This is a genomic window from Neolewinella persica DSM 23188 (assembly GCF_000373105.1).
Classification (GTDB): Bacteria; Bacteroidota; Bacteroidia; order Chitinophagales; family Saprospiraceae; genus Neolewinella; species Neolewinella persica.
Map to the genome: position 1 here is coordinate 115343 of NZ_KB890436.1, position 57671 is coordinate 173013.

44 protein-coding genes (2 of these 44 running past the window's edge) are annotated in these 57671 nt (G+C 52.8%); 19 read left to right on the forward strand and 25 right to left on the reverse strand.

Going from position 1 to position 57671, the window contains the following annotated elements; genetic code table 11:
- Positions 1-42, reverse strand: the start of a protein-coding gene (locus B036_RS0115135; RefSeq protein ID WP_020569577.1) for a LytR/AlgR family response regulator transcription factor. 687 nt of this gene lie to the left of the window's left edge; the window shows 42 of its 729 coding nt (coding positions 1-42); it begins with the start codon at positions 40-42; its stop codon lies beyond the left edge, outside the window.
- Positions 39-1097 carry a sensor histidine kinase gene (locus tag B036_RS0115140; protein WP_020569578.1) on the reverse strand — a complete coding sequence of 353 codons (1059 nt, stop codon included), beginning with the start codon at positions 1095-1097 and terminating at the stop codon, positions 39-41. The genes B036_RS0115135 and B036_RS0115140 overlap by 4 nt, the downstream gene beginning before the upstream one ends.
- Before the next feature lie 248 nt (positions 1098-1345).
- Here B036_RS0115140 and B036_RS0115150 point away from each other — a divergent pair, with 248 nt between their 5' ends.
- The 6 genes from B036_RS0115150 (at position 1346) to B036_RS0115175 (ending at position 9712) form a co-directional block, all read left to right on the forward strand.
- Positions 1346-3745: a TonB-dependent receptor domain-containing protein gene (locus tag B036_RS0115150; protein WP_044102878.1), complete on the forward strand. Its 2400-nt coding sequence runs from the start codon at positions 1346-1348 to the stop codon at positions 3743-3745.
- 224 nt (positions 3746-3969) lie between these two features.
- Positions 3970-4668, forward strand: a complete 699-nt coding sequence (locus B036_RS0115155) for a M15 family metallopeptidase (protein WP_157472172.1) — start codon at positions 3970-3972, stop codon at positions 4666-4668.
- A gap of 282 nt (positions 4669-4950) precedes the next feature.
- The gene (locus B036_RS0115160; protein ID WP_020569582.1) at positions 4951-5922 is read left to right on the forward strand and encodes an AAA family ATPase; all 972 of its coding nucleotides are present in this window, start codon (positions 4951-4953) and stop codon (positions 5920-5922) included.
- Between the two features lie 200 nt (positions 5923-6122).
- Positions 6123-7202: a DUF4837 family protein gene (locus B036_RS0115165; RefSeq protein WP_020569583.1), complete on the forward strand. Its 1080-nt coding sequence runs from the start codon at positions 6123-6125 to the stop codon at positions 7200-7202.
- Positions 7203-7611: 409 nt separating this feature from the next.
- Positions 7612-8664 carry an outer membrane beta-barrel protein gene (locus B036_RS0115170; protein WP_020569584.1) on the forward strand — a complete coding sequence of 351 codons (1053 nt, stop codon included), beginning with the start codon at positions 7612-7614 and terminating at the stop codon, positions 8662-8664.
- A 25-nt stretch (positions 8665-8689) separates the two neighbouring features.
- Entirely contained in the window at positions 8690-9712 is a 1023-nt protein-coding gene (locus tag B036_RS0115175; protein ID WP_020569585.1) for an outer membrane beta-barrel protein, read from the forward strand.
- Positions 9713-10110: 398 nt separating this feature from the next.
- Here the strand turns inward: B036_RS0115175 and B036_RS0115180 are convergent, their stop codons facing one another.
- Together B036_RS0115180 and B036_RS0115185 are read right to left on the reverse strand one after the other, a co-directional pair.
- Positions 10111-10539, reverse strand: coding sequence for an FKBP-type peptidyl-prolyl cis-trans isomerase (locus B036_RS0115180; RefSeq protein WP_245557476.1), 429 nt, complete (start codon positions 10537-10539; stop codon positions 10111-10113).
- A gap of 184 nt (positions 10540-10723) precedes the next feature.
- Complete coding sequence (locus tag B036_RS0115185) at positions 10724-11263, reverse strand: DUF3575 domain-containing protein (protein WP_020569587.1); 540 nt, start codon at positions 11261-11263, stop codon at positions 10724-10726.
- 345 nt (positions 11264-11608) lie between these two features.
- Between B036_RS0115185 and B036_RS0115190 the strand changes: the two genes are divergently transcribed.
- The 4 genes from B036_RS0115190 to B036_RS29545 all read left to right on the forward strand — a co-directional run bounded on the left by B036_RS0115190 (position 11609) and on the right by B036_RS29545 (position 19369).
- Positions 11609-12904, forward strand: a complete 1296-nt coding sequence (locus B036_RS0115190) for an ATP-dependent DNA helicase (protein ID WP_020569588.1) — start codon at positions 11609-11611, stop codon at positions 12902-12904.
- Between the two features lie 127 nt (positions 12905-13031).
- Positions 13032-16127 carry a VIT and vWA domain-containing protein gene (locus B036_RS32190; protein ID WP_020569589.1) on the forward strand — a complete coding sequence of 1032 codons (3096 nt, stop codon included), beginning with the start codon at positions 13032-13034 and terminating at the stop codon, positions 16125-16127.
- A gap of 312 nt (positions 16128-16439) precedes the next feature.
- Positions 16440-17975, forward strand: a complete 1536-nt coding sequence (locus B036_RS0115200; RefSeq protein WP_020569590.1) for an OmpA family protein — start codon at positions 16440-16442, stop codon at positions 17973-17975.
- A gap of 107 nt (positions 17976-18082) precedes the next feature.
- Positions 18083-19369, forward strand: coding sequence for an OmpA family protein (locus B036_RS29545; protein WP_052333965.1), 1287 nt, complete (start codon positions 18083-18085; stop codon positions 19367-19369).
- A 2-nt stretch (positions 19370-19371) separates the two neighbouring features.
- On the opposite strand, the gene purE is transcribed toward B036_RS29545, so the two are convergent.
- From purE to B036_RS0115235, 6 genes are all read right to left on the reverse strand, one after another.
- Positions 19372-19863, reverse strand: a complete 492-nt coding sequence (gene purE, locus B036_RS0115210; protein ID WP_020569592.1) for a 5-(carboxyamino)imidazole ribonucleotide mutase — start codon at positions 19861-19863, stop codon at positions 19372-19374.
- A 160-nt stretch (positions 19864-20023) separates the two neighbouring features.
- Positions 20024-20737, reverse strand: a complete 714-nt coding sequence (locus B036_RS34520) for an NUDIX hydrolase (protein WP_020569593.1) — start codon at positions 20735-20737, stop codon at positions 20024-20026.
- A 65-nt stretch (positions 20738-20802) separates the two neighbouring features.
- Positions 20803-22263: a nicotinate phosphoribosyltransferase gene (locus B036_RS0115220; RefSeq protein ID WP_044102831.1), complete on the reverse strand. Its 1461-nt coding sequence runs from the start codon at positions 22261-22263 to the stop codon at positions 20803-20805.
- 263 nt (positions 22264-22526) lie between these two features.
- Entirely contained in the window at positions 22527-23021 is a 495-nt protein-coding gene (locus tag B036_RS0115225) for a dihydrofolate reductase (RefSeq protein WP_020569595.1), read from the reverse strand.
- Positions 23022-23183: 162 nt separating this feature from the next.
- On the reverse strand, positions 23184-24638 hold the full coding sequence (locus tag B036_RS29550) for a M14 family zinc carboxypeptidase (protein WP_020569596.1): 1455 nt from the start codon (positions 24636-24638) through the stop codon (positions 23184-23186).
- Between the two features lie 270 nt (positions 24639-24908).
- Positions 24909-26006 carry a DUF4291 domain-containing protein gene (locus tag B036_RS0115235; RefSeq protein ID WP_245557477.1) on the reverse strand — a complete coding sequence of 366 codons (1098 nt, stop codon included), beginning with the start codon at positions 26004-26006 and terminating at the stop codon, positions 24909-24911.
- A 208-nt stretch (positions 26007-26214) separates the two neighbouring features.
- On the opposite strand from B036_RS0115235, the gene priA reads away from it, so the two are divergent.
- Positions 26215-28692, forward strand: coding sequence for a replication restart helicase PriA (priA, locus tag B036_RS0115240; RefSeq protein ID WP_020569598.1), 2478 nt, complete (start codon positions 26215-26217; stop codon positions 28690-28692).
- Positions 28693-28840: 148 nt separating this feature from the next.
- Here the strand turns inward: priA and B036_RS0115245 are convergent, their stop codons facing one another.
- Complete coding sequence (locus B036_RS0115245) at positions 28841-29293, reverse strand: transposase (RefSeq protein WP_020569599.1); 453 nt, start codon at positions 29291-29293, stop codon at positions 28841-28843.
- A 460-nt stretch (positions 29294-29753) separates the two neighbouring features.
- Here B036_RS0115245 and B036_RS0115250 point away from each other — a divergent pair, with 460 nt between their 5' ends.
- Complete coding sequence (locus tag B036_RS0115250) at positions 29754-31862, forward strand: T9SS type A sorting domain-containing protein (protein WP_020569600.1); 2109 nt, start codon at positions 29754-29756, stop codon at positions 31860-31862.
- Positions 31863-32035: 173 nt separating this feature from the next.
- Here B036_RS0115250 and B036_RS0115255 read toward each other — a convergent pair whose 3' ends face one another.
- The 4 genes from B036_RS0115255 to B036_RS0115270 form a co-directional block, all read right to left on the reverse strand.
- Positions 32036-32761 (reverse strand): head GIN domain-containing protein, encoded by a 726-nt coding sequence (locus B036_RS0115255; RefSeq protein WP_020569601.1) that lies wholly within the window; start codon positions 32759-32761, stop codon positions 32036-32038.
- Positions 32762-32819: 58 nt separating this feature from the next.
- Complete coding sequence (locus B036_RS0115260; RefSeq protein WP_026232022.1) at positions 32820-33734, reverse strand: transporter; 915 nt, start codon at positions 33732-33734, stop codon at positions 32820-32822.
- A gap of 130 nt (positions 33735-33864) precedes the next feature.
- Complete coding sequence (locus B036_RS0115265) at positions 33865-36651, reverse strand: 2-oxoglutarate dehydrogenase E1 component (RefSeq protein WP_020569603.1); 2787 nt, start codon at positions 36649-36651, stop codon at positions 33865-33867.
- A gap of 241 nt (positions 36652-36892) precedes the next feature.
- Positions 36893-38521, reverse strand: coding sequence for a GH3 family domain-containing protein (locus B036_RS0115270; RefSeq protein ID WP_245557478.1), 1629 nt, complete (start codon positions 38519-38521; stop codon positions 36893-36895).
- 151 nt (positions 38522-38672) lie between these two features.
- Between B036_RS0115270 and B036_RS0115280 the strand changes: the two genes are divergently transcribed.
- Entirely contained in the window at positions 38673-39773 is a 1101-nt protein-coding gene (locus B036_RS0115280) for an alkene reductase (RefSeq protein WP_020569606.1), read from the forward strand.
- Positions 39774-39906: 133 nt separating this feature from the next.
- On the opposite strand, the gene B036_RS32195 is transcribed toward B036_RS0115280, so the two are convergent.
- From B036_RS32195 to tsaD, 8 genes are all read right to left on the reverse strand, one after another.
- Positions 39907-40653: a BPSS1780 family membrane protein gene (locus B036_RS32195; protein ID WP_020569607.1), complete on the reverse strand. Its 747-nt coding sequence runs from the start codon at positions 40651-40653 to the stop codon at positions 39907-39909.
- A 123-nt stretch (positions 40654-40776) separates the two neighbouring features.
- A complete protein-coding gene (locus B036_RS0115290; protein WP_020569608.1) occupies positions 40777-41163 on the reverse strand; it encodes a DUF805 domain-containing protein in 387 nt (128 codons plus the stop codon).
- Between the two features lie 85 nt (positions 41164-41248).
- The gene (locus tag B036_RS0115295) at positions 41249-43864 is read right to left on the reverse strand and encodes a DUF1573 domain-containing protein (RefSeq protein WP_020569609.1); all 2616 of its coding nucleotides are present in this window, start codon (positions 43862-43864) and stop codon (positions 41249-41251) included.
- A 139-nt stretch (positions 43865-44003) separates the two neighbouring features.
- Complete coding sequence (locus B036_RS0115300; protein ID WP_020569610.1) at positions 44004-45116, reverse strand: type IX secretion system membrane protein PorP/SprF; 1113 nt, start codon at positions 45114-45116, stop codon at positions 44004-44006.
- A 72-nt stretch (positions 45117-45188) separates the two neighbouring features.
- Positions 45189-45707 (reverse strand): DUF2480 family protein, encoded by a 519-nt coding sequence (locus tag B036_RS0115305; RefSeq protein WP_020569611.1) that lies wholly within the window; start codon positions 45705-45707, stop codon positions 45189-45191.
- A 489-nt stretch (positions 45708-46196) separates the two neighbouring features.
- Positions 46197-46775 (reverse strand): SMC-Scp complex subunit ScpB, encoded by a 579-nt coding sequence (gene scpB, locus B036_RS0115310; protein ID WP_020569612.1) that lies wholly within the window; start codon positions 46773-46775, stop codon positions 46197-46199.
- A 143-nt stretch (positions 46776-46918) separates the two neighbouring features.
- Positions 46919-47683 carry a DUF697 domain-containing protein gene (locus tag B036_RS0115315; protein ID WP_020569613.1) on the reverse strand — a complete coding sequence of 255 codons (765 nt, stop codon included), beginning with the start codon at positions 47681-47683 and terminating at the stop codon, positions 46919-46921.
- Between the two features lie 135 nt (positions 47684-47818).
- Complete coding sequence (gene tsaD / locus B036_RS0115320) at positions 47819-48811, reverse strand: tRNA (adenosine(37)-N6)-threonylcarbamoyltransferase complex transferase subunit TsaD (RefSeq protein WP_026232023.1); 993 nt, start codon at positions 48809-48811, stop codon at positions 47819-47821.
- Between the two features lie 557 nt (positions 48812-49368).
- Between tsaD and B036_RS32200 the strand changes: the two genes are divergently transcribed.
- The 3 genes from B036_RS32200 (at position 49369) to B036_RS0115335 (ending at position 51646) form a co-directional block, all read left to right on the forward strand.
- Entirely contained in the window at positions 49369-49950 is a 582-nt protein-coding gene (locus B036_RS32200) for a hypothetical protein (RefSeq protein WP_020569615.1), read from the forward strand.
- Complete coding sequence (locus tag B036_RS0115330) at positions 49941-50789, forward strand: DUF3822 family protein (protein ID WP_020569616.1); 849 nt, start codon at positions 49941-49943, stop codon at positions 50787-50789. The genes B036_RS32200 and B036_RS0115330 overlap by 10 nt, the downstream gene beginning before the upstream one ends.
- Positions 50790-51079: 290 nt before the next feature.
- A complete protein-coding gene (locus tag B036_RS0115335) occupies positions 51080-51646 on the forward strand; it encodes an RsmD family RNA methyltransferase (protein WP_020569617.1) in 567 nt (188 codons plus the stop codon).
- Positions 51647-51963: 317 nt separating this feature from the next.
- On the opposite strand, the gene B036_RS0115340 is transcribed toward B036_RS0115335, so the two are convergent.
- On the reverse strand, positions 51964-53940 hold the full coding sequence (locus tag B036_RS0115340) for a Na+/H+ antiporter NhaC family protein (protein WP_020569618.1): 1977 nt from the start codon (positions 53938-53940) through the stop codon (positions 51964-51966).
- A gap of 248 nt (positions 53941-54188) precedes the next feature.
- On the opposite strand from B036_RS0115340, the gene B036_RS0115345 reads away from it, so the two are divergent.
- Positions 54189-56441, forward strand: coding sequence for a T9SS type A sorting domain-containing protein (locus tag B036_RS0115345; protein ID WP_020569619.1), 2253 nt, complete (start codon positions 54189-54191; stop codon positions 56439-56441).
- A gap of 6 nt (positions 56442-56447) precedes the next feature.
- On the opposite strand, the gene B036_RS0115350 is transcribed toward B036_RS0115345, so the two are convergent.
- Positions 56448-56636: a hypothetical protein gene (locus B036_RS0115350; protein ID WP_020569620.1), complete on the reverse strand. Its 189-nt coding sequence runs from the start codon at positions 56634-56636 to the stop codon at positions 56448-56450.
- A 145-nt stretch (positions 56637-56781) separates the two neighbouring features.
- On the opposite strand from B036_RS0115350, the gene murQ reads away from it, so the two are divergent.
- A complete protein-coding gene (gene murQ, locus B036_RS0115355) occupies positions 56782-57579 on the forward strand; it encodes an N-acetylmuramic acid 6-phosphate etherase (RefSeq protein WP_020569621.1) in 798 nt (265 codons plus the stop codon).
- A 35-nt stretch (positions 57580-57614) separates the two neighbouring features.
- Positions 57615-57671 carry the 5' portion of a class D beta-lactamase gene (gene blaOXA / locus B036_RS0115360; protein WP_026232024.1) on the forward strand. The gene runs 798 nt beyond the window's last position, so 57 of the gene's 855 nt are visible here — the first part of the coding sequence; the start codon lies at positions 57615-57617; its stop codon lies off the right edge, out of view.

Here is a 57671-nt window from a genome sequence, read left to right on the forward strand (position 1 = left end):
TCGGCCCGCGGCCTCGTCGTCGATGATGATCACTTTTTTCATAAAGCAAAGGAAACTATCAGCCCGCGGGGGTGATTGTCGGCTACCTGGAGCACGGCGCCGTACATTTTTTCTAAACGCATCCGGGTGTTGGTCAGGCCGACGCCCTTGTGGAACAGCCGCTTTTTATCGGTGACTCCAACTCCGGTGTCGGCAATGCGAAAGTGCAGTTTTTCTTCCCGCTGGAAGATGTCAACCGTAATGATGCCGCCTTCCACCAGCGATGCCAGACCGTGTTTAATACTGTTTTCGACCAGAGGTTGGAGCAGCATCGGAGGAACTTTTCGGGACAATAATGCTGGCTCTACGTTGATGTCTACCTGGAGACGGTCTCCGAAGCGGGCGTGTTCCAGATCCAGGTAATTAGTAACGAATGCTAACTCGTCTGCGAGGGGGACGAGGTCTTCCTGGGTAGCGCGAAGCTGGTATCTGAACAGGTCGGAAAGCCGCGATACCAGGTTTCGGGCGTCCTCGCTACCGGGAGGAAGCGCGGCGTTGATGGTATTAAAAACATTGTAGAGGAAATGGGGGTTAAGCTGCGCCTTGATCGCAGCGAGTTCACTTTTTAGTGCTGCCTGGCGGAGCTCTCCTTCGACCTTCAGTTTGCGTTGGTTTTCCCGAAAGTTGGCATAGGCAAAATAGCACCCGAACTGAAACAACATGAACAGTGCGGGGATGTATAAGTCCCAGACGCCATTGGTTCCTTCAAGGTGCCAGCGGCCGACACTTTCCAGCCAGCGGTAACGTAGTTCCCGCATCAGGTAAATGGCTGGAAAGACGGCAACCATGACGGCCAGAAACTGCTGCCACTGTGGCCGCCTGGCAAGTGGGCGGATGATCGTCAACCAGATAAAAACGGAGATGATGAAGTACTGCAGGTACTGAATGCCGGCGTTCTCCCAGAACCCTCTTGGCGAGAAGAAGTCCAGCCACGAAGCGTCGGTGTATGGACTCGTCAGGTATTCTAATACCCCGTGGTATAGCAGGGCGAAGGCGAAGTAAAAGCAGGCCAGTCCAAGTATCTCCTTGCGGGTGGGGGTAAATATGGTGGTTTTCATGGGCGCGGCCGCTGGTGCGGGGATAAGGGATGAAGGAGCAGGGTTGGGAAGCACCAAAAATATCTATTCTTTGATCGCCCGGCAAGCTCTTTCCGACGAACCGCCCTATTAGTGGCCGAATGGCCATTGGGCCATTCACCGACCCACCGGCCTGCCCGTCCGGAACTGCTTTTGGCTACCGCAACCACCCGATACTTTTGGTGCATCAAGCATTCAATCCGGTTCGGAAACCACAAAATAAGTACCCAGTGAAGACATTACTCCTTTCTCTACTTGCCATTTTTACCTTTCAGTTGTCTGCGCAGGAAGCCAGTGTTCATGGGATGGTGTCGGAAGAATCCGGCACCCCGCTGCCCTACGTCAACGTTCTCCTGTGGGCGCTGCCGGATTCCACTTTCGCCAAGGCTGCCGTCACGGAAAGCGATGGGCGTTTCTTGCTCAACGGTCTGCCCGGCGGAGCGTACTACCTCGAGGTTTCGGGCCTTGGATACACGACGTACCGACAGGACCTTGATCTTACTACTGAACCATTGCACCTGCGCCCCGTCGCCCTGAAAACAAACGCCCTGGCCCTGGAAGGAGTAGAAGTGGTAGCCGAAAGGCGCCTGGTGGAAGTACTGCCCGACAAAACTGTATTCAACGTCGACAAGGTCATCGCGGCTACCGGAACCTCGGCCTGGGAACTGCTGCGCAAGGCCCCCGGGGTAATTATCGACAACGCCGGAGGCATCATCCTGGAGGGGAAGGGGGGCGTCCAGATCCTCATCAACGGTAAGGATTCCCCCTTGCGCGGCGAAGACCTGCGGGCTTACCTGGAGACCCTCCAGGCCAGCGATATCGACAACATCGAACTCATTGCACAGCCATCTTCCCGTTATGACGCGGCGGGCAGCGGTGGGATTATTAACCTGGTGCTGAAAAAAGACAAGCGTTTGGGAACCAACGGGTCGGTAAGTGCCAGCGCCACCTCCGGCGATTACGTACGGGGTAACTCATCCGTCAACCTCAACCACCGGGGTAAAAAGGACAATCTTTACGGGAGTTATTCAAATCGCTTCGGCCAGGGGACCGGTTTTCTCTACCTCTTTCGCCGCCAGAACAATACCGAATTCGACGCCAGGACGAATACCGTTTACGGCTACGAAGGCCACAATGCCCGTGTGGGCTACGACCTGATCGCAACGCCCCGCAGTACCTTCGGCGTGGTCGCCAGTGCCAATATTTACGATGGTAATAACCTCAGTTATTCGCGGACGCCAATCCGACCCTTCGGAGCAACAACCAACGACCGCGTCCTCATCGCGGATAACCGTAGCGACAATGAATCCCGTAATTACACCCTCAACCTCAACTACGTCTATGCCGATACCAGCGACCATCGGCTGAATGTTGACGCCGACTACAACCGCTATCAGTCCGACGGCTACGCCTTTCAGCCGAACTTCTATTACAACGGCGACGAAACCGTCATCCTGAGCCAAAACATCACCGCACAACAAACCCCCGTGAACATTGATGCGGCCTCCCTGAAAGTTGATTACGATACACCATTTTTGAAAGGGAAACTAGGGGTAGGGGCAAAGGTCTCCAGTGTGATAACGGATAATAATTTCGGCTTCCTCACGGAGGTGGGCGGTGATCTTCGCCGGGACGTTGAACGCAGTAACCGTTTTGAATATAACGAACGCATTACTGCGGGCTACCTGAACTACCAAAGCAGCGTTGGGCAATTAGGCTACCAGATTGGTCTGCGCGTGGAGCACACTTTTTCCGACGGCGCGTTAACCGCTGGCCGGCCGACCGAAAACGACCGGGTGCAACGTAACTATACCGACTTTTTCCCCAGCGGTGGGCTCACCTATACCGTCAACCGGAAAAACCAACTGGCCCTGAATTATGGGCGCCGGGTGACCAGGCCAAACTACTCCTCCCTCAATCCTTTTGAATCCAAGATCGACGAGTTGTCTTTCCGCCGTGGTAACCCGTTCCTGCAGCCGCAGTACGCCAATAACCTGAAGCTGACCCATACTTATAATTACCGCCTGAACACCTCTCTCAGCTTCACGCGGGTAACGGATTTTTTCGCCCAGATTACCCAGGCGGAAGGGGAGGACCGGAACTTCATCAACATGCGGAACATCGCGAACCAGAGCGTGATCAACCTTGGGGTTTCCTATCCGTTCAGCCTGACGAAGTGGGCGAGCAGCTACGTGAGCGTAAACGCTTTTCAGAGCAGTTACGATTCGACCAACCCCGAGTTCGTTGCCGTGACTCAACAGACCCTGAGCTTGTATGCGCAGACTACTTTTAAACTCCCCGGTGCTTTCTCCTTTGAAGTCAGCGGATGGTACAGTTCTCCTTCGGTTTGGGGTGGTACCTACGAGACCAAAAGTATGGGGTCGCTAAACCTCGCGGCTCAGCGCAAATTCCTTAAAGACCAACTGACCATCAGGATTGCTGCTAACGACGTTCTGTTCACCAGCCCCTGGGAAGGGACCACTCGTTTTGGTGCGCTTTTCATCGACGGAAGCGGTGGTGGAGATTCACGCAACGTAACCCTGAGCGCCAGCTATAATTTTGGCGGAAAGGAGGTTAAGGGCGCGCGGAAGCGGGACAGTGGATTAGAGGAAGAGGCGGGACGAATGTAGGCGAGAAGTCCACACACCTAAAAGTCATTTTCCTGAAGCCCGGGCAGGAAGGAATCCTCTTACTTCTCCAGGACGTTACATCCATTGCCTTCCAATTTGTCTGTATCCAGCGAGCAGGATCGGAACGGTCAAATTTCCTGCTTGTCCTGCCGGTTTAATTCGTGTTGGATTGCTAATCCATATAAAAATCTCCAGATCTTGTAGTGGGCCCCTACCTTTATCCCATGTCCCGTTACCTACCTCTGCTCCTAACTCTCCTTCTTTGCACCTGCGACCCCGCCCCGAATAGTCAAATAGTTGAACCGGAACTGGGGGCTGCTTTTCCTATAGCCATTCCCCCACCTCCACCTCCCCCGGCACCGGTCTTCGATTACGATACTACCCAATGGACTGAAATGACCCGCCTGGATTCCACCATCCGCCTTGATCTCCGGTACGCCACGGCCAACAACTTTATGGAGCAGGTCATCTACGACTGCGGCCGCTGTTTCTATCGCCCGCAGGTGGCACGCGCCCTGCTGAAAGTGCACCAGGACCTTAAGCCGCAAAACCTGGGCCTCAAAATGTACGATTGCTACCGCCCCGGCCCCTACCAGCAGCGCCTGTGGGACGTCTTGCCCGATCCCCGCTACGTTGCCAATCCCAAACGAGGGAGCCTCCATAGCCGCGGCGCCGCCGCAGACCTCACCATCGTTCATCTCGACTCCGGCGAGGAACTCGACATGGGTACCCCCTATGACTTCTTCGGCGAAGAAGCCTACACCACTACCACCAACTTACCGACCGATGTGCTGGCCAACCGCGCCCTGTTCCAGCAAGCCATGCGCAAACGGGGCTTCCTCACCATACGCACAGAATGGTGGCACTTTAACTTCGGCGGGCCCCGGCTGGAATTGAGCGATTGGGTGTGGGCGTGTGATTGATCCAGTTGTCGCATCGGGGTGTCAGGTTGTCAAGTTTTCAGGCTTTTGGTTGTCTTGTAGCACTTTGTACGGCGAGCGCTTGCACGTAGCCAGGAATACACGAATGAAATGAGCACTTCCTTGCGGCAGTGAAAACCCGACAACCTGACACCCCGACAACTAGAAGCAAGCCCCTTACTTCAATTATTCCGCCCATTAACGACTAAAACCTGATCCCTGGAGCAACAATTAGTCTATGTCCGGCATTTTAACGACTTTTGGAGCCTTATTTAGAATAACCCCATGTCAGTACCAAACTTTAAATCAGATGTCGAGGCCGTTGATGCCCTGGCCAAAGCTTACCAGGATCTTCGCGCCGAAATCGGCAAAGTAATCGTAGGCCAGGAAGACGTTGTCAAAAACGTCCTCATCTCTCTTTTTGCCAACGGCCACTCTCTCCTTGTAGGGGTGCCCGGACTGGCCAAAACCCTGCTGGTTTCGACCATCTCCGAAGTGCTTGACCTGGACTTCAAGCGCATCCAGTTTACGCCTGACCTGATGCCGACGGACATTACCGGTTCCGAAATCCTTAACGATCAAAAGCGTTTTGATTTCGCCAAGGGGCCGATCTTCGCCAATATTGTCCTGGCGGATGAGATCAACCGTACGCCACCTAAGACGCAGGCGGCTCTTTTGGAGGCTATGCAGGAACGGTCAGTTACCGTTAACGGTGTACGCCACCTTTTACCCGCTCCGTTTTTCGTATTGGCCACTCAGAACCCGATCGAGCAGGAAGGGACTTACCCTTTACCCGAAGCCCAGTTGGACCGTTTTATGTTCAACATACCGCTGGATTACCCTACTTATGAACAGGAGCTTGCCGTGGTGAAAAGCACGACAGGTACGGGTAAGGCTAATCTTAGTACGATCCTCACCGGAGAGCAAATTCTTTACTTCCAGCAGTTGGTCCGTAAAATCCCGGTCAGCGACAATGTGGTAGAATATGCCGTTAGCCTGGTGTCAAAAACCCGGCCGAATACCGAGCGGGCTACGGCCAACGTCAACGAATACATCAGTTGGGGAGCTGGCCCGCGGGCCAGTCAGTACCTGGTGCTGGGTGCTAAGTGTCATGCCGCTATTACTGGCAAATACAGTCCTGACATCGAGGATGTGCAGGCGATCGCTAAGTATGTCCTCCGCCACCGGATTGTCCGCAACTACAAAGCAGAAGCTGAGGGCATTACGGAAGAGCACATCATCGAAGCACTGTTTTAGACGCTGCGCTTTTACTTTAAATGATTATCAGCGGCGAAGACCTTTACTGACGCGAAGTAAGTGTACCTGTGCAGTAGTAGGGCCTGAAACCACAAGTGTGTCTAATAAAGCCGCAGGCCACCCGCCACAACTCCCTGTAGTATCATCTGTTCTATATTAGAGATCCATATAAGCGTCTCTTAGAATAGAATAACCAACGTATGACCAACCGATTCCTCAATTTCGTGTTTGCCTGTGCCCTGGGGCTGAGCTTTGCTTCCTGCAGTAGTGACATGACCAGCAACCTGAACCCGACACCGGCAGCTTTCGGTAAGATCAACAGTTTGTACGTCATTGCCGACAGTACGCTTTGGTTAACCGGCGCACGTGATTCGGTGGCTTATTTCTTCGAGTCGCCCTACATCATTTTGCCGCAGCCGGAACCCATTTTCGATGTGCGCCACCTGGAGCCCCGCAAACTGGCGGAGGAGCCTTCTTTTCAGCAATTACGTAATTACATCGTTTTGGCCGACCTGAGTGACCTCAACAGCCCGACGACTAAGATGGTCCTTGAAGATTTAAGTGATGCTAAGATCCAACAGGTCAAAGAAGAAGGGTTCGGTTCTGCCGTAGCGCGTAATAAATGGGCCACGGGTCAGCAGCTTATTTACCTGATGGGTAAAAATGAACCTGAGTTACTTGCTGGCATGAGTACGGCCTATCCCGCCGTTGTCAAAAGAGTGGCGGAACGGGAAAACGAGCGCGTTAAGGTGACCACCTATTTCCAGGGAATCAACCGAAGCCTGGGAGATACCGTGCGCATGCTCAGCGGTGCTACTCTTGATATTCCCGGGGGGTATTCCCGTGTACCGGTTAACTCAGACAACTTCGCCTGGCTCCGCAAACAGACCAGGGGAGGTAGCCTCAACATCATGGCTACCCGTATTCCCTATGAGAACCAGGAGCAACTGAGTAAGGCGGGGCTGAAGGAAATCCGGGATATGGTCGGCAAAGAATACTTTGGTTCTACCCTGGATAATACGTTCATGAAAATAAATGACGAGGACTTACCGCTTTTCGTGGAACAGATGGAGCTGAATGGCACTTACGCCCTTGAAGGTCGGGGGATATGGGAAATGGAGAATGACTTCCTGGCAGGACCCTTCGTCTCTTATCTGATTAACGATGAAAAAGGCAAGCAGTTGGTGTTGGTCGATGGCTTCGTCTTAGCTCCTGGCCGTAAAAAGCGGGAACTGATGGAAGAGCTCGTGCAAGTGCTGCAGACTGCTGTGGTGCAGTAGCGTACCGTAGCCAAAGAATCCCAATTTGTTCGAGAACAGATGATCTCGCGATGCCAACGGCGTCGCGAGATTTTTTTTAGATGAGACCAACCTCGCATCTGACGTTGGAGCTCTATATTGTAGTCTTCAACATTAGTGGTCATGAATCAAAATTTGGCCTGGCTTACACTTGACCATCGCGGCGCTGTACTTCCCAACTGAAAACCTCAGGTAGCTATGGCTATCCTCCGTTTCCAGCGGGTCGTCGAGCACCACGCTGACCGCGTCTAAGCTAAGTCCAACTTCAATTCATGACCACTAGTTATCTGGGGCTTGATTGATCATTGTGACCGGTTAAGTGAATTAATAAGTTGTTACTGGTCTTTTGATCTCCTGCCCAAAACCTTTCTATTAACACTAAAACTAAATCATGCGTCTTACACTACTCTCTTTGCTGCTTATTGCGGCGATTAATCTAACGGGGCAATCAGAAAATCAGGGTAAATTTTATCTTTCTGGAAATACCTCTTTCAACTACGCCAATAATTTTCAGGGTACCTACGAACAGGCCAGTTTCGAATCCACCTACTTAGGTTTTTTCCTGACCAACAAACTTCTGGTTGGTGCGGAAGTTATTGCAGGTACAGACGAAGACCTGTACGATGACAGTCCGTTTGTCATTAGCCCTTTCGTACGCTATTACTTACCCATTAACCGGGTAAAGAATACGCAATTTTTCGCTGAAGTTGGCTTCGGTACCTTCGGTAATTTTGGCTTTGGATCGAGCTTTGAAACGGATTTTCATTTTGGGGTCGGTGCTGAACGAAACTTTGGCGACGGGGTGGTAGGTACCGCCCGCCTGCGGTACAAGGCCAATTCTTCAGGGCTGAACTATACGGAGCTGGACCTTGGCCTGAATTTTATGCTGGGAGGTAAACAAGCGTGGGATGGCGCTGCGTTTCGGAAGCAGGGTGCATTCCTTGTTGATCCTACTATAGGAAGTATTGGTTTTGGCCACCGTAGCCGTGGCAACCTTCGGGATTTACGCCTAAATCTGAACATAGGACTAGGGTATTTCATGACAAAGAATTTGTTGGTGGAGGCAGGATATAACGTCGAGACAATTGATGTCGATAGAGACGGGGTAGGTTTCCAGGAATTTAATTCCAGGGATTGGCAAGCATATCTGGGCCTACGGTACTTCCTCCCAACTGCAACCCGCAGATGGCAACCCTTTGTCCTGGCACGTGCCGGTTGGGCGGGTGCTTCCTCAGGGTTTGATGATCCAACTTTCGGCCCACAGTCCAATAGCGAGAATAGCGGCTTTTCGGAATTAGGCGCAGGAACGCTCTATATGCTGACGAAGAAAGCGGCCCTCGACGTTAGTCTGCGCTATCAGTCCGAAGGACTGGATGCGCCAGCAGGCAGCCCCAATGCTATGGTGGGTTCCGTCGGGCTAAAGGTTTTCCTGGGAGGCAAATAAATTTTCACCTAAAACACCACATCCTATGCAACGTATTACAATCCTGTTTTTCGTATTGTTTTCCTGTACCCTCCACGCACAGTATGAGCAGGGTAACTGGTACCTGAGTGGCAACTCTGTTCTTGACGCTGGCAACCAGACTACGGTAGCAGGCAGCAGTTTCCTGCCAGAGTCCGCCAGTCGTTCGGGTTACTTTCTGTTCGACCGTTTACTCGTAGGGGGAAACGTATTGAATCCCGCTGCTTTTGTTCGTTACTACCAACCCTTAAAGTCGCAGGGTAAATTATCCGCTTTTGCGGAGTTGAATGTAGCCGCAGTTTTAGGCCGAAGAGGGACCACTACTTTCCAACCAGCCATTGGGCTGGAGTACCAGCTGGCGCCAGAAGTTCTGCTCTCTGCTACACTACAGTATTCCGTTGAAGTGGACCCTGCTAACAGTCTCTCCCTGCAATTTGGGGTCAACACATTTATTGGCCGTGGTGGTTTGGCTCCCGGCCAAAATCTGCTCCGCAAGGGCGCATTGTTCATCGATCCCAACATCGGGAGCATCACCTTTGGTAACAGGAGTTTTGGGAATGGTAACATCAACTGGTTGGGTGTAGACTTACACTTCGGTGGCGGGCTGATGTTGACGGACCGGATTAGCCTGGATGGTAGTATCTCTGCCAGCAACTATAATTCGGAGTCCGATTTTTCTAATTCGGCGACACTGTTCACTGCGACCGAGGTAGCTGCCGATATCGGCTTACGCTATTTCGTTACCGGAAAGGGTAAATTTCGCCCCTATATCAGTGGTGGTCTTAGCAGCCGTTACTTTTTCCGCGTTGCCAAATATGAAACGCCGGGACGGCCTGACGATACATCAAACGATTTCGATTTTAATCCCTACCTCAAACTTGGCACCCTGTTTTTCCTAAGCGACAAAGTAGCTCTGGACGCTGGTGTGGAGTACAACTTCCGGGATAATAACAATGACGGAGCATTTAACTCCAAAATGGGTTTAGGCGTGGGCCTGAAAATTTTTCTGGGAGGAGGGAAGAAGCCTTGATGGGAAAAACCAGCCATTTGAACCCAAACACAAGATTATTGATCTAAACCTATAATTTCAATGAAATACTTGTCCACACTTCTGCTATTCATTCTTTCCTTTGGTCCCTGTCCGCAGCCCTTAAATCAGGCTTTATATACAATTTCAACGAACGCGTGGCATTGGACTTTCACCTAGGATACAATCCGTACCTCAGTGGAAGTGTGAACCAGCCAGTGTTTTCCGGGGGAATAGGCCTGAAGGTGTTTTTGGGGAAAAATTAATTTTTGGCGCGGTCGCAGGTGCAAGGTGAGGTTAGGGGGCAGTATTTAGCGGTCAGGTTTCAGAATTCAGCCATTCTATAAGTGTACTGAATCCTGAGACCTGATCCCTGAAGGCTAAATCCTGATCCCTGATTACTACCCAACCCCTACCACCTCCACATAAAACATCAGCTCACTGTTGCCGGGGATGTTACCCTTTTTTGCGTTCCCGTAGCCCAGTTTTGGCGGGATGAACAGGGTAGCTTCGTCCCCTACCCGGAGTAGATCGATGCCTTCGTCCCATCCGGCAATGACCTCCCCGATACCGAGGCGAAAGCGAAAGGACCGGCCTTTAGTGAGGGAGTCATCAAAGAGAGTCCCGTCACTGACCAACAAGCCGAGATAGTTGACCTTTACCGCCTGGCCAGGCTTCGGGCGCGGCCCGTCGCCCTGCTCATGAACGATGTAACCCAGGCCGGAGGCCGTCCGCTTAGGGTCAATTTCGAAATCTAGGTATTGCTGTAGGGTTTCCTTAGCAAAGGCCAGGCGGTCAGCAGCGTAAGCCTTTTGTTTAGCCTTAGACATTTTTTTCATCGGTAATAACATTGTTTTATCCCTTGCTCTTATACCGTCATCTGCACCTGCGGCCGCGGCTGATAAGAGAGGTGGGAATGCCGCAAGATAATCTTCCTTTCAAACAAGCTCCAAAACGACACCGGCCCCCAGCATGACTGCTGGAGGCCGGCGCCGAAAATTCTTAAGCAGTTGATTAGCCGCCGAAACGCCAGCCGGCAATGATGCCAAGTCGGAAATCCAGACCAGAAACGGCCTCGAAGATGGCTTCAAACTCTTCGTCATCGTCGCTGCCGCCAAATACGGTGCCACGGCCGAGACCCATGTTGAGTTCGAACATAAAACCGCTGTCGGTCACCCATTTGTTGCCGAAAAGAATGCCCAGGGCACCGCGCGTAGCATCGGTTTCAGTATCGTCACCTTTGTCGTTTGCCGTTACGAAAGTTAACTTACCGTAGCCGCCAACAAAAAATTTATCCGCACCACGATTGGGGTTCAGGTAGTAGCGGAATTCAGGAATGAGGCGAAGGTTGGTATACTTAAAGTTATCACTGCCAAAGTCGTTGGCTGCATAGCCGATCCCGCCGGAAAGGGAAGTGTTTTCACTAAGCGAAAAATCTGCAGCAACGCCGATGCCTCCGAAAATTAGGGATCCGACGTTAAGCTTAGCATCCACCTGAGCGGAAAGGGAAAGGGAGAATACCGCCAGGAGGCAGGTAAGGAAAAGGGTACGCATAGTACGGTGGTTTAGGTTAAGAGGTAATATGGGTTGTTAGAAATTGACAGCGATCTAAGAAGTGATTGATGTCTTTAGGTGCAAGATACGCCATACAATTGATTCAGTGTAACTTTAATGGAAATATAAAACTTGTTTTTAATCTAAAAAGTTACACATGTGTTAAGGCGCTATTCCCCTTTCTATTATTAGAAATGGCTGATTTGTTGTTGTTTATCAAACGGTTTCTTATTTGCAAATGCCTGTTCTAATTAAGACTTCCACGGCAACTTTAATTTGGTCTTAACTTAACCATTCTTGCTTCATTTGTGCCGGAACAATGGATGCATTGCTACCTTCGCCTATATGGCGCTCGAACCCCTGCAACTTTCCGACGATTTCAATTACGCCCTCGAGCGGATGGAATCCGGTGATCACCTGTTCATTACCGGCAGGGCAGGGACGGGAAAATCTACCCTGCTACAGATCTTCCGTCGCAGCACTACCAGAAATGTAGTGGTACTCGCGCCAACGGGCGTTGCCGCGTTGAACGTCCATGGCCAGACCATCCACAGTCTTTTCGGGTTTCCTCCCAGGCTGATCCTTCCGGAAAATGTACGCCCCAATCGCCGTTATAAACGGCTGTTTGAAAACCTGGAGGTACTCATCATCGATGAAATAAGTATGGTGCGGGCGGATGTGATGGAGGCCATCGACCTCGCCCTGAAAATGAACCGGAACAGCCAGCGTCCCTTTGGTGGTGTGCAGATTATCCTGTTTGGCGATTTATACCAGTTACCTCCCATCGTCAGCAGCCAGGAGGAAAAGATGTACTTCAGCCAGCGGTACGCCAGTGCTTACTTTTTTAGTGCTGACTGCCTGGATTTGATTGACCTGGAAATGATCGAATTACGCCAGGTCTACCGGCAAGACAGTCGGCACTTTCTGCGCTTACTGGACGCCATCCGGAACGCAACGGTCGATTACGATGAGCTGGAGTCGCTCAACGAACGGCATGTCCCCGACTTTGTCCCGGAAGAAGGAGAGAACTACCTGACCCTTGCGGCACGTAACGCCACCGTTAATGGCATCAACGCAAAGAAACTGACGGAGAACACGAACCCGGAAATCCTCTACCTGGCACAAGTGAAGGGGGCGTTCCATGAAAACCTTTTTCCAGTGCCGGCGGCACTGAAGTTGAAGGTTGGCGCTCAGGTGATGACGGTGCGTAATGATAATGATAAGAAGTACGTGAACGGTACCATTGGTACCGTGGTGGAATGCAAGACGGAGTCGGTGATCATCCTGGTGTCTGAAGACGGCAAGCCCCGAACGATAGAAGTTGGCTACGAGGAATGGGATGTAATCCGCTACACTGCTACCGGGACGTTGGAGGACACGAAGATCGGCACCGAGACCCTGGGGACTTACAAGCAGCTGCCCGTTCGTTTGGCCTGGGCCGTTACCATTCATAAGTCTCAGGGGAAAACCTTTGATAAAATTATTGTTGACCTCGGTCGCGGTGCCTTTGAGCACGGACAAACCTACGTGGCGCTGTCGCGCTGCACCACCTTGCAGGGCATCGTACTGCGCAACCCACTTACCCCGCGCGACGTGATGGTGGATCCGGCAGTGGTGGAGTTTTATGAGGGGATGCGGTAGGGAAATACGAATACCCTTAGTTCCCCCACGCTTACTAGCCCAACCCCCACACCCCCTAATTCAACAAAAAACAGGCCATCTCATCCCCGTGCTTTGTGGTATCACAAAACCATAAAACACCCTTCCGATGAAATACCTGCTCTGCATTTTCCTTATCTACTGCTGCTGCGTAATCAACGCCCAATCAACAACCGGTAGTCCCTACTTTGAATTAAGTGGTAAGGCCGACTTCCCGTTGGAAAACACCACCGCTGATGTCAATATCGCCGGCGTAATTGCCGACGTAACCGTGTCCCAGACGTATGTCAATAATGGAACAGAGCGACTCGAAGCGACCTACGTCTTTCCAGGTTCTACCAATGCGGCGGTTTATGGCATGACGATGATCGTCGGGAGCCGCCGGATTGCCGGCATTATCCAGCGCAAAGCCGAAGCACGGGAGACTTATGAAGCGGCCAAAGCGGAGGGTAAACGTGCCTCCCTGCTGGAGCAGCACCGGCCCAACGTTTTTCAGATGAACGTTGCAAATATCCTCCCGGGCGACACGGTAAAGGTGGAATTGAAATACACCGAACTGTTGGTGCCCGAAAGTGGTACCTATCGCTTCGTTTACCCAACGGTAGTTGGGCCAAGGTTTACCGGAGAGAGCGAACCAGGAACTACGGCTTATGCCGCTCAGCCCTACGTGAACGGTCCGCCAACTTATGCTTTTGATATCGACATCAACCTGAACGCCGGTATGAGTGTAAGCAATATTGGCAGCCCAAGCCACCGCCTGGCGATTACCCCCAGCGGAACGTCTTCGGCGATTACCACAGACGGCTCGGAAACCTACGGTGGTAACCGCGACTTCGTCCTCGAATACCAACTCCAGGGCAAGCAAATCCAAACGGGTATGCTGCTGTTTGAGGGAGAAAAGGAAAATTACTTTCTTTATATGGCCCAGCCGCCACAGGCGCCTACTGACCAGGACTACCCGCCCCGGGAGTTCGTCTTTGTCGTCGACGTTTCCGGGTCGATGAACGGCTTCCCGCTGCAAGTTTCCAAAAAACTGCTGCGTAAACTTATTGGTCAGCTGCGGCCAACCGACCAGTTCAACGTGGTGCTCTTCGCCGGAGCGAGCCAAACCTGGCAAGCCTCTTCACTAGCTGCAACAGAAGACAACCTGTCTTCCGCGCTGACCTTCCTTGATCAGGCACGGGGTGGGGGAGGAACTCAATTACTGCGTGCTTTGCAAACCGCCTACGCTTTGCCACGCGTAGCAGAAGGATTAAGCCGGAATTTCGTAGTCGTTACCGACGGTTACATCTCCGTTGAACCGGAGGTTTTTGACCTCGTTCGTAAAAACCTGAACCAGGCAAATGTGTACTCCTTTGGCATCGGTAGTGGCGTTAACCGCCACCTGATCGAAGGCATGGCGCGCATCGGTAAAGGCCGCCCGGCCTTCGTGCTTAATCCGAGCCAGGCGGATACGGTGGCCGATAAATTTCGTCGCTACATCAGTGAGCCGGTGCTCACGGAAATGGAACTCGACTTTGGAGATAAGTTCGAGGCGTACGACATTGAGCCGACCAGCCTGCCGGACGTAAGCCGGGAACGCCCGCTGGTGGTCTTCGGAAAATACCGGGGTAAGGCCAAAGGCCAGCTGAAGCTGACCGGTTATGGTGGCTACGCGGGCCTGGAAAATCAAAACGGTATACCTGCCGATCAGATTAAGAGCGAAGCAGATACCCGTAAGCGCCAGTATACCTTTAAATTGAAAGGCGCCATAGCGGACGCTCGTAATGCCGCACTGGCCCAGCTTTGGGCCCGGGAGCGTATCCGTCGCCTTGACGATTACAACAACCTCCGCCACAACGATGCCCGGGTGGAAGAAGTGACGCAGCTTGGCTTGGACTATAACTTATTGACCCAGTACACCAGCTTCGTTGCCGTAGAAGAAACACCGGTCGCAGACGTAAACGATCCCCTGAAAACCGTTAAGCAGCCCCTGCCGCTGCCGGAGAATGTGTCTGCAACAGCAGTAGGTTTTACCCTCGGCTTCGCCGGCGTGGCTGGTCTGCCGGTTACCGGCGGTACCCCCTGGTACGCTTTTGCCATCATCGGCCTGTTGGCTGGTGCGTTGTGCTACCTTTTATACACTGTATTTGGTCGTCGCCTGTTTTTTGTTCTTATACCTTTTGCCTTGTTCTCCTTGTTAATCAGCTGTGATGCCAGCCGGAAGCAGGCGCTGGCCCGGGAAACTACACCTGAAATCCTCGAAGACCCGTTAGCCTTTGATGACCGGGCGGCGACCATCACTTTTATCCTCGGCGAAGACGAGGGCACTAATGCTTACTATACCCGTGCCACGGAGTACTTTCGTTACCATCCTCAGGAGGCTGGAGAGTACTTGGTGACTGAGCTGCGGAGCATCAGTGAGGTGCACGATTATCTGCAAAGGAACCAATCACCGGCCGGTTTCTGGCGAAAGGTTAATCTCGTGGCTCACGGTAACCAGTGGACTGGCCTGGCAACGCCGTTGCACCCCGGACAGGCTACCCGTACTTCTACGGAAGTACTTTCGGCGTGGGAGCCAGCGCGCGAGCTACCTGAGACCAGCGTGAATGAACAAACAGAAATCATCGTTCATGGCTGCAGCGTCGGAAGGGATTCTGCACTGCTGCTGCAACTCAGTCGGGTATTTGCCGCGCGCGGACATCAGTTTCCTGCGGTGGCTGCGTCGGAGAATTTCACCTTATTTCGGGAAGGGGAATACGGTATGGAGCGCCACTACGCCGAGTATTATTTTCGGGCCACTCCGCTTGGGAAATATCCGCAAAAGGAAGTGATGGCTAATCGTTTTGCCCGCCAGCACCCCGATAAGCCAATTGACTGGGATGAGGCGCTTAGTAACTCCCGCTTTACCGAAGAGCTTCAGCCACACCTTTATCAGTTCAATGTTCCGGTTTCCTGGACAAGGGTGTACCCACAAAATCTTAAAACGACGGTGCCAACCAACGAAGCCGCCTGGCTGGCTGGCGAACCAGACCTGATGGCCCGACTGGAACGCATGGGCTTGTCCCCACGCCAGTTTCTCTGGGATTTCTCCGCTGAGGATTATCAACTCGCTGACGGCGGAACGATACCGGCAGTTACGGCAAAGGGCGTTGCCCGACTGTTTTGTGTGCTGGTGCCGGTGCCGGGGGAAGACCAGATGGTTAGGGTACGATATGGGGTGTAACCCGGTATTCGCTACTTGTAGTAGCGATTGGACGCAGTGCTCTATGAGGAGAAGGGAGTGAGTGAGGTGCGGCTGTTTACCCCTTGCGCTTGTAAAGCGCTGCGTCCGATCTTCCCCAGAGGTGAAGAAGACCAGTGTCAGACAACCCAACCCTGCCGATATCCTCCCTTTGTACCCGCGTCCGCGCCCACAAAGGACTTGCCGTTTACTTGATGAAGTGTGTCGATAGCGACTTTTTGGCTACCGTTCCCTAACTATTGAGGATTATTCCTATATTTGAGGCACGATATAATCCCAGTCAGAAGCAATCCCATGAAACGAGTAATTTTTGGCAGCCTATTGGTGCTGCTGAGCACCTGCAGCCTGTTCGGGCAGGACAACAATTTGAATTCCTACAATGCCCTTTCCGCACGGGTATTGGCCATTGATCACAATATCCCGAACGAGATGTTGGATGGGGCTTCGCAAACCTATGCGCTCGAATTTGGATTTCGCCGACAGTTCACCAAACTGTTCGGTATTGCGGTGCCCATAAAAATTGGGGTGATCGATGTGGGGGAGCTTAATAATATTTCGATCTCGGGCATCGAGGCCTTAGCGCAGTTTTATCCAGCTGGAACGGAGGGAAAAATCTGCCCATATCTCCACGCCGGCTACGGGGTCGTATCTGAACGATTTGATGATGCTAACCATCAAATTCCCCTGGGTCTTGGCCTGAATTTCCGCCTTGATAAGAACTCCTGGTTTAACGTGCAGGGAGAGTATCGTATATCTGACCAGGACCTGCGCAGCAACGTAATGGCGGGTGTTGGTTACGTTTACCGTTTCAGCAGCATTGATACGGATAAGGACGGCATCGTTAACCGAAACGACCTCTGCCCCACAGCGCCAGGCCCGGCCGCCACGAACGGCTGTCCGGATACAGATATGGACGGGATTACAGATGCTGAAGACCGATGCCCCAAGCTACCCGGTTCGGCAAACCTTGCCGGTTGCCCGGATACGGACATGGATGGCGTACCTGATGTTGACGATAAATGCCCGGAAGAGGTTGGCCCGGCAACATCTATGGGCTGTCCCGATACTGATGGTGATGGCATCATCGATGCCGACGATAAATGCCCGATGGATATAGGAACCAAGGCCATGATGGGCTGCCCGGATGCCGACGGAGATGGCGTCCCGGATGCTGAAGATAAATGCCCCGCTGATCCCGGTACCGCTGCCATGATGGGCTGCCCGGATACTGATGGTGACGGCGTTGCTGATCACCTGGACAAATGCCCGGACGAGCCAGGTACCACCAAAGAAGGTTGCCCCGACGCCGACGGCGATGGTGTTGCTGACGGAGACGATGCCTGCCCCGATCAGGCGGGTAATTTCAGGGGTTGCCCGGACTCAGACGGTGACGGTGTTGCCGACAATGAGGATCGATGCCCCACTCAGGCCGGCCCGGCCGCCTCCGGCGGCTGCCCCGAAATTAAGGAAGAGGTTAAAGAACGACTGGAATATGCCGCCCGGGCTGTCCGTTTCGAAACAGGATCGGCAAAACTGATGGAAACCAGCTACATCATCCTCTCTGAAATAGGCGGAATCATGCGCCAGTATCCTGATTATAACCTTACGATCAGCGGGCACACTGACGATGTTGGCTCAGACGTAAACAACCTGTCGCTAAGCGAGCAAAGGGCGGAGGCGTGCCAAAAATTCATTGTGGCAACCGGTATTAGTTCGACAAGGATCAGCAGTGCAGGCTACGGCGAAACCCGCCCCGTGGGAGAAAATAGCTCAGTAGAAGGCCGGCGACTGAATCGCCGGGTGGAGTTTGATCTCATTCCCCGACAATAAGATTTTCGATTTTTCAGACGTTATTGAGTACTATGCCGCGACCTGCAACCTGCAACTTGCAACCTGTAACTTGAACCCTGCAACCTAAACCCTGCAACCTGAATACTATGAACCGCCTGTTGCTCTGCTTTCTTCTTGTAGCAAGTAGCTGCCTCTCCGGGCAGGTGAGCGACCCCGGCCGTTTTACTACCCTCTCTGCCCGTATGCTGATGATCGACCATCAGGTGGACGTGGGGAAGTTGGAGCGGGATATTCAGAAGAGTTATGCTATTGAATTAGGCTTACGCCGACAACTGAGAAAAGAACTCGGGCTGCTGGTCCCAATTCGCCTTGGTAACGTGGACGTAGGGGAGTTTACCAACAAACAGTTTACTTCCATTGACCTCATCGCCAGGGTAACCCCTTTTGGTACTGAAGGCGCTATTTCTCCGTACGTGCAGGGAGGATATGCTTTCCGGGCCGAAAGTGATTCCAAGCCCTTTTCCGAAGTACCCTTTGGGGTCGGAGCAGATCTTCGCCTGGGGAAAGATATGTGGTTTAACCTCCAGGTGGAGTACCGGAAAGGCAGCCGGGAGAACCGGGATAACCTAATGGCTGGCGTTGGCTACGTCATTCGATTTGGGCAACCGGATCGTGATGGTGACCGAATACCTGACGGTAAGGACAAATGCCCTGATGTTCCAGGGGTATCCTCCGCAGGCGGCTGCCCCGACGCTGACCGGGATGGTGTTACGGACAAGAACGATGAATGCCCGCAGGCCGCCGGCCCTGTCTCCACCAACGGCTGCCCCGATTATGATAAAGACGGTCTGCCCGATCACCAGGACCAGTGCCCCTACGAAGCCGGTAAAAAGCGTCTTAAGGGTTGTCCGGATATTGACAACGACGGTGTCCCCGACGATATCGACCAATGCCCCAATACCCCAGGTAGTCTGTATACTGGCTGCCCGGATACCGATAAAGATGGCTTCGAAGACCATAATGACGACTGCCCCGAAGTAGCTGGCCCTAACCGCGGCTGCCCGGAGGTGACGCCCGACATCAAAGCCCGCCTCGAAAGGGCAACTAACGAAATTACCTTTGCTCCCCGCTCAGATAAACTGACGCCTGGAAGTTTGCTTGTACTTGACGATCTGGTCGATATCCTGAAGGATCAACCCAGCTTCAAACTTACCATCTACGGTCATACCGATAACACCGGGACGGATGAGAACAACCAAAAATTGAGTGAACTGCGCGCACTTGCCTGCCGTGGGTACCTGATCTCTAAGGGCATCGACGGAAGCCGAATCTCGACGATTGGCTACGGAGGGATGCGGCCGCGGGCAGATAATAATACTACGGTGGGGCGGGATTTGAACCGGCGGGTGGAGTTTGCTTTGACGCCGGGGTAGACTTATTCCCACCCATCCTTCTCCAACCGCTCATACTTAACCTGCACCTGCGCCCTTAGCGCCTCCTGATAATCCGCCATCTTCTGCCGGATGACTTCATCCTGCGCGCCCAAAATCCGCGCAGCGAGCAGGCCGGCATTCTTGGCCCCATCGAGGGCAACGGTAGCGACGGGAATACCTCCCGGCATCTGTAAAATGGAGAGGACCGAATCCCAGCCGTCAATGCTGTTCCGGCTCTTGATCGGCACACCGATCACGGGCAGCGGCGTCAGGCTGGCCACCATGCCGGGTAGGTGCGCGGCGCCTCCGGCGCCGGCAATAACGACTTGCACACCCCGGCCCGCAGCTGCCTTAGCGTATTCGAACAGCCGATCCGGCGTCCGGTGGGCGGAAACAACCGTCACTTCGATCTCAATGCCGAATTCAGTAAGGATTTCCGCAGCCTGCCGCATGATTGGTAAGTCGGAATCGGAGCCCATGATGATGGATACCATTGGTTAGTATTTTGGTCTGTTGGTCTGTTGGTCTGTTGGTGGGGAAGCCGTTCTTTGCACTTATCCCAAGACCTTGGATATTCTTAATGTAGCCCTTTGTGCTTAATGCCTTAGTGGTGAAAAATCCTTAATGCCTTAATGGTTCAAAACCTAAGCGTTCCTAAATCTCAAAGTCCAAAGCCCGTCGCAGTACCCCACTATCCCGCTGCTTGGCCAGGTCTTTATAAGTATCCTGATTGAATTTGTAGAGAACCGCTGGCCGGTGTGCAACGTTCTGCTGACGGCCGACTTCCTCAAGAATACCCGTCCGCAAAATGCGGGTCCGGAAGTTTCGTTTGTTGAAGGCTTCCACATTCAGCACGGTTTCATACAACTGCTGCAGTTGGCCCAGAGTGAATTCTTCCGGCAACAACTCAAAACCGATCGGTTGATAGCGCACTTTTGCGCTCAGGCGACTGTTGGCCATAGCGATTATTTCGCTGTGGTCGAAGGCCAATTCCGGGAGCTCATCGAGGGAGAACCATTCTGCCTTATCCGCGTCAGACGAGGCAACTGCGGGGTGATCCTGTAGGTTCACCAACGCAAAATAAGCAACGGAGATGACCCGCCCGCGAGGATCCCGGTCAATCGCGCCGTAAGTGTAAAGCTGCTCAACGAACAAATCTTTTACGCCAGTTTCTTCCTCTAGTTCCCGCAGGGCGGCCTCTTCAAGGGTTTCGCCCATATCGACGAATCCACCAGGAAGCGCCCAACTGCCTTTAAAGGGTTCGCTTCCGCGCTGGATAAGCAACATTTTCAATTGCTTACCACCATCGTAGCCAAAGACTACAATGTCGACCGTAACGGAAGGACGCGGGTATTCGTAAGTGTACATACGTGTTGACTTTAGGATTAAGCAAAGATAGTTAGTGCGGACGAGCTTAGGTTGCCAGAACAAGCTTATTCTGCTAGTAGCTTCATTTTCAAGTCATAAAGCCGGCTTTCCAGTTGGGTATTGAAATTGCTGCCCTCCTGTCCCTGGTTCCATCTCTGCCAGTTCTTCATGGCGCGGTCGCGGGTGCTTTGGAGGGTTGGAAGCGCAAAGACCATTTCCCCGTTTTTGAAGACAAGCTCCAACAGGTCCGTTTCCCGCATGGCATCGTGATGATGGAGCGGATGTTCGTTTCCATTTTCGGTGGTTGCACTTACCATGTCTTTTCCGTCAAACTCGTTATAGATCACCCGGCCATGTGCGGTCGCCGCACCTCTTTCCATGAAGTGGAATATCCGTACGTTCAGCTTACCTGGGTTGCTCGTCTTGATCGGCGTTTCGGATCGCTTGATTCGTGGTTCCCATTCCCCCCGTTCATTCTGGATGGCGGCTAATTTGTAAACACCTCCCAGTGCCGGCTGGTCGTGGGCGGTGGCCAGGCGGGTACCGATGCCCCAGACGTCGATTTTGGCTCCCCTGGCCTTCAGCTCAGTAATCGCATATTCATCGAGGCTGTCGGAGGCAACGATTTTGGCCTGCGGGAAACCACCTTCATCCAGTATCTGCCGGGCAAGAATAGATAATTCAGCCAGGTCTCCACTGTCTAGCCGGATCCCGAGCATTTCATGTCCTCGTTCTCTCAGTTGCTTCCCAACCCTGACGGCGTTTCTAACGCCTTCTTCCGTGTCGTAAGTGTCCACCAGAAAAGTGCAGTTGTTCGGCATCGATGCCGCATATGCCTCAAAGGCATCGATTTCGCGCGGGAAGACCATCACCCAGCTGTGTGCGTGGGTACCCTTAACCGGGATGTTGTAATAACGCCCAGCCCAAACATTGGACGTAGCGTCACAACCTCCAATGTAAGCGGAGCGGCTGGCCGTAAGCCCTCCGTCGATTCCCTGCGCTCGGCGCAGACCAAATTCAAGGACGGTATCCTCCCCCGCAGCCGCTTTGATGCGGGCGGCTTTGGTTGTGATCAGGGTACTGAAGTTCATGACGGTCAAAAGTGCTGTTTCCAACAGCTGTGCCTCAATGAGGTTAGCCTCGATGCGGAGCAGTGGCTCGTGCGGTAGCACGATCTCCCCTTCGGGTACCGCGTGGATGGTTCCCGTAAACTTCATCCGCTGAAGGTAATTAAGAAAAGGTTCCTTAAACAGCGGCGTCCCGTTCGCCCCTTTGAGGCGACCGAGGTACTGCACGTCGTCGGCACTAAACTTTAGCCCCTGAACTATGTCAATGGCGAGAGCAAGACCCGCAGCCAGCGCAAAATTTCCTCCAAATGGTGCCTTGCGGTAAAACAAATGGAAGATGGCCTTCCGCTCATGGATGCGCTGATCGTAGTATCCCGCCGCCATGGTGAGTTGGTACAAATCAGTCAGCATACCAAAATCAGGACGGTAAATATGGTGGAGGTGAGAGGTCGGCAACATAGTTAGTTTAAAATTTAAGCAAAGGTATGCCCTGAATCTTATATTTGCAAGTTGGCGACTTTAATTCACCATTAAGGCATTGAGGTAACAAGAAAAAAGCAGGTAGGCAAACTTGCAAAGGAGGAATCACTCAGACTGCATGCGTGTTGAGCGTAAGTGCACAAATTATCATAGCATTTCTATATAGATCGCCTGGGAAATGCAAGGGGATCGCTGTCCTTCTTCTTAGCGTAAAACTTAAGGTCTTACTGCCTGAATGATTACTACCGTCGCAGCCATTTAGAAAACCGGTAGGCCAGCTCATTCTTTCCCTCCGGTCGGTGCCCCTCGCTCCAAACCTCCTGCCATTCCTCCGGGTCAAGCTTCGGGAAGAAGGCATCGCCGTCTTCAATATCCGCATCCACGATGGTGAGGTAAATTGTGGAGACCAACGCCAGGCTCTGCTTGTACAGTTCTCCGCCGCCAATGATGAAGGCGGTCTCCGCCTCGGTGACCGAGGGATGATTCAGCGCCTCTTCCAGACTGTGCGTTACCACAATTCCCGTAGCCGTAAAAAAAGCATCGCGCGTCAGCACCACGTTTGTCCGTTTCGGCAGCGGTCTGCCGATGCTGGCAAAGGTCTTCCGACCCATAATGACGGGATGGCCAAGCGTTGTGCGCTTAAAAAATTGGAGATCAGCCGGGAGATACCAGGGGATGTCTCCATCTTTTCCGATGGTGCCCTTACGGTCGGTGGCTACTATGGCGGAGAGTTTCATAAGGCGAAGGTATTACCTGTAGCTCCGGCTTCAGCCGGATAGTTCTTTTTTTTACAAGCTTAGTCCCGAAGGGACGTCTATCGTAATGAGGGGTGACGGAGTTGGCAACGCCAACGAGGGAACCCCTCAGCAATAACCTGCCAGCCTTGCCCCAACATACATTTATTCCAGCTCCCGATAACGCCCCTCAATTACCACGCCCACCAACTGATCTCCCCGGTACAAAATCAGATCGACAGCTTCACCAGGCTCCACAGCTTCCGATGCTTTACCCCCCTGAAGAATTCGCAGCTGCTTTCCGGCCGGGTGATCAGGCATCGCATGGTCACCAATAACTGCGGTATAGCCTTTTTGGTAAAGGTCCTTAGCGTTAAGCTGAAGGATCTGCAGGCTGTCCAACCTCCCCTTCATGGTTTTACCGGGGACCATCTTTAGCCCGCTGGCCTCAACTGTTTCGAAGGCACCGAAGGTATGCAGGTCGCCGACATCGCTGACGTAGGCGCGGGAGGTATATTCCCGGTAGTCTGGTGCCAGGCTCCGTTCGTTGAAGCGAAAACCGATGTCTACAATATACTCCCCGTCGGGGCGGACGAGGGTGCCGCCCACCAGCTTAAGATCATGCATGCCACTGGATTGGTTTTCTGGAATTGCCCAGTAATCCGCCAGGGAATAGGCTTCCTGACCACCGGTAGCGATGCCGTAAAGACCAGCGATAAGCCCCAAAAGATTGAGGCGGCGAATTTCTTGTTTTTCCGGGTCGCCGGCGTAGCCGCCGGATTCAATGAGGATGGTTCGGGTACCCCATTTTTGGAGGTTATCCCCAAAGGCTCTGGGCTCGAAATCATCGTTGTAACGTCCGATCTGACCGGGGACTTCGTCTTGCCAAACGTCGTTCATCAGCGCGATCATTTGCATGGCGTCTTCGCGCTTTTCATCGACGGATTTCTCCCAGTCATAGGCCGGTGCGAGGATGGACGCTACGCAGCCCTTCTCGGCGGGAAAGCCGGCGCTGTAGTACGTGCTTTGGTCGTGAAGGTTGAAGCCCCAGGCGGCGTCGAGGCGCTCGCGCTCACCCTTCAGCAGGCGTGCTTCGGGACTGGTCTGGCGCAGTGCATCCCGGTTGAGGTCGATGCCCAGGGCGTTGCGTCGTTGGTAGACCTCCGCTCCGTCCGGGTTCAGCATCGGCAGGAAGGTGAGGTGCAGCGCTTCGCGGATGGTTTGGCGGACGGTATCCAGTCCGTCACCGCTGCCTTCCAGCCACGAGAACAGGTCGAACAGCGCGGCGGTGGCGGTGGGTTCGTCGCCGTGCATCTGGCTCCAGAGCAGGACCTCGGTGGCTCCGTTGCCCCAGGCAACGCGCCAGAGTGGACGGCCCTCTACGGAGCGACCTGCAGTGTCGACGGTGAAGGTCTCCGGCAGGTTATTGATCAGGGGCCGAAGGTCCCGCTGTTTGAAACGGCGGGTGGTGATGGCGGCTGTTTTGTGCGCGGCGAGGCTGGCTTTGACTTCTGCCAGGGGTAAGGTAGGGTAGTCATTTTGCGAGGCGGCCTCGGACCCCGCTGAAGTACAGGAGCAGAGGGACACACAAAGCAGGAAAGGGAGGAGGAAGCGTAGCATGGTGAATCGATTGGGGGAGATGAAGATATAATAATATTTCACCCTGGGCGGTGCCGCCTCCGGCGGCGGGCGGAAATGCCGCGCTCCTGGCACTTAGCTTTTTGGTTCTTGCTTCGTTTGGGCAGCTTCTCCTTTCGTCATCTCGCGGCTGGAGACCCTTGCTTCCGCTCCTTGCCGGCGTTAACCTCGACCGGGCTCGCAGGTATAAGCCGGCGTTACTTTTATGGCTCTTTTACCCGCTTCCTGCACATGCGGCCCCGCCCAAAATCACTATTCAGTTAAGCCAATGTTCAGTTCTCGGGACGGCTTGAAAACGGTTTCATGAGGAATTTCCAGTCTGGCCAGATCCCTTTTATCCACGTATAATTTCTGCTTTTTCACGAAGGGCGTAATGTCGACGATTTTACGAATCATCTGCGTGCCAAACCGGCGTAAGATGTCTCCCTTCATTCCTATCTGAATCGCTTTCCGTTCAAGTTTACCGCCGTATGGATCATGATCCGGGTCCCATTGCAGCCGGACCTCACTACTCGCCAGCCGAGCCTTCCATGCCGCCTCCGTTTCATAAATATCAGGTTGAAAAGAACTGAAAACGGCCTTGCTGAGAATCTCCTCCCAGTCTGACTTGCGGAGGTGAATGGCCAGGACCCGCTCCTGGTCCGCTTTTTCCGCCCACCCACACCGGTACATCATCCAAAGGAAATTGGGTTTTATCCACGACATCCGGTTATAGCTGAAGGCAGGGCCGCCAAATTGCTGATGCGCAACCGCATAATCGGCAATCGCCGGCTTGTAGGCCTGGTAAACGACGATGTCTTCTGCTGTCTGGTAAGCAATGATCTGACGGCCAGCAACCGGGAGTCCCGCTTGGTACTTCAGGTACGGCTGGACCTTAATGCTGTCCCGGGCCAGCTTTTTTCCCGAAATCGTGCGCCCTTTTCGCGGAATTTCAAGCGCCCAACGGCTTAATCTACGCTGAGCAAAACCACTAACGTGTTCATTCTTGGATTGGGATAGTTCCTCCAAATAAGCTTTTGCCTCGGCCGTGCCTATATCCGCCAGTGCCCAAACGCACTTTCTGGAACAGGGCTTGTAATCAAATTCTGGAATATCCCCGGAGGCTACCTGCTCAAAAATAAATTCTGCCGTTGCCGGGTGAGCAGCTTTTTGAAAACCACTGGCCAGTTCCTCGTGTAGCTGGTGCCAGTTCATCGAAAATAGCTGTTGGTCAAAGCTCAGGATCTCCAATTCCGTCAATCCGGTTCGATCAATTTCGTAATATTCCGATACCGCTTGCGGATCACGGGGAGCGATCATTTGCTCAAACGCAGCGTGGAACCTTTGTAAATCAGCGGACGGTGTCTTCATAACTCAATCTTTCAACCAACATAATGATTTGATGAACGAGTTTAGTTGCCAGCAGCGAAAAGAAACGTCCCCTTCAACCTTTCCCTCCCTTCTCTCCTTTCTATATTTGCAACAATTCAATGCATTTTTACATCTCGAACCACAAGTTAATGTAGCTTGGCGCTAACACCTCAATAGACCAATAGAACCAAAAGTCCAATAGACCAACTTGACCCTCCTCGAACAAACAACGCTCCCCTCCGCAGGCACCATCTACGCCGACATCATCCTGCCCCTGGCCTTGCGTCAGAGTTATACCTTCTCGGTGCCCGAGGAGATGGTGACGCAGCTGAAGCCGGGACTGCGCGTTGAGGTCCAGTTTGGCCGGAGCAAACACTACACCGGCATCGTGCGCCGGCTGCACGGCGAGCACCCGGGGCATAAGGTGAAACCGATCCTGAGCGTCATCGACCTGGAACCGTTGATCACGGCTCAGCAAATCAAGCTGTGGGAATGGATGGCGAGCTATTACAGCTGCACCGTAGGTGAGGTGATGAACGCCGGCCTGCCCAGCCATCTGAAACTGACGAGCGAGACGACGATTACGCTCGGCCCGCTGTTCAGCGACGACGCCACCCAGCTCGACGATCAGGAATACATGATCGTGGAGGCCCTCACCCTGCAGCAGGAACTGACACTAAAAGACGTGCGGGATATCCTACAGAAGAAGACGGTTTACCCCGTTATTCGGCGGTTGCTTGACCGGCACATCCTCTTTTTGAAGGAGGAATTACAGGAGCGCTATAAGCCGAAAGTAGTGAAGTGTGTGCGATTCAGCCCGGCCTACCAGACGGAACCGGAACGGATCGCGGCCTTTGAACTCGTTAGCCGGTCGGAGCACCAGACGGCGGTATTATTGGAATATTTGCAGGTGTCGCGTACGCTGCCGTTTATCCGGCGGGTCGATCTGACGAAGCGCACCGGCGCACCGGATTCGGCGATCAAGGCCATGGTCAAGAAGGGTATCTTCGAATTCTACGAACGGGAAATCAGCCGCATCGGCGGGGGAGAAGAGGACACCATTTCGGCGTATGATTTGAGTGAACAACAGGTTCGGGCGCTGGCGCAGGTGCAAAGTTTTCATGAAGCGGGAAAGCCTGTTCTTGTCCACGGCGTCACCGGTAGCGGGAAGACCCGGGTGTACCTGGAAATGATGAAGGCAGTGCTGGATGGCGGCGGACAAATACTTTATCTCTTGCCCGAAATTGCGCTTACCGGTCAAATCGTCAAGCGACTGAAGAAAGTGCTGGGGGATAAAATTGCGGTCTACCACTCCCGCCTCAATAATATGGAACGGGTGGAGATATGGAAGGCGGTGCAGGCCGGAACGACTTCGGTGGTTGGTCCACGCTCGGCCCTCTTTCTACCGTTTACGAAGTTAGAGTTGGTGGTGATTGATGAGGAACACGACTCCAGTTACAAGCAGCATGAGCCAAACCCACGCTACAACGGGCGCGATGTAGGTGTATTCCTGGCGTACCTCCACGGCGCGAAAACCATCCTTGGTACCGCCACCCCTTGCCTGGAAAGCTGGGAGAATGCTAAACGTGGTAAATATGGCCTCGTCTCTATGCCGGAACGCTTCGGTGGCCTGGCCATGCCCAAAGTAGAGCTGGCCGACGCCCGCGAAGAGGACGAACACGGCAATCGTCATCCTTTCTTTACGCCTACCTTATTAAATGAGATCAAAGCGACCCTTGAACGCGGCGAACAGGTGATTCTCTTTCAGAACCGCCGGGGCTTCGCCCCCGTGTACTTCTGCCCGACCTGCGACCACACCATCGAGTGCGTCAACTGCGACGTCTCCCTGACTTACCACAAGTTCCAGCACCGCCTGCGCTGCCATTGCTGTGGCTATTCGGTTACTCCACCCGAAAGCTGTTCCGCCTGCGGCGGCCCCGAAATGAAATTGGGTGGTACCGGCACGGAAAAAATTGAGGATGAACTGAAAATATTCCTCCCCGATGCCCGTATAGCAAGGATGGATGCAGATACTACGCGTGGTAAAAATGCACTAGCGGCACTGATTGGACGCTTCGAGGAAGGAGAACTGGATATCCTGGTCGGCACCCAAATGGTGACCAAGGGTTTGGATTTCGAGCGGGTCGGTCTCGTTGGCATCATCAGCGCTGACCAGTTGCTGCGCTTCCCCGATTTCCGCGCCGATGAGCGCGCCTTCCAACTCATGACCCAGGTGGCCGGCCGTGCCGGCCGTAAGCACAAGCAGGGCAAAGTCATCATCCAGTCGATGGAACGTAATCACCCGGTCCTGACCGATGTCCTCAACGCCGACTTTCATCGTTTCATCGAGCGGGAAGCGGATAACCGGGCGCAGCACCGGTTCCCTCCCTACGTCAAGATGATTAACCTGCAATTTCGTCACCCCAAACGCAATACCGTGGAGGAGGCGGCCAAGCTGGTCGGGAGTTGGTTGAACCACCACCTTCCGGGGCTGGTGGACGGCCCTTTTGAGCCCAGCGTCGCCCGCCTGCGGACGTACTACCTGCAGGATATGGTTATCCGGGTAAAGCCTGATGGTAAAGAGCTGGGCCGGGTTAAGTCAGTCGTCCGCGCTGCGGTCGATAAGCTGGGGACTACTGAGCGGCTAAGCGGGGTGCGGGTGGTGGTGGATGTTGATCCTTATTAGTCCCTTATTCCCGGGCTACGGTCATATTTTGAGGTCTCGGGAAAGCCAGCCGCTGCGCGGCTTGTGTGGGTATCCCCGGATTACAGCCGCTGCGCGGGCCTGCATCCGGGGATATTTAAGGTTGACCCCTACGGGGTCGCAAGGTAGGCTATTCGAAATAGTGTTCTTCGTATTCTATGCCGTGAAATTCAAGGAGACGGCGAAGTTCGTCGGCGGAAGTTTCGCCACGGTGATGATCAACTTGGTTACGGACATACGGGATTAGTCGGGGTAATACTTTTGGGGTATAGGTGAAGGCTCCGTAGCCTACCTGCCAATAGTCGAAATGCGGAAATAGGCGATGAGCCTTGATGAAGTCTGAACTTGATAGTTTTATCTCCTTTACTAGGGCCGAGAGGGCTACTGCAGGATGCAGGGCGAAGACCAGGTGAAGGTGATCCTCTACACCTCCGGCTCGATAGAAATGGCACTTCCTGTTTTTTAACACCTGCCGCATTTGCAGGAAAAGGCGTTCCCGTTCGGGCTGGCCGAGCAGCGTCGGACGGCGATGCTTCGTTGAAAAAACGACTTGATAGATGATGCGGGTGTAAGTCTTACTCATAAGGCAGCTTTTAGATCCACGCGGGATCGGATGTCAGTGTAATTACTTTTACAAAGCACCAATAAGCCTGGCGAATTAAGCGTCTTTTAAACGTATACTTACGTTTATATGCGTTTACAGGCGCTTAAGACCCCGTAGGGGTCGACCCTAACTAACCCCGGATGCAGGCCCGCAGTAGCGGCCGGAATCCGGGGTAAAACACTACCGCCAGGACTGTCTCCCTACAGCAGCAGCCGGAATCCGGGGTAAAACACTACCGCCAGGACTGTCTCCCTACAGCAGCAGCCGGAATCCGGGGTGAAACACTGCCGCCAGGACTGACTCCCTGCAGCAGCGGCCGAGATCCCGGGTGAAACACCCCCATCCCAATCCCTACCACAAACGTCCATTCACCCGTTCGGGCAGACCTTCTTGCTTTAACTTGCTAAAGCAAGTTTTTAACTAGAAATCCCCCATTCAAATGCGTACAGGTACACTACCATTTTTACTCCTCTTTCTGGCGAACCTACTGGGCGCCACCGATTACTACGTTGCTAAAACCGGAGACGATCTCAACGACGGTACGGAGGGTAACCCCTTTTTAACCATCAGCAAAGCTGCGTCGATAATGGAGGCTGGAGATGTTTGCTACATCAAAACCGGCGTATACCGGGAAGTGCTGAACCCAGCCAACGGCGGCACCGCCGCCGCGCCCATCACCTTCCGGGCTTTCGGAGAAGACCAGGTTACCCTCTCCGCTACCGAGCCGCTAACCGGTTGGCAAGCACATGAAGGTGATATCTTCAAAGCTGCGGTCAATATGAACCTCGGCCGGCAAACGATGCTGTTCTTTGAACAGGAAGCGATGGATATGGCCCGATGGCCAAATAACACCGACGACGATCCCTTCACAATCGATGCGATGACCGTTGACAATGGTACCGCCAGCTCGTTGATCACAACAGACCTTCCCTCGAATATTGATTTAGCTGGTGGCTATATTTGGTATCTCGGCGCACACTCCGGCGCAAGCTGGACACAACCAATCACTTCCGTTTCCGGTAAGACGATCAATCATACGGCCAATGACATCACCCGCTGGCCCTTTAACCCACACAACCCAACTGTTTTCAGGAACGGTAACCGAGGTCGTTTTTACGTCTTCGGTGCATTGGATTTGCTGGATTATGCAGGAGAATGGTACTTCGATGACGGTGCTAACGAGGTTTATTTCCAGCCCCCAGGTAACATTGATCTATCCACCGTAATGGTGGAATACGCTGCTCGTGAACGTACCATACTCATTGAACAGCCATGGATCGTAGTGGAAGGGATGACCATATTTGGCGGAATTGTTAATCTAAAGGGAGATAATGGGATAATCCGAAACTGTGAAATCCGCCATGGGTATCAGGCCATTGATGAGTTAGGGAATACCGACGCCCAGGTGGCGGAAGGAGCTCTCCACGTTCAGGCCAGCAATATTCTCATTGAGGGCAACCTGATCGAAGGGGGATCAATGAACGGTATCTCGGTACAAGGGTGGGGTGGTGTAAGCGACATTACCATCATCGGTAATGAAATCAGGGAATTTAATACTGTGGGCAACCACTCCTCGCCAGTACGATGCCGGGCTCCACGGTCAAAAATGCTGCAGAATACCATTGTTGGCGGTGGACGGGGCGGTGTTTTTATCCCGGCCAATGATTGCGAAGTAGCCTGGAATGATGTTTCCGATTGTATGCGCATTAACAACGATGGTGGTCTGTTTTACGTCGTCGGAAACGAAGAGGATAAGAATACGAGTATTCACCACAACTGGTTTCACGATAGTTTTGGACCGGAGTACGCCGACGGCCGTTGTGCCGGCATCTACCTGGACAACGACAGCAAAGGCTACGACGTACACCACAACGTAGTCTGGAACATTAGCTGGTCGGCGGTTCAAATGAACTGGGATGCCTGGAACAACGATATTTTTAATAACACCTTCTGGAACGTCGGTGGTGCAATGGATGTGTGGCTCAATGGCCGCGTTCAAACGGGTAATCGTGTTTGGAACAACTACGCAGACGGTGGCACGTGGAAAGGACAAAGTGAGGAGAATAACCTGATTAATCCAATGGATCCATTCCGTGATCTGGTGAATCTCGACTTCCGGCCGGCGGATGATTCAGAACTGGTGAACGCTGGTAAGTTCATTGAAGGAATTACGGTGGACATCAGCGGATGGGCACCCGATATCGGTGCTTATGAAAGAGGGTGGGAACGTTGGGTGCCCGGCGCGCCACGCGCCGATGGGGTCGTCACTGCCGTTAATCCTTTCCTTGCGTCCCGCGTTCGCGCCCAAATAAGCCCAAATCCCACCAGTGGAATGAGTACCCTGAACTATACCGCTACCGCATCGGGGAATCTTGATTGGATGGTTATTTCAGTCGATGGAAGGGTGCTGCAAAGTGGGCGAAAACTTCAACTCACCCCTGGTGAACAGCAACTCCAACTCGATTTGCGATTGCTTCCGGCAGGGCCTTATGTAGTCGTTGGCAGGACCTCAGAAGGGAATTTTGCGGAAAGAGTAATCGTGCGCTAATGCGCTGTTTTCGGACATAAAAAAGCCCGGTCCTCTACTGGACCGGGCTTCTAAAGTCATCCCTATGATACTCTAAACGAGTAATTATGCCTCAATATAGGGTCATCCTAGGGTGGGGACTTAGTTTCCGAAGCTACCTTTATGAAGCGGTATCGGTTTTGGTGGGAGCGGAGTTATTTTCCTGACCGCACGGAACCTCCAGAGCTGGTGTCTGAGTCAACGGAGGGAGATCCTTTATAACGAACCGTACCGCCTGAAGAGGCCGACGCGTCCAATTCTCCAGATACATTGAGGTTGATATTGGCGCCACTGCTGACCGATGCACGGCCATTGTTAACCTTGCAATCGGAAGCATCAATACGACCAGAGCTACTTGCCTTGGCGCGGATTCGGTTCCCGGTTCCCGCAAGTTCGATTTTACCTGAGCTGCTGGCGTCCAGGTAAATGGTTTTGCCAGAAAATTCAACGCCCATAATGTTCGCTGAGCTGCTGACGTGCATTTCCAGTTCGTCACCACTAAAAGCGTCTTTAAATTCTATTTTAGAGCTACTACTCGCTTTTACGTAATCCAATTCATTCATCGTTACGTAAACGCGAATGGGCTTATGGTTACTGATGTTGGTGTTGTTGGTAAACCCGATACTCAAGCGGCCACCGGATACTTCCGTCTTAATGTATTCTTGCAGATTGCTTTCTGCCTCAACGCGGACACCCGGAGCACCTTTCCGAACTTCCACATTGAAGGAGCAGCAGGTCTGGATGCCGGAGAAGGAAGAAACTTTACGTTCTTGAGTAGTTGTATCGCCATTACCTTTCACGCGGTTGCGGTTGCCCCAGTTTTGGGCAGAGATGGCAGCGGTGAAAGCGAAAACGAGGAGTAGAGTGAAGACTTGTCTCATGGTTTAGTAGTTTGCCCTAAGAGACGATTCTTCAAGTTAAGGGTTGCACCTATTGGCATCACTCAGATTTCTTCTCGTTAAATACAATCGTGAGGCCCGCGTTTAGGTAAGTGGTTTTACCAAGATTACGACCGCTGATGACACTTCCATAGCTAACGCTAATTCCGGAGTAATGATTGATGGGCATATAACCGGTAAGTCCTACCCGGGTGTAGTCGACTTTTGTTTCCGGGAAGTTGCCAGTAAAGCCAGGTCCCATGATGTCGACGCCATCACTGGAAGATTGGTAGTCAATCCATCCATCGACGTAGAAGAAGCCCCCTGCGTAGCCTAGTTTGGCCATTAAGTTGATGGCGTTAGGCACGTCGAAGGATTCGCCTTCAATTACGCCAAAGGTGTCGTCGGCACTACCACGGAGGCTGTAACCGGCGATGGCGGTGGCAAATACTCCGGAGGTAAGCTGGAGGTGTCCGCCAATTTTAAGGTCAGCAGCGAATGCGCCGCTACCGATGGACAGTATGCCATTGGGTTCGTAACCTCCCGGTAAGGAAACGCCAGCGGAAGCGAGTCCGTCAAATTGTCCTCCACTGAAGGAGGTTGAGAAGGGGCGATAGTGTGCCATTATCGTGACGTCCTGAAGTCCGGATACTTGCTGTTCACCATTAATTGGGTCGCCTGGTCCGGCTCCTTCCGCATCGATAAAAGGTACATTAACTATAAGGTTAAGGTTGTCCGTAATGCCGTATTTGCCGTAGACGTTGTAAATGATCTGGGTGATTTTGCCGTGAACGGGGACCGGGTTAGAGAGCTCCTCGCCTACGTAAAAATCGTCGAAAGTACCGCGGGTTGCACCGGCGGTAAGTGATAGACGGCCTTCAGTGTGGAAGAAGCCATCAACAACGCCCTGGGCGCAAAGGGGCATAGAGCAGAGGGCCGCTAGAAGCAGCGTGAGCTGGGAGAATCTGGATAACATGGTATTGGTTTATAAAGAAGCAAGATAATTCTCCGGACATTGCACCCATTGCCCATAAAGAGCAACCCGTGATTGTGCACAGAGATATATACCCTACGAATAAACCATCCTTAGTGGTTTTGCCTGAGCGTTACCCAAACGCCCGTTCCACCAATTCGTCTTGCTCCTTAACATGGACCTTCTTGTACCCCGTTGCAGGTGAAGCGGTAGCAGCCCGCCCAACATAACTGAGCTTGACACCAATTGCCTCATTGTACAGGAAGTGCTCACTCAGGAAGCTCCAGGCACCAGCGTTGCGGCTTTCTTCCTGAACCCAGATCGGTTCAGCGTTGGCGTAACGCTTAAGAATGGCGTTAACCTGTGCCGTAGGTAGTGGGAAGAGCTGTTCGAGGCGAACGATGGCAACATCGTCCCGCTGATTCTTTTCCTTGTACTGCGCGAGGTCAAAGTAAACTTTTCCGCTACAGAACAGTAAGCGCTTGACCTTCTTATTGCCCTGGCCAGAGATCGTCGGATCGTCGAGGATTTCCTGGAATCTGGTGCCCGGACCAAAGTCGGCTACCGGGCTTACGGCCATGGAGTGGCGGAGACCACTCTTCGGGCTCATGTGTATCAGAGGCTTACGATAATTCCACGCCAGCTGGCGCCGCATAAGGTGGAAGAAGTTGGCAGGCATGGTGACGTTGGCCACGATCATGTTGTACTCTGCGCATAGCTGCAGGAAACGTTCAATGCGGGCACTTGAGTGCTCTGGTCCCTGACCTTCGTAGCCATGGGGTAGCAGTACGGCGAGGCCGTTCATCCGCGCCCACTTGCTTTCTCCACTTGCGATGAATTGATCGAAAATGGTCATCGCGCCGTTGGCGAAGTCACCAAATTGGGCTTCCCAGATCACCAGGTTGTCCGGGCTGGCTGTAGCATAGCCATACTCGAAGCCGAGTACCGCAAATTCAGACAGTAGGGAATTGAAGATGTGGAGTTTACCCTGGTCTTCCGTCATCCCATCGAGCCGGTTGAGCTTTTCGTGTCCGTCTTCGCTGGTGAGCACTGCGTGGCGGTGGCTGAAGGTTCCCCGGCGAACGTCCTGGCCAGTCATGCGCACATTGTGCCCTTCGAGCAGCAGCGTTGCGTAGGCGGTTAATTCGCCTAACGCCCAATCCAGCTGGTCGTTATCAATGGATTTCTGGTAACTGGAGAAAAGCCGGTTGACTTTCTTCACCGGATCGAAGTCTTCAGGCAAAGTGGTCAGGTGCTTGAGTATCTTATCGATCGTATTTGTGTCTACGCCAGTTTCGGGAGATGCTGCGAAGAATTTTTCCTGCCAATGATCGCTTTCCAACGCGCGCCAGGCTTCTTCTGGCGGTTGGTAGCGGTAGGGGATGTCTTTGTTCTTTACGTCGGAGTGGATGCCCTGAAGGCGTTTCTTGAAATCAACCCCAAGTTTCTTAGCGGCCTTTTCATTGATGTCACCGCGCTTTACCAGCTGCTCGATGTAAATCTTACGAACATCAGGGTGCTTCTTCACCTTCTGATACATCCCTGGCTGGGTGTAGCCTGGGTCGTCACCTTCGTTATGGCCGTTTTTACGGTAGCAAAGCATATCGATGTACACGTCGGAGTTGAACTCATTCCGGTATTCCACCGCGAGGCGGGAAACGAAAAGAACGGCTTCCGGGTCATCGCCATTGACGTGGAAAACGGGTGATTGGGTCACGCTTGCTACACCACTGGCGTAGATGCTGGTACGGGCATCTTTGTAATCCGTGGTGAAACCAATCTGGTTGTTGATGATATAGTGGATGGTACCACCAGTTTTGTAGGCTTCCAGCTCACTCATCTGCGCCGTTTCGAATACGACGCCCTGACCAGCCACCGCTGCGTCACCGTGGATAAGGATGGGGAGTATCTTATCGTAGTCGTTGTTGTAAAGCATGTCTGCCTTAGCACGGGCGAAACCTTCAACTACCGGTCCTACCGCCTCGAGATGGCTGGGGTTTGGTGCAAGTTTTACGTGAACCTCTTTACCACTGCGCGTCCCCATTATGCTGCTGTAGCCCATGTGGTATTTGACGTCGCCGTCTCCCCGGATGTTCTTGGGGGTCACGCCCTCGAACTCCTGAAAGATACTTTCGTAACTCTTCCCCATGATGTTGGCCAGTACATTGAGACGGCCCCGGTGAGCCATGCCAATGACGACTTCCTCTACACCCTGGTTGGCAGCCTGGTTAATGATCGCGTCGAGACCCACGATGGCTCCTTCACCACCTTCGAGACCGAAACGTTTCTGGGCCACATATTTAGTTTTGAGAAAATCTTCAAAACCAACCGCATCGTTGAGGCGGGAAAGGATGTACATTTTATCTTCAGCGGAGAGGCCATAAGCATTTTTCGGATCGTGCTTCTCAATTCGGGTACGCAGCCACCGGCGTTTTTCCCGCTTGAAAATATGATCGAACTCAAAACCCACACTGCCCAGGTAAACCTTACCAAGGTGGGCAATGATCTCCCGCAAAGAGCTGGGAGGAAGGAATAATTCTTCCGCCGCTTTGAAGGTCACGTCCAGGTCGGAGTCTTTTAGCTCGAAGCGTTCCAGGTCCAACAAGGCGTCCGGATCATCGAATTCACTGATGGGATCAATCGCCGCATCCATGTGCCCGCGTACCCGATAGGCTTTGATCAGGGCGAAAACCCGGAGTTCTTTTCCTACGTGTTGCCAGTCGACCTCCCCTCCGGCGGTTACCGGAAGTTTGTCGCTCTGCTCCTCTACGGCACCGTTACCGTTCTGGGTGGCGTAGTCGAAGCCAAGGAAGAAGTCCTTCCAGCTTTCATCTACGGATGCGGGATCAGCAATAAATTGCTTGTAAAGGTTCTCGATGTAGCTTGGATGGGCGTTGGCGAGATGGGAAAAATTGCTCATGATGATCTTTGGTCAGCACGTGGCATGGTGGTGGGAAGGCCACGTGTAATAGCTTAGCTAACGGTTCTGAACGGGCTTGGTTTTTATGTCAAGCAAAGTCAGCCGCAATATTCCCGCAAAGTTCAGTAAAAAACCTGGGGTGACCCCGGTTTTCGGGAGGTTATTTTTAAGGTTTAGGAGACATTATCTCACTGCTACTCAGCGGGCTTGCATTATAAAGTACAAAAACACCCCAATCGGGCTACTGTTTCAGCCAGTCCATTAGCTCCCCAAGTTGCTCCGCGGTCATTACTTTAGGAAATTTGATCTGACCACCTTTTTTCTTTTTCCTTTCCAGAAAGCCATACAACTCGTCGGCTTTCGCCAATTTCACTTTCACCCCTTTAAGCGCTTTGCTTCTGGCCACTTTGTAATTTTTGTTGACCTCCTGCAAGTGTTCATCAAGAAGTTTGACGGCGGTGGCTTCCTCCAATTTTCCATTTTCGATGCCCAGAACCCACTGGTGGTAATAATCCTTGCCGTCTTCGGTTGGTACAGCTCCTACGGTGAATTCTTTGACCCCGGCCCCAGTGGCTTCATTAAGGGCAGCGATCGCGGCGTTAAGCTTTTCTTCTGACAGTTGGGAACCAACCACGTTGAGCCAGTACTTAGTCCGCCCGGTGATCACAATCTCCATTTTAGCCTTATCCGTAAATTTAACGGTATCACCAATCATGTAGCGCCAGGCACCAGCTGGGGAACTGACGATCAGGGCATAGTCTTTATTTTCAATTACCTCACGATAGTCTACGACTTTAGGTTTATCCAGGATGGCACCGGTAGCGTCAAAACCGTCAGCATCGTGTGGGACGAACTCGAAATACAAACCATGATCAAGGGCGAGCTGCATCGACATAGTGTCTGGCCGGGCATTAAAGGCGTAAAAGCCCTCGCTCGCCAGGTAGGTGTCCATGATGATGATGGGGTGATCAAGTAAGGACTCGAAGCTTTTGCGATAAGGCTCGAAGGCTACACCTCCAGTGGTGTAGACGGAGAGATTTGGCCATATATCATGAATGCTGTCGAGCTTGTTTACCTCAATAACCTTACGCAGCATCATCACCATCCAACTGGGAATACCCGCAAGGGCAGCTACGTCCCAATTTGGCGCCTCCTCCGCAATGCGTTGTACCCGGGTATCCCAATCGGGGATTTTGGCAATTTCAATACCCGGTTTGTAAAAGCCCTCCATGAAAGAGGGTAGATTACTGACGTTGATGCCGCTGATCTCCCCTTCCAGCGCACCATTGTGTTCATCGAGATCCGCAGAACTGGTCAGCATCAGGATGTCTTTTTCAAATAGAGCTGCTGGCAGGTCGAAATTTGCCAGGCTCTCGGCCTGGGCCCGGCCTACTCGTTGTGTACATTCCAACATTTCATTGGTGACGGGAATACGCTTACTCTTTTTACCGGTAGTACCGCTACTCAGGGCATAGTATTCGGGCTTCCCTGGCCAGGTGATGTCGGGGTACTTTCTTTGCTGTTTCCACCACCGCTCGTTCATGTTGTTGTAGTCGTGCAGGGGAACAGTTTTGGCGTAGGCTGCGCGTATATCCTCGGCTTCCAGTAAGCCGGAGAAATTATAAAATTTGCCGAAGGCAGTGTCTTTTGCCGTTTCAAGTAAAGTCTTCAATTGCGCTTCCTGCGCGGCTAATGGGTCCGATGGCTCTTGAGGTAGCAGGTTGTGTTTGGTCTCAAGAAGCGTTTTGACGATTTGTCCGAAGAAGGCCATATTGGTTGATTGGTGAAAGGTACCTTCTGATAACCACTTTAGCAGTGAAGGTGTTTGATGGCGCGGCCGCAGGTGCAAACTAAAGGTGTTAAGGAGCAAAGTGAAGTGGTTTGGGTAACACCTTCTGCCGTGCTCTTTTATCCAAATCTTCTGCACCTGCGTCCGCGCCCAAATTAAAGAAACGGCGCTGCTGCAGAATACTCCCGAACCTGGTTGCCTGCACTCCTGTTTTAGTAAAAAACAAAATCAAATGAAAGACCAACTTTTTTCGCCCTGCGAACTGGGCAATACTAATTTAAAAAACCGGGTCGTAATGGCTCCTCTCACCCGTAGCCGTGCCATCGATAATATTCCTAATTCTCTGATGGCCACTTATTACGGCCAGCGTGCCGGTGCTGGCCTCATTATTACCGAGGGCACTTCGCCGAGCCCGAATGGCTTGGGCTACCCCCGCATCCCGGGATGTTTTACCCCCGAACAGGCCCGGGGCTGGAAGCTGACCACCGATGCGGTGCATGAAAAAGGTGGCCGGATTTTTCTACAAATCATGCATACCGGAAGGGTCAGCCATCCGGGCAACATGCCCGCCGGCGCGGAGGTGCTCGCCCCCAGTGCCGTGCCTTTCGCTGATCTGAAAATGTATGTTGATGGTAAGGGCGAACTTCCAATTCCCCTAGCCCGGCCAATGAACGTTCAGGATATCGTCGATGTCGTTGAAGAATACGCAGCAACCGCCAAGCTGGCGGTAGAGATCGGTGGCTTCGATGGCGTAGAGATCCACGCTGCCAATGGTTACCTGCTGGAACAGTTTATTAGCCCGATTACCAATAAACGTGACGACCAGTTTGGCGGAAGCATCGAAAACCGACTACGACTGGTCCGCAATGTGATGGAAGCAGTCGTTGCTGCTATTGGTGCTGACCGGGTCGGCATGCGCGTAAGCCCCTACGGCGTCCTCAACGAAATGGGCGAATATGACAGCATAGAAGAAACCTACCAGCGCCTGGCTGCAATGGCCAACGATGCAGGCATAGCCTATTTGCACACCGTAGACCACGTGGGGATGGGCGCACCCGCCGTTCCGGAAAGCATCAAACGGAGCCTTCGGGATACCTTCAACCGAACGCTGATTCTCTCTGGCAACTACGATGCAATTGAGGCAGAAAATGACCTGCAGGCCAACAAGGGAGACTTAGTCGCCTTCGGCCGCCCCTTCATTTCTAACCCCGATCTTGTGGAACGATTCCGCCAGGACGCCCGACTTCAGCTACCAAAGCAAGATACCTTTTACACCCCCGGCCCCGTCGGATACATAGATTACCCCTTCCTGGTGAAGGAATCGGTCAGCTAGTTAAAAGACAATGCTTTATTTTACTTGATAACATAATGATGCCCCTCGATCATGTGATCCGAGGGGCATCGTTTTCCAATTAAGGAACGTCATACAAATGAGGCCGCACGGTTTTGAGCAGGCTGCGATGCGGTTAGTCTACCAGATGGTCCATAAAAGAGCCTTCAGAATGAGCCCCGGGCACACCAACAATGTCGCGGAAGGCAGCGTAGTACATGCACATTACTGCGGGCAAAGTATAAAGAATACCAAATCCAAGGGCGATTAAGCCCAGCATCGTGATAAACCCGGCAACAATGTAAAACAGAAAGAACATGGCCCAGTTGGAGGAGATGATTTTCCTGCTGGCCTCCATCGCCGGCCAGGCTTCCATTTTATGAAACAGGACCAGGAAAGGAGCAAAGGACCAGGCTACCATAATATAAACGATGGGTAAGAATAAGAGAAGCGCTAAAGCTACCGTAAGTATCGGGAAGTCATCTCCGCTGGTGACGTCAAGCGTGAAGAACATCATAGCACCGATGGGAATCATGGTGAGGAGCAGCAGCCCCGCCTGGATCAAGGAGATCAGGATCAGTTGGCCGATGAAGTCGAAGCCCTTGAAAAAGTCTCCGAATTCAAGGGTTTGCCCCTCTTCTTGTTTATGGGCGGCCAGATAAAACCCTGCCGTAAGGCAAGGAGTAACGACGAAGGACGCAATGGGTCCCAATATTGGAATGATCTGGCAAACCATGACGATCAACATATAAACAAAGGCATAACCAATGAACAGTCCCGGGTTTTTACCAATCAGGCTGAAACCTCGGCTGATGTAATCGCCAAAGTTGAAGGCGTAAGACTTATTGATGGCAAGATCTACTTGCTCAGGATAACGTGTCATTGTGTAAGGATTTTAGGAAAGCTGATAGGTCAGCAGTTTAATTAAAAAAATGAGAAAACCACGCGCCGGCTGGCAAAGCAGCGGCGCGTGGTCCGTAACATGTAGCGTTTGGTGGCTAATCTCTTAGTCTACCAAGTGGCTGCTGATGTCAGCAGCTTCACCGGTTTTCGGGTTCGGGCCCCACTTGTTGACTCCTGGCTCACTATCCAGTGCCCACCAGTAAATAAGCAGGAAGATACCGATGATCGTGAATGCGATCAGGTACCACCAACCACTACGGCCGGTATCGTGCAGTCGACGAACGGCTACAGCAATAGAAGGAATGAATATGGCGAGGTTGTAGAGGCCGCTCAATCCGGTCGAGATAGTATCCCCGAGAATGCCGCCGACTAATCCAATAATTAGGCCGACAACGAAGTTGCCTAAAACAAAATACCAGAATTCGCTTCGACGCGAGCGGCCGGTGAACTGGGCATACTTGCTCAACGCAAGTTTATAATATTCTACCATTGATAGGATGGTTTTGCAGGATGATGAAAAGGGTGTGTTATAACCCTAAAGATAGTCCACCCATCAAAAAAACCAAATTATGGGGCTACTTCAGTAGGCGGAAACTATACTCCACCATTTCCAGAATTGGCAGATCGTTCTTATCGTTTTGCTCCAGGTAGATGTCGATGACGATGGTTTCATCTTCCTCCTTTTCCGAACTGTCGAACGTTATTTTGAGCACGCCACTGTCGCCAGGTTTATACACCTTAGCGTTATTGTGTTCTATGGTCGTACAGTCACAAGCCTGAATGAGCATGATCTTGGCTGGCACCTTACCAGTGTTGGTGAACGTGTACTCAAAGCTTCGCTTTTGACCTTTTTTGACGTCGTAGAGGTTCAGTTCCCGCTTGTCGAATTGCAGAACGGGAAGGCCTTTAATATCTTTTTGTCCGTAAAGGCTGGAGAAGCGGGTGATGGTGTCATTGGTGGTGCCTGCAGTATCCTGCTCAGGCTTTTGTGCCACCTTCGTGGTTTTGGTGGGCGCGGCCGCAGGTGCAGTGGAAGTTGAAGTGCTTGGTTCAGCACCGCGGTTTGGGGCCGGCTCGCTGCGTTCAATCAGGTCCAGGCGAATTTTGAACTCCGTAGGTCCTTCCAGTACCTTAAATTCGGTACGGCGATTCAGTTGGTGGGCACGTTCTCTGTTAGCTTCGTCGGATAGTCCCCGGATGTACTCGTCGGTCAATACATCGCCTTCGTTCAGGAAGTCGACTCTTTCGGCCAGCCGCTGATTAACGGTCTGTGGCACGGTTTTACCGTAACCCTTGGTTTTGATCCGTGGGCCGGCAATGCCGCCGTTGACAATCAACCATTTTCTGGCGCTGGCTGCACGACGCTGGCTCAACCGTTCGTTGTACTCCGCTTCCCCCCGGCTGTCCGTATGGGAACCGAGTTCGATGACCATATCCGGATATTTTTCCATGACCGCTTGCAGGACGCGCAAATCGTTTTCGGCAGCAGGAAGGATTTTGTCGTCGGCAAAGTCGTAGAGAATATTTTCCAGCGTTACCGCAACCCCGAGGTCGATGTCTTTGGCCGTAGTATCAACTGCCGGAGGCACCGGAATTGGCTTCAGGAAGAAGATATGCTGCAACTCCTTGCTTTCCGTAAGGCCGAGGGTGTTGACCTCCACCGTGTCGGGGTAGTAACCGGGATGGGTAGCTACTACAGAATAAGCTGTCTCCAGCTCCAGACCGAAGTCAAAGCGGTTACCGTCATCGCGGGACTTTTGGGTGCCAGGCCCGCTGGGCCGGTCGTTGAGCAGCGGCTGTAGACCTATGGTACCGGTGGTTAGAGGTTCCTTAGCCTCATTGAACAGGCCAACGACGAGGTTAGCGTAAAGGCTCGCAATCTGGAAGCCGTAAATATCGTCGCAGCAGGTTTTGCTTTTTACCGAGCGGCCACCTTCGCGGTTACTGGTCATGAAGCCAACGAGGCCGTCGCCAAAGACACTCAGGCTTTGATCGTCAACGTAGCTGTTGAAACCAGGTCCCATGTTTTCCGCTTCACTCCATTCGCTGCCGTTCCAGGCGGAATAAAAAATATCAAAACCGCCCATTGTCGGGCGTCCATTGGAGGAATAGTAGAGGGTGCCATCAAAATAAAAGGGAGTATCGTCGTCACCCAGGGTGTTGATCGTTGGGCCGAGGTTTACCGGCGCACCGTAGCGGCCGTCACCTTCGTAGTTGGCGTAGTAGATATCGCGGCCGCCTTCACCGCCGTCCATGTCAGAAACGAAGAACAGCACTTCCCGACCGAACAGTTCGCCCGGCGCTGGTTGAATAGCTAAATGGTTATCTCCATTGATGCCGGAGACGGGGTTGCCGCTTTTCCAGCCGGTATCTTCTACGTCGGATACATAAATCTTCGCCTCCGCAATGCGGTTGCTTTCCATCCGGATACGGTTGTATATGAGCCGGCGGCCATCGGCACTCAGCGCCGGATTAGCGGAGTGTACCCCAGGTCGGTTTACCTCTTTACCCAGTGCGGTAGGCTTTCCCCACTTTCCCTTACTGTCTTTCTTTGAGGTGAAAATCCGGCTAAAAGATTTTTCATCATTGGCGTCGGATTGTTCCACCGCCGTGGTTGCGTCCCAGGTTGAATAATAAAGCGTCTCTCCGTCGGCACTAAGTACCGGAGAGTATTCGCTGAAGGAACTATTAACGCGACCCTCCAGTATATCCAGGCTAACCTCACTCGTTTCCTTAGGAGCATCGCGGTAAAGCTTAATACCCTCCAGTTCCAGTTTTGCGAAGGTTTCCAGCCGTTCGTCTGTATTGTGCTGCAGGAAATTCTCGAAATAGGTCCGTGCATCATCGTACTGGCCGTCCATCTTCAGCGCGCGTGCATAATGATAGCGGTGGATGTTGTTGGTGGTGTCACTGGCTTCTGCCCGGCGGAAAACCTGGGTGTAGTTGCGCACGGCCGCTTTGATGTCCCGCAAGTTGAGGTTCATCAGCGCAATAACGGGGCGCAGTGGAAGCTCATCGTCCTGATCGTAGGCCAGCTCGTAATTCTCCAGGGCAATGAACCAGTTGTCGGTGATCCGGGCACTGTCGGCCGCAGCCAGCAATTGATCAATCTTAGCTGCGCCAGCCAGCGGCTGGGCCGCTACCTGAAGCGCAAAGACAAAAAGGAGAAGCGTGGAAAGAATGTATTTCATCGGTAGGATGCTGAAAGGTAGTTGGAGGTTATCGTTTTGAAACGCGCAGCGTTTCTACGAAGCCCCTCCCCCGTGGGGAGGGTATGGGGAGGGGGGTGAAAATAACGTTCAACCAATCCCCGGGCGTGTAAACAAGTCGTTAAAGTCGCGGACAAAGTATCGTCGGCGCCACTTCAGGTTTCTTGTAAATATTGAAGATATAGGCCAAGCCTAGTTCGAAGGCGCCCTGATAGCTATTGACGTTTCTGGCCTGGCTCAGGGTTATATCGTAGGCCAGCGCTGCGCGCAGGCGGTCAGTGTCGAAGCCGACCATCACCTTGGCGGCATCGGCCGTACGGTAGCCCAAACCAATACGCAGGTCGAGGTCTTTCTTCAGGTTGCGGCTGCCCCAGGCTTGCATGGAAATAGAACTGGAACCGGCGCTGTTCTGGAAAAAGGCAGTGGGCTGGAACCGCCACTTGTCGCTCATCTCCAGGTCGAGACGGGCGTGAGCGTGGATGGTGCCGGCGCGACGACGACTTTCCGGGCCTCCTCCAACGGGCTCAATCGGTGTTCCATCAGGCATGGTATCGCCTGGCTCCATGATCCGCTCCACCAGGCTGTTCCGTCTGGCCCGGTTCAGGTGCAATACTGAAATCCCGGCTTCAAAGGTGTTGCCACTCTTCTTGTCCAGCAGTAGTTTTAGTTTCACGCCAGCATTAAGGTCATTATAGCTGTCGTTATTATTCCCCTGGTTGCCCTGGCCAGTGTCGGGCATACCGATCATTTCTCCGCTAAGTCCTTGCCCTCCGATACCAACATCGAAGATGCGCTGTTGATCCGGCGTACCGTCCGGCATTTTCAGGCCGTAGGAGGTGCTGCCGTATTGAACGCCTAGCGTAAGAATGTTCGTTCGGTTCTTGTCCAGTGAAAGGTGGTAAGCGCCACTGAATCCGAAAAAGGTGGAGGAAAGGTTAAAGTCTCCTGCGTTGTCACTCACGAGGCTGAAACCAACCCCAACCCAGTCCTGTTTCCGGAACCCGAAAGCGAGCGGAGCATCAGCGTACGCAGTAGGAGAGTTGATGCCATTGAGGCTATACCACTGCCCCCGGTAAACCCCACCTACCCGGATGGAGCCGGAAAAGGCACCAGTATTGGCAGGGTTGAGCCAGAGCGGCGCGTAGTTATGTAGCGTGTAATGAACGTCTTGTGCGCCCAAAGAGAGGGTAGACAGGGCAAAGGCGGCGAAAAAGAGTAAGCGGCTGAAGCGCATGGGCGGGCGGTTAATCTTGGGAATTATCCGACACTTCAAACTGCGCCGGAAGGCCCAAGATAAGCAGAAATACTACTTCCGCGTAAGTGGCTTTTTAAAGACCGGTACGGTACTGCACGGCTCACCGTACATAATGGAGCGGACTACGGGACGCAACCGCGCAGTTATGTCAAGGTATGCGGAGGCGGGCACTTGCTTTTCGCCACAACCTTTTACCACTACCCGCTGGTCGGTAAACGCTTCCAAATCAAGCCCGGCAATGGTTTGGCGGTAATGTTGGCGCAGGTATTCTGCCTCAGTGCCCAGGTAGACATCGGCGGTGAAAGGGGCGGCGGCAGCCGCCACCAGCATATAAGCCCACGACGGCACAATGGCGTCGGTCGAACAGAACACTAACAAGGTTTTGTCCTGATACTGACTAAAATCATGCGTTTTGACGCTCTCCCGGAAGTCTTTTTCCTTTAGCATCAACTCCATGTAGAGGTAATCCTTAAGGTCAAAAACAGCAAATGCGGCGGTAGGCCAGTACTCCTCCAGCTTGAGGGTGATCAGGCGGGAGTTGGCTACTTTGTTTACTAATGTTTCCGACATGGCTTGTTGATTGTGGTTAAAGAACACCTTATTAGTCTTGTAGTTTAGTAGTGGATAATCTAGTAGAGCTGCCGCACGACCTATGCTTACTCCGTTCGTGCCCTTCTCATTCGAGCACGGGGGGAGAAGTTGCTACTTAGCTGATTTTCTTAGAGAGGGAGCACAGAGTAGCCGCTTTGGGGAGTAAGCCCTGTCTTTGCCATCAACCAATTGTTGCACCTGCGGCCGCGCCCAGAATAGTCAGGGAGTCAAATAGTCAGATAGTCACGTAATCGGTATACCGACATGTCCGGTAATGTGTCGTAATTCTTAGCGTTAAACCTTAATGCCTAAGTGGTTTTCAACGCTGAGCCAAACGAGCGTAGCGAGCTGCCAATTGCGGTAGCCAATCAAGAATCGAGCATCACCCTTCGAGAATCGAGAATTTTACGAGCGCAGCGAGCAGAACCATGCGGTAGCGACTATGAATTACCTACTACCGACTATGAACTATTCCTCTTCCACCATCAACTCCTCCGGAGCCCCCACCGTATTCTCCGGCAAAGCAAAGTCTTTCGGTTGTGGCAGGTCTTCCAGGCTATTAATGCCGAAATAGTCCATAAACCGATCCGTCACGGAGTAAAGGAGTGGTTTGCCGATGGTCTCGGCCCGACCAGAAATCGTGATCAGCTCTTTTTCCAGGAGCTTTTGGATGGAATAATCGCAGGAAACGCCCCGGATTTTTTCCAGCTCTGATTTGACCACGGGCTGTTTATAGGCAATTATGCTTAAGGTCTCCAGGGCCGACCGGCTGAGCTTTTTATTGCTCTGTAGCCGCAAATGGGTGCCAATTGTCTCGTGGTAAGCCCCTTTGCTCATGAATTGGTAGCCGCCGGCCACCTCAATGATCTCAAAGCTGTGAATGTCGAGATCGTACCGCTTTTTTAACGCGTCAATGGCTTCCAGCATAACCTTTTGCGCAAAGCGCACGCCAAAGTTTTCCAGTAAGACGTTTTGCAACTCTTCCAGGGAGACGGGCGTAGGGGCAGCGAAGATCAATGCCTCGATGTGTTGGGGGAGGTATTCCATTTGAGCGGCGAAGATAGGTTGGTAGTCAAATAGTCAGGTAGTCGTAAAGTCAAATAGTCAAATAGTCGTAAACTCAAAGAGTCAAACAGCACGCTGTGGTGGCACTGTTTGACTCTCTGACTACTTGACTGTTTGACTCGCTATTAGCCGATGATCCGTTTCTTCATCGCTTCAAATTCTTCCTCCGTGATGATGTTCTGCGCCTTCATTTCGGCGAGTTCTCTGATCTTGCGAATGGCGTCGTCGTCCATCACCGTAACTACTGGCTCATCCGGTTCAGCGGCAGCAGTGTCTTTTTTGCTTGCTTTTTTCGCCTTGCTGGGTGCCGGTTCGGGGTCGGGTGTAACGGCAGCAGCAGGTTGCGGAGCATCGGTTTCGGGAACATCCGAAGTCTCTTCTCTCCACTCTTTAGCTACTTTTTTACCTTTTTCGAATTTCTCGCGGTAAACTTTCTTCAGCCGATCGGTATCGAAATCAAGGAAGGTGCCGCCATTGGCGAAATGTTTTTTGAAGACTTCGCCAAGGGCGTAAGTACTGGCACCGTTGATCACCGCAGTAGTGATGCCACCGACGACACTGCCGACTACGGGGATAATCTTAATCAGGCTACGGGCACCGGCACGGGCCATGGTACTCGTAGTCAGTGCAGATACAATGGCTTTACCCTGGGTTTCGGCAAAGTCGATGTCATACACGCGGCAAAGCTGACGAATCATGTCCAGCTGAAGCGCAGAGACGGCGAATACATCCGCAATTGGAAGCGGAATAATGTAACTGGCACCCATGCTCCAGATCACGTGGTTACGGATCACGGTTTCGGCGTGCTTGCTTTGATGTTTGTTGCCTTTGGGACTCATAAAGGAATCTTTAAGTTTCTTGGTTGCGATGTCTTGGATCTTCTTGCGCATATTTCAAGTAACGTGTTTAGGGACCACTAAGTTAGGGGCGCGGCCGCTGGTGCAGGGGGAAGTTCGACGAAGAGCAGGGATGGGTAGACGAAAATTCGCTGCGCTCCTTTTCATCTAGCTATTGGCGCGAAGCGCCTATAGCCGCGCCGCAGGCGCGACCTCCTGCCCCACAAACTCCCCCGCCTCATACTTGAAGCTGCCGGTAACCCCAATCATCGCCGCATTGTCTGTGCAATACTCAATACGGGGAATATAGGTAGACCACCCTTTCGCTGCGCCGAGCTCGGCCAACCCTTCTCGCAGGCCGCTATTGGCCGAAACGCCGCCAGCTAAAGCAATTTCCGTAAGTCCGGTTTGCTCAGCAGCCATTTCCAATTTACGCAAAAGAATGAATACAATGGTGTGCTGGATGGAGGCACAGATGTCGGCCAGGTTGTCTTTCACGAAGTCGGGCTCCGCCTTGATGCGTTTCTGTAACGTATAAAGGATGCTGGTTTTGAGACCGCTGAAACTGAAGTTGAGTTCGCCTGGGTCGGGCCTGGCGAATTTGATGGTTGGCGAACCCTGGCGGGCCAGTTTATCGATCTCCGGCCCGGCAGGGTAGGGGAGGCCGAGCATCTTTCCCGATTTGTCGAAGGCTTCGCCGGCAGCATCATCGATGGTTCGGCCGATGATTTCTTGCTCGAGGGCTGTTTTGACGACAACGAGTTGTGTGTGTCCGCCAGAAACCGTCAGGCAGAGGAATGGAAATTTAGGTTTTGGGTCTTCGGCAAAATGCGCCAGCACGTGGGCCTGCATGTGGTCTACTTCGATCAGCGGAAGATTGCGGGCCAGCGCAAAAGCTTTGGCAAAACTAACCCCAACCATGAGGGAGCCGATCAGGCCTGGTCCCCGGGTGAAGGCGACGGCATCGATGTCTTCGGGTTTTCTATCCGCGCGCTTCAGGGCTACGGCCACTGTCGGGACAATATTACGCTGGTGCGCCCGACTGGCGTGCTCGGGCACTACGCCACCAAATTCTTCGTGCACGACCTGTCCGGCAGTGACGTTGCTGAGTACCACTCCGTCGGCCACAATGGCGGCTGAGGTGTCGTCACAACTGGACTCTATGGCTAAGATCGTGGGCATGGTTGCAGGGGTTGCAGGGGTTGCAGGGGTTGCAGGGGTTGCAGGGGTTGCAGGGGTTGCAGGGGTTGCAGGGGTTGCAGGGGTTGCAGGGGTTGCAAATTTCGGATAAAGTTTAGGATGATGGGCAGTGTTTTCGATTTTTTTCTCCTGTCCGTTACCAAACGTAGTGAGTTGGGTAGTCTCTGAGTTGCCGCCGTAAGCTCCGCTCTCTTCGCTGGGCTCGTTTTCCAAAGGTAAGCAAGCGCAACACCGCGAACGGTCGCAGCGCCAACTACTAACTTGTTCGCCAACTAAGCGGCTCACCAGGGTGAGTGCAGCATTTTTCGAATTGTGGCAGCCATTCCTCTACCCCTTAAATACTACCAAAGGCGAAGCTTGACCTACAGGAAAAGGAGCTCAGTAACTTTTTGGCTCGCTGAATAAGGCCAAAACAGAAGAAAAATCGCCTGAACTGCCCACAAACATTAAATTTTGTACGCTGTTCCACCAATCAAAAGCTAACTTGCATCTACTGGATGCAAGAAATGTTTTATACTTGCACAAATTAAAAGCCTCAGATGCGCACACTATTCAGTCTACTCTTCCTGGTTCTGGCCTTCGTTTTGGCCTTCCTGTTATACAAAAGTATCGAAGAACCCATCGCCTTTAACAGCGAACGGGCAGTTCGTACCGACGCCGTTTCCAGCAAATTGGAAATGATCCGTTCCGCTCAGGAACTTTACCGGGATATTACCGGTGAATATGCTCCTACTTTCGACACACTCAAGCAAGTGATGAGAGAAGGAAAGCTTCTTTCTATCCGCGTAGTTGGTGATGCCGATGCCGTTGATGGAGGGACCGTTACTTACGACACTACTTACATCGCCGCAAAGGATACCTTCCCCGGTCTGGGCATCGTCCTTGAAGACCTGGAAGTAGTTCCTTTCACTGACGGTAAGGTGAACTTCGATATCGATGCCAAAACCATCGAATACCAGTCTACTAATGTCCCGGTTGTTCAGGTAGGTGTTCGCCAGAAAGAATTCATGGGTCAATACGCGGACAAAAAATACCAGCGCTACGATCAAACTTACGATCCCAACACCCCGATCAAGTTCGGCGATCTTAACAAGCCAACGATTTCCGGGAGTTGGCAGTAAGCAACTACGATATAACCGCCGCGGCTTTCCGACCGGAAAGTGCGCACGATTACGAACTGTCCATCCTTACGGGGATGGACAGTTTTGCGTATGTCATCCGGGATCGTACGCGTAACGAATTAATGGCCTATCGTTCGCAAACCATCACCGCTGGTGAGCAAGCTGATTGGCCAACTACCCTCGACCGTCTAGTACTGGCCGATGACAAACTTCGTTCCCTGTCCTACGGTAATTGTATCATGGGGTGGGAAAGCGAAAGGCTTACGCTGGTGCCTGAAACGCTTTACGATGCGGGGAACCCCCGCATCTATCTGGAACAATTGACCCTTATAGGGCTCGATGACGCCGTACGTGCAGAGCGCTATCAGGAATTGGGAGGAGAGCTCCTTTTTGCGGCGCCCTCCGCAAAGCTTGAGGCTACGGAACGCCGCCTGCGTTCCTTACGAACGCATCACATGGCGGGAGGACTACTTTCCGCCTGGGGAGCACGTTCTCGACGGCTGGGCCACCAATCCATCTCTTGTGCTGTCCGTGGGTCCAGGCTTTTTATCGCGGCTCACCGAAATGGGCAACTGCTGTTTTTTAATACCTTTTCTTACTCCAGTTCGCACGATGCGCTGTACTACCTGCTTCTGGCCTTCCAGCAATGTGGCTGGACGCCCAACCGGGTCCCCCTTTACCTGTGCGGCGAAATAACTGAGCACAGCGATTTGTATCGGCAGTTTTATCGGTACGTGGAGGACATCAGGTTCTGCCAGTACCCCACACCACCTTCCTCACCTCCTGAATTGGCAGGCCTGCCGGCACATCTTTATTTTGAACTGCTGTGTTTAGGTTAGAACTCGCTAAGCGAGTGTTGCAGGCCGGTCGCTTCGCTTCCTGTTGCAGTGCACCTGCAGTGCGTTGCAGCTACCGCAAGAGGTAGGTGAGACAGGCATTTTTTCATTAATAGTTGTAAGAGAATTAGGTTAATCAACCTGCTTGCCGGATTTTTCTGCAACCCTGCAACCCTGCAACCCTGCAACCCTGCAACCCTGCAACCCTGCAACCCTGCAACCCTGCAACCCTGCAACCCTGCAACCCTGCAACAGAGCGCAGCGACTCTGCAACCACTGTAACTCCTTTACTTATGCGCATTATTTCCGGAAAATTTAAAGGCCGTCGTTTTAGCCCGCCTGCAGATAACTGGCCTACCCGCCCTACGACGGACTACGCCAAGGAAGGCCTCTTCAACGTTTTGCACAACAACTGGCTTGATTTTGAAGACGAGCGATTTCTCGATCTGTTCGGCGGAACCGGCAGTCACGATTATGAATTTATGAGCCGGGGGTGTACAGACGTAACCTACGTTGACAAACACGGTCCTGCGGTTGCCTTTGTTGAGCGTACCGTCAAAACTCTGGGGGTGGAGGACTACATCAAGATCTTTCGGATGGACGTTTTCAAGTTCATGAAAATGAAAGTGCGGGAGCCCTATTCCTACATCTTCGCCGGCCCACCGTACCCGCTCAAGAATATTCCGGAAATTCCGGACCTGATCTTTGAGGCGGGCCTCCTGGCGCCAAAAGGCCTCTTTGTGATGGAAACCAACCCACACCATGATTTTGCCGGCGACCCTCGTTGCGTAGAGAAGCGGAACTACGGAAAGACCATTTTTTGGTTCTTCCAAAATCTGGAAGACGTCGAAGAGGAGTAGTAGACGAGAAGTCGCTGCACGCTTTGCTTTTAGGGCTAACGTACGGTTTTGGGCGCTCTGCTCGTGCGGTTCAAGATTGAAAAACCATTAAGGCACTCAGACATTAAGGGCTACACTAAGGAAGGCTTGTGTTGGAGAGCAAATACGCTGACTCCTTGAGTACGTAATTAACCTAATGGCGTGGCCGCGGGTGCAGGGCAGGAGCCACGACGAACGAAGTGAGCTACCATATGCGGCAGCACGATCTGCTACCGAGGGCGAAGCCCGTCTACCAAACCAATAAAAGGAGCGCAGCGACTTTTCGTCTAAAGTCGCGCTTACGGCGCAATGAGTTGCCCCCGCCAACGAACAATCCCATAAAGCATCACCAGGCTGATCAGCATCAGCACCCCGCACAGCAGCCAGCCTCCACCCAGGAGAGAGGCCAGGAACCCGGCAGTGATACTTACGGCACCAACCGTCAGGGCATAGGGCAGCTGCGTCCGAACGTGGTCGATGTGATTACAATCGGAAGCGAGGCTGGAAAGTATGGTGGTATCGGAGATCGGCGAACAATGGTCGCCAAGAACGCTGGCGGCAAGGACAATAGAAATAACGTTGTACAGTAGACCCAGCGCGGCTTCGGCCTCCCAACCGGCTCCTGTTGTCGCTACTGCCCAGGTAAGCGGAATGGCGATGGGGTAAAGAATGGCCATAGTACTCCAGCTGGAACCGGTACTGAAACTGATTAACGCCGAGAGGACAAAGATGATCGGCGGAATGAAATAAGGATGGAGGCTGTCGCCGAGGAGGTCGACGAGAAAGGTCGCTGTGTGGAGGTCTTTAGTGGTCAGGGCAAGCGCCCAGGCAAGGGTCAGAATCATGATGGCACCAAACATGGCCTTGAAGCCGGAGGTCAGGCTGCCCATTGTCTGCTCTATGTTCATGATGCGCTGACTGATGGTGAGGATGATGGCCACCACGACACCGCTGATACTGGCCCACAACAGGGCAACGTAGCTATTGGATGCACCGACCACTTCGCCGAGTTTGCCGAAGAAGCTACCGTCCATAGCGGCCCAGGTAGCTCCCCATCCGTCGGATATCGGAGCGGGACTCAGTTCCCCATAGATGGAAGATAATCCGGTGTCCAGCAGGCCGATGATGGTCATCAGGATAACCGTTAGGACGGGAATGACGGCATTACGAGAGCGCAGAGGAGCGCCTTTTACGGGCTCCAGGTCTTCGGTTTCGGCCACGTCGTCGGTCTCTGTATTGGAGGCTTTGACCAAGCCAGTTTCCAGAGCGCGTCGTTCAGCTTTAAGCATTGGCCCAAAGTCGCGTTTGGTGAGGATGATGAACAGGATAAAACCAAGGGTGAGTATGGGGTAGAAACTGTATTTCAGACTTTGTAGAAAGATGGCATAGGGTGCCATGTTGACCAGTTCGGGGACGGTTTCAATCCCATCGCTGATGTATCCAATCTCTGCCCCGATCCAAGTGGTAATAAAGGCGATGGACGCAACGGGGGCTGCTGTAGAGTCAACAATGTAAGCCAGCTTCTCCCGGCTTACCCGGAAGCGGTCCGTTACTGACCGCATGGTGTTCCCAACAATGAGGGTGTTGGCGTAGTCATCGAAAAATATCGCTACACCGAGAAGCCAGGTAATGAACTGGGCTGACTTTGGTGTGCGTGCGTATTTTGTCATTCGCTCCACTACGCCAGCCATGCCACCATTACGACTAATAATGGCCACCATACCACCGACCATAAGACTGAACACAATGATCGAAAGGTGGTCACCGTCATTGAGCGCCTTGATGACATAAACCTCAATGGTTTCTAATAAGGATTTGACAATGCCGAGGAAGCCCTCGAACCTGAGTCCGCCGGCAACAAAGGCACCAACCCAGATACCCGCGAACAAAGAAATTAGTACTTCTTTGAAAATAAGGGCCAATCCTATGGCCACCAGAGGCGGCAAAATGGAGAGCCACAGCGGTATCCGGCGCAACCTGTTAGGAGCATTACCCGCACTGTCGGAGAGGTGGTAGAGCGCAGTGTTACCACCGGCTTTAATGAGGTGGAGACCTGGGTTGATCGCCACAACCTGTTTGCCGTTGACCTGGGTGAAGGTCACCGTCTCATCGTTAATTTTAACGTTGGCGGCCGATTCCGGGAAAGCGAGGCCATCTCCGGCCGTAAACTCAAGCTCGCGAAGCCAGTTGGCGTTCTCCGTTTGGCCGCGAAGCGATGAAATGGCTAACAGCAGACTAATAAATAGCAGGTAAAGGGTAAACTTTGGGTGGGGCATAGCGTAAGATTAACGGGTCGTAATATAGTGAGTGTGAGCTAATGCGTTGTTCAAATAATCACCATGTACGGAGCAATTGTCAAAATCTCCCTTCCAATCCTTCCCGGAGCACGGAAGGAGAGGGCTTGTTAGAGTGCTGCGCGCTTTCAACAGGACATTACAATCAATTTCTCAAAGGGGGCATTTATTCACAACTTTGCTTCTTCTTAACCTTCCTTGCACCAGCGGCCGCGCCAAAAAAATGTTACATGCTAAAACACTTCATCCTACTTGTCCTTGTCGCTTTTTCCAGCGCCTTGATCGCACAAAACATTGAACTTACCCGCACCTATCCCGTAGTTCGCGCAGAAGGTCGTCCGCTACCGCTAGCGTGGTTTGGTGGACTAAATACGCCGCAAACCCAGGCGGAAGACCTGGATGGAGATGGTGTCGACGACCTCTACTTTTTTGATAAAGCAGGAGAAATTCACCTGGCGATGCGAGGCGATGGTATGGGCAACTACGAAGAAGCTCCCGAACTCACCGCCCACTTCCCGGACACTACCACCGGATGGATCTTGCTGCGGGATTTTGATGCCGATGGCACCCCCGACATTTTTACTTACGCCGAAAGTGTGGATGCAATCCGGGTACTCCGGGGACATCGCAGAGCGGATGGCCTGCTGGAATTCTCGCTTATCGATTTCGGTGGCGCGCTGCCGCTGATTTATTTCCCGTTCCAAGGGAACCGGACACTCATCTTTGTCAGCAGTATCGATTACCCGGCGGTCGAAGATTTCGATTTTGACGGCGACCTGGACCTGATCACCTTTTCCGTAAATGGTGGCTACGTGGAATATTATCAAAATCAAAGTGTGGAACGGGGTTTTGGCACAGATACCCTGATCTATACCCTCGAAACCCAGTGTTGGGGAGGCTTTTACGAAAGTGGTATTACCACCAAGCTAGACCTTTCTTCCGGCCCGGGGGAATGCTTCGACAACTTTACCAACCCTTCCGGCGGCGGCCGGCCCCGCCACTCCGGCTCCTCAATTACCGCTTTTGATTACGACGGAAATGGGTTGCTTGACGTGATGCTCGGTGACGTCTCTTTCGATCGTCTTGTGCTCGGCCTGAATAACGGTACGGTGGACAATGCATGGATCAGCGCGCAGGATTCCGCGTGGAACCAGAATGAAACCATCTTAGACATTGCCTCTTTTCCGGCGGCTTTTTACGTCGATATCGACCAGGATGGCGTCCGTGATATCATCGGATCCCCTTCTGTTGTCCTCAATGGTTCCGACGTCTCGGTAATGTGGTATTACCGCAATGAAGGCACGGAAGCGTCTCCGGATTTTGTATTTCAGGACGACCGTAAGCTTGTTCGTGACATGATAGACTTGGGGACCTCCGCCAACGTCACCGTTTTCGATTACGATGCCGACGGCCGCCCTGACCTGGTATTGGGCAACAATGACGAGTATACACCAGAAAATTCCCTGGACAGCCGATTGCGCTTGCTGCGCAACGTTACGCCCGATGGCGGAGAGATCGCCTTCGAATTGACCGATGAGGACTATCTCGGGATGAGTGCCTTCCAAACCACCGGCTGGGCCTTTGCACCTACTTTTGGCGATCTGGATGATGACGGTGACCTCGATGTGGTCATTGGTAATCGGGATGGTCAGCTCTTTTATGGAGAGAATACTGCCGGCCCCGGAAACACCGCGACCTTTGCTCAACTTGTCTTTGCCTGGCAGGGCCTCGATGCCGGCCAGTTCAGCAAGCCATTCCTTTCTGACCTTGATCGCGATGGGAAAACGGACTTGCTGGTGGGTGGTTTTGACGGGCGGATTCGGTTTTACCGCAACATCGGAACGGAAACAGTGCCGGCGTTTAATGCAGACGTTGCGGCGGCCGGAAATATGATCCAGTTAGGAGCCATCAATACGAACGCACCGGGGGTGAGCACGGGACATCCGAACCCCTGGGTGATTCAAAACCCCAACTATACGCTTGTCCTTTCTGGAAACCGCACCGGGAACATTCAGGCCTATCGGTTTGGCATCGATAGTGCGTATACCGAGCCGTTTACCTTATTAACCAAAACGGTGGATGACCTTGACGTAGGAGGTTTTTCCAACCCCGGATTCGGAGATTTTGATGGTGATGGTAAACTTGAAGTCGTCGTGGGTAACCAGCGCGGCGGCGTGACTTTTTTCACGTCCAACCTGAATACGGACGCGACGACTGGTCTTTTATCCGCTGTTCGACCGGATTTTGATTTTGCCGTTTCTCCCAACCCTGCCAGTGAGCTACTCATCGCTTCCGGTTGGCCGCAAGGAGCGGTACGGGTACTGACTTTATTGGATGTCAATGGTCGGGTGTTGCGTACCGAGCAGGTTCAGCAGGCGCGGACGCAGGTGCAATGGAAGTTGGAGGGGCTCAGTACTGGTGTATACATCGTTCGGGCCAGTGGGCCGGGAGGCGTTGCTGCCCGGAAGGTAGTAGTACGTTAATTCGGCTTACTCCGGTTGGTGATCAACCTTTTTAAACTGCCAGAAGTATAGCAGTGCTGCAGTGACACTACCACCGAGCGCTGAATCGATGACTACATCTTGATTAAGGGTTTCCTCTCTGAACCAGGAGGCAAATGACGACAGTAGCGTGAATAGTACGAAAAAGCCAAAGGCACGAAAAAAGGGGGACTTCATTGTTAAAAGGATTTAGCCATAAATTGCTCCGGATAATCGATGGCCTCGGTTACCTGACCAGAATACGCGCAGCGTTTTAAAAACCCTCCCCCGTGGGGAGGGTTGGGAGGAGGTTCTTATGACTGCCTTCCCATAATTCAAACATATGCAAAAGATAACCGAACAACCAGGTCTTTACCGCCACCTCGAAAAGCAATCTACCCTGGAATTGCTGACGAACATTAATCGTGAAGATCAAAAAGTCGCCCTGGCGGTAGAACGTTGCATTCCTGAACTGACGGCCCTGGTCGAGGAAATAGTCCCGCGCATGCAGCGCGGCGGCCGGATCTTCTATACCGGCGCCGGCACCAGCGGCCGGCTGGGTGTGCTGGATGCCAGCGAATGCCCACCGACCTTCGGTGTGCCGCCCGAATGGGTAGTTGGCCTGATTGCCGGCGGAGACCACGCCTTGCGCCACCCCGTCGAATCTGCCGAAGACGCTGAAGGCCAGGGATGGGAAGACCTTCAGGCACACAACATCGGCCCCAATGATGTCATGATCGGGATCGCCGCCTCGGGGACAACACCCTACGTAGTTGGTGGTCTCAAAGCCTGCCGGGAAAATGGGATACTGACCGCTTGCGTCACCTGCAACCCCGGTGCACCGGTCACCGAGCACGCCGATCATCCCATCGTGGCAGTCGTTGGTCCTGAGGTCGTCACCGGTAGTACCCGGATGAAATCCGGCACCGCCCAGAAGCTGATCCTCAACATGATCACTACCACCACGATGATTCGCCTCGGCCGTGTTAAAGACAACCGCATGGTGGACATGCAACTCTCTAACGCCAAACTGGTAGACCGGGGGACTAAGATGATCGTCGATGCGCTGGGGATTTCTTACGAGGAGGCTAAACGACGGTTGTTGTTGGAGGGGAGTGTGCGGGCGGTGATTGAAAAATAAAAGCCTCCCCAATAACGTCAATCCAACCCACCGAAATGCTCACACGCCTAATCCTTAGCTTCCTCAGCTTATTCCTAATGCTCCTCCTGAGT

Excerpts from the sequence above, each read along its gene's own strand:
- B036_RS0115140 (WP_020569578.1), bottom strand. The coding sequence starts at position 1,097 with ATGAAAACCACCATATTTACCCCCACCCGCAAGGAGATACTTGGACTG.
- B036_RS0115155 (WP_157472172.1), top strand. The coding sequence starts at position 3,970 with ATGTCCCGTTACCTACCTCTGCTCCTAACTCTCCTTCTTTGCACCTGC.
- B036_RS0115160 (WP_020569582.1), top strand. The coding sequence starts at position 4,951 with ATGTCAGTACCAAACTTTAAATCAGATGTCGAGGCCGTTGATGCCCTG.
- B036_RS0115165 (WP_020569583.1), top strand. The coding sequence starts at position 6,123 with ATGACCAACCGATTCCTCAATTTCGTGTTTGCCTGTGCCCTGGGGCTG.
- B036_RS0115170 (WP_020569584.1), top strand. The coding sequence starts at position 7,612 with ATGCGTCTTACACTACTCTCTTTGCTGCTTATTGCGGCGATTAATCTA.
- B036_RS0115175 (WP_020569585.1), top strand. The coding sequence starts at position 8,690 with ATGCAACGTATTACAATCCTGTTTTTCGTATTGTTTTCCTGTACCCTC.
- B036_RS0115180 (WP_245557476.1), bottom strand. The coding sequence starts at position 10,539 with ATGTCTAAGGCTAAACAAAAGGCTTACGCTGCTGACCGCCTGGCCTTT.
- B036_RS0115185 (WP_020569587.1), bottom strand. The coding sequence starts at position 11,263 with ATGCGTACCCTTTTCCTTACCTGCCTCCTGGCGGTATTCTCCCTTTCC.
- B036_RS0115190 (WP_020569588.1), top strand. The coding sequence starts at position 11,609 with ATGGCGCTCGAACCCCTGCAACTTTCCGACGATTTCAATTACGCCCTC.
- B036_RS32190 (WP_020569589.1), top strand. The coding sequence starts at position 13,032 with ATGAAATACCTGCTCTGCATTTTCCTTATCTACTGCTGCTGCGTAATC.
- B036_RS0115200 (WP_020569590.1), top strand. The coding sequence starts at position 16,440 with ATGAAACGAGTAATTTTTGGCAGCCTATTGGTGCTGCTGAGCACCTGC.
- B036_RS29545 (WP_052333965.1), top strand. The coding sequence starts at position 18,083 with ATGAACCGCCTGTTGCTCTGCTTTCTTCTTGTAGCAAGTAGCTGCCTC.
- purE (WP_020569592.1), bottom strand. The coding sequence starts at position 19,863 with ATGGTATCCATCATCATGGGCTCCGATTCCGACTTACCAATCATGCGG.
- B036_RS34520 (WP_020569593.1), bottom strand. The coding sequence starts at position 20,737 with ATGTACACTTACGAATACCCGCGTCCTTCCGTTACGGTCGACATTGTA.
- B036_RS0115220 (WP_044102831.1), bottom strand. The coding sequence starts at position 22,263 with ATGTTGCCGACCTCTCACCTCCACCATATTTACCGTCCTGATTTTGGT.
- B036_RS0115225 (WP_020569595.1), bottom strand. The coding sequence starts at position 23,021 with ATGAAACTCTCCGCCATAGTAGCCACCGACCGTAAGGGCACCATCGGA.
- B036_RS29550 (WP_020569596.1), bottom strand. The coding sequence starts at position 24,638 with ATGCTACGCTTCCTCCTCCCTTTCCTGCTTTGTGTGTCCCTCTGCTCC.
- B036_RS0115235 (WP_245557477.1), bottom strand. The coding sequence starts at position 26,006 with ATGAAGACACCGTCCGCTGATTTACAAAGGTTCCACGCTGCGTTTGAG.
- B036_RS0115245 (WP_020569599.1), bottom strand. The coding sequence starts at position 29,293 with ATGAGTAAGACTTACACCCGCATCATCTATCAAGTCGTTTTTTCAACG.
- B036_RS0115250 (WP_020569600.1), top strand. The coding sequence starts at position 29,754 with ATGCGTACAGGTACACTACCATTTTTACTCCTCTTTCTGGCGAACCTA.
- B036_RS0115255 (WP_020569601.1), bottom strand. The coding sequence starts at position 32,761 with ATGAGACAAGTCTTCACTCTACTCCTCGTTTTCGCTTTCACCGCTGCC.
- B036_RS0115260 (WP_026232022.1), bottom strand. The coding sequence starts at position 33,734 with ATGTTATCCAGATTCTCCCAGCTCACGCTGCTTCTAGCGGCCCTCTGC.
- B036_RS0115265 (WP_020569603.1), bottom strand. The coding sequence starts at position 36,651 with ATGAGCAATTTTTCCCATCTCGCCAACGCCCATCCAAGCTACATCGAG.
- B036_RS0115280 (WP_020569606.1), top strand. The coding sequence starts at position 38,673 with ATGAAAGACCAACTTTTTTCGCCCTGCGAACTGGGCAATACTAATTTA.
- B036_RS32195 (WP_020569607.1), bottom strand. The coding sequence starts at position 40,653 with ATGACACGTTATCCTGAGCAAGTAGATCTTGCCATCAATAAGTCTTAC.
- B036_RS0115290 (WP_020569608.1), bottom strand. The coding sequence starts at position 41,163 with ATGGTAGAATATTATAAACTTGCGTTGAGCAAGTATGCCCAGTTCACC.
- B036_RS0115295 (WP_020569609.1), bottom strand. The coding sequence starts at position 43,864 with ATGAAATACATTCTTTCCACGCTTCTCCTTTTTGTCTTTGCGCTTCAG.
- B036_RS0115300 (WP_020569610.1), bottom strand. The coding sequence starts at position 45,116 with ATGCGCTTCAGCCGCTTACTCTTTTTCGCCGCCTTTGCCCTGTCTACC.
- B036_RS0115305 (WP_020569611.1), bottom strand. The coding sequence starts at position 45,707 with ATGTCGGAAACATTAGTAAACAAAGTAGCCAACTCCCGCCTGATCACC.
- scpB (WP_020569612.1), bottom strand. The coding sequence starts at position 46,775 with ATGGAATACCTCCCCCAACACATCGAGGCATTGATCTTCGCTGCCCCT.
- B036_RS0115315 (WP_020569613.1), bottom strand. The coding sequence starts at position 47,683 with ATGCGCAAGAAGATCCAAGACATCGCAACCAAGAAACTTAAAGATTCC.
- tsaD (WP_026232023.1), bottom strand. The coding sequence starts at position 48,811 with ATGCCCACGATCTTAGCCATAGAGTCCAGTTGTGACGACACCTCAGCC.
- B036_RS32200 (WP_020569615.1), top strand. The coding sequence starts at position 49,369 with ATGCGCACACTATTCAGTCTACTCTTCCTGGTTCTGGCCTTCGTTTTG.
- B036_RS0115335 (WP_020569617.1), top strand. The coding sequence starts at position 51,080 with ATGCGCATTATTTCCGGAAAATTTAAAGGCCGTCGTTTTAGCCCGCCT.
- B036_RS0115340 (WP_020569618.1), bottom strand. The coding sequence starts at position 53,940 with ATGCCCCACCCAAAGTTTACCCTTTACCTGCTATTTATTAGTCTGCTG.
- B036_RS0115345 (WP_020569619.1), top strand. The coding sequence starts at position 54,189 with ATGCTAAAACACTTCATCCTACTTGTCCTTGTCGCTTTTTCCAGCGCC.
- B036_RS0115350 (WP_020569620.1), bottom strand. The coding sequence starts at position 56,636 with ATGAAGTCCCCCTTTTTTCGTGCCTTTGGCTTTTTCGTACTATTCACG.
- murQ (WP_020569621.1), top strand. The coding sequence starts at position 56,782 with ATGCAAAAGATAACCGAACAACCAGGTCTTTACCGCCACCTCGAAAAG.